This window comes from Rhodococcus sp. MT28 (assembly GCF_058792695.1).
Window position 1 is genome coordinate 627,282 of sequence record NZ_JBXAFD010000001.1, and the last position, 42,043, is coordinate 669,324.

The following is a 42,043-nucleotide window of genomic DNA, read 5'->3' on the forward strand; positions in this document are numbered from 1 at the left end:
TCGTCCGGTGTAAGCCCCTCCCGCGCAAGCCATTCACGCACGACGAACTCGTGGTGCGCACCGAGGGTGTTCATCCCGACCTTCTTGCCGATCAGGTCCTTCGCCGATTTGATCGGACTGTCGTCGAGAACGTAGTACCCGTTGAAGCTCTCCTTGTCGGAGCCGTAGTACCCGATGACCGAGGTGATCGGTGAACCCGCGGAAGCCAACTTCACCACCGCCCCGTTGAACGCTCCGCCGAACTCGGTTTGACCGGTCGCTGCGTTCTGAATGCTCTGAGGGCCGCTGGTCGTATCGCCGATCCAGTTGAGCTCCACGTCGTTGAAGTAGCCGAGGTCAGCGGCCAGTTCGGGGTAGATGACCTGTCCGGTGCTGCCCTCGTACCGCAGGACGGTCTTGCCGTCGGCGGTCTTGACCACTTCGTCGGAGGAGCCCGAGCAGGCAACGGCAAAACTGGACACAGTGACAAGAGCGACGACCGCGGCTACCGAGCGCGCGAAACGAGGGCGAATCATGAAGTTGCTTCCTGTAGAAGATGATTGGTTCAGTTCTCGGCTACACCTGTCCGGAGCGCCGTGTGCGGCGCTCGGCACAGGCAGGTGTGGGGAATGTCAGTTCAACGACAACAGTTGAGCGACATGAGCGGGAAAGACCGAAACACGTGAGACTCCAATGAATGTGCAGACAGGATCGAGCCGTGAGCAGTGCCGAAACCATACGTCGGCACCCACTACCTGGGTCAACGGTTACATTCATGCCGGATTTAATGTGTGAGGTCCGTATCATGAGGGCATGCTTTCGCCGACGACTGCGCAGGACTTCGAGCAACACCGTGGCCACCTGACGTCGGTGGCCTACCGTCTCACCGGAAGTTTCAGCGACGCTCAGGATGCGGTGCAGGAGGCATGGATACGCTTGCAAGTCGCACAATCGAGACAAGGAAGCGACCTCGAGATCCGCGAGCTGCGCGGATGGCTCACCACTGTTGTCGGTCGGATCTGCCTCGATCATCTCAAATCGGCCGCGGTCAGAAGAGAAAGCTATGTCGGACAGTGGCTTCCGGAGCCGATCGTCACGCCCGTCGACGCCACCTCGGGCACACCCTCAGCGACACCCGATCCGCTGGAGTACGTCGTGACGCAGGAACAGAATCGTTTTGCTGCCCTCGTCGTCCTGGACACCCTTACTCCCGCTCAACGCGTTGCCTTCGTCCTGCATGACGGCTTCGACGTGCCCTTCGCCGAGGTTGCGCGCATCCTCGACATCGAAGTAGCCACTGCCCGTCAGTTGGCCTCGCGGGCCCGTAAAGCCGCAGCGTCGGCGCCGGTCCCGGTCAGTAGCGAGGAGCATGCTGCTGCCGTCGAGCGATTGGTGACGGCTATCGCGAGTGGAGATCTGAACGCCGTGATAGGTGCACTCGATCCCGATGCCGTCCTGATCGGTGACGCAGGCGGAACTACCCGCACGGCTGTCAACATTGTGCGCGGCAGCGATCGTGTCGCGCGGTTCTATCTGGGATTGGCCCGCAAGTACGGACCGGCAGCGGTGTTCTCGATGTCACCGGTTCTCGTCAACGGACAGCTCGGCGGTGTATTCGCCGGCTCACCGGGGGACGACCAGTACCCGCAGTTCGCCGCTCGCGTTGCCGGCTTCACTGTCCGCGACGGAGTTGTGTGCGCAGCCTACGACATTGCGAATCCAGCCAAGTTCAGCGCTGTGCCGATGCTCGATCACACCGAACCCGAACGCAAGTAGCGAGACTCCCATTCCTCGAGGTGTGATCTGGACACCTGCGTGCCGAACCACAGTCGGTGCAGTACATCCGATCCCAGATGATGCAATTCGGTGTGCGTCCTCCACTGCTGCGACGCCCACTCGGGTTCGTTGTGGGCGGCGTCGATCCCGGCCATCGCGCTACCTCGCAGTTCGAAGTCCAGGTCCCGACGAAGCTCCGAAAGCTCCGACCAATTCGCCTGTGGTGCATAGTGCCTCGCGCGAATTTCGGTCAGCAGCTTGAACAGGACGCTACCCGCCCGCTCGTCGACCCAGATCAGAGTGCGTCGATGCGCACCGCGCCCCACCGTCCACAGGACCACCAACGCCACGACGACGCCGATTGCCGTCTCGAGCATGCGGCTGAGGATCAGATGTCGGACGGTCCCGTGCGCACCACCGGCCGCGCCGAGGAGAATCGCGAGGGCGGTGATGAAGATGACGGCTATCCCGTAATTCCGCACCAGGAACAGCTCGATCCCCGCCATCAGGACTGCAAGTACCGCCACCAACCACAGACCGGTCGGACTCCAGGAGTAGATGGCACCCAACAGAATCAACCCGAGGACGGTCCCACCGATGCGGTGGATTCCGCGATAGGTGCCCAGTATTCGGTCCGGTCCTTGATGAAGGACCATCGCCGCGGCGATCACCGCCCAGTCCGGGCGATCGATGCCGAGCAGGACGGTGAGGGTTCCCGCCGCCATACAGGCAATGGACAGCCGAAGTGCCGTCACCGACGCTCGGCTGGACCGATTGCAGGCGCGGAGGAACCGATATCGGATCGTCGGGTCGGGCAGAGGCGGGTGAGCACCGACGTCGTCGACGTCGAACGCGGGGTCGGCCATGAGTTCCGGATCGTGGTCGTCGGAGATCGCCCTGGCCATCGAGATCTGCGCTCGTTCGAGTTCACGGGTCAACGGGTGGTCTTTCCCGACGATTGCGCCGCGGTAGAGGCACTGCCACGCGTCGTGCAGCCGAAGTGCTGCAGCGTGGCGTTTGTCTCGCGTGAGTTCGGGTGGGGCGTACGTCGCCTGAGCGTCCGTGTACTCCGCAACGGCCGAGACGGCTGCCTGTACAGCGCTGCGTTCGACAGCTCTCGGTGCCCACAGGATTCCCGTCATCGAGACGACCACCGCGCTGATCCCACCGATTGCCGTCCACATCGCGACCTCGACCGGCGGCTGACCGGGAGTGGCGATCACGGAACTGATCTCGGTGGTGAGCAACAGAAAGAACGCGCCCGGTGGACCCAATCGAAGCGCGTCGACGGTGAAGGCGCAGGTCGACACCACGACGGCCATGATCAGCACGACAAAGACCAGCAGCACCGTCGGCGCTCCCTCGGCGATGGCTCGGTGGACGGGCTCACCCACCGATGCCCCGACGAAGGACAGGATCGTCAGCGCCGTCGCAGCGATACCGACTGCCTTCCACCTGCTCCGGTACGGACGACCCTCACCGTAGATCGATGCAAATGCACCGAGGCCGACCAGGAGCGAAGCAGACCCGAATCCGAGCAGTGTGGCGATGGCCGCCGGAATCGCCAGGGCGAGGGCGACGCGCACCGCTCCGGGGTACCGGTTTCCCACCGGCGGCAATCCGAACAGGACGCTGCGCGCCGGCCGCGGAGCCGGGAGGTTGGACTCGTGACCCGCTGATGTTTCTTCGGGGTCCACTGCCCATCCTTCGCGCCGGCCTGTTCGTGTCTGTGTCGTCCCATTCTTGCGGGCGGCCGACGTGGAATTCGAGGCGGGTCCGGAGGTCGATTCGACCACCCCTTTATTGACACTATGTCAACAGTGTGGATGATAGGTGGAGTCGGATCCGCTCGCGGGTCGCACTTCATCGATCGGGAGAATCACGATGACGCAAGGATCTACCGCAACCCGGACCGCAGAACGACGGTCCCCGTGGATGGACGACGAATTGGAGGCCGTGGCCGACCTGGCAAGGAACTTCTTCGCCAAACACGTCACACCGCATCAGAAACGCTTCGCGTCCCAAGGTTTTCCCGACAAATCCGCATATCGAGAACTCGGGGCGCTCGGGCTCGCCGGCATGTCGATCCCCACCGAGTACGGCGGCGGAGGAGGAACTTTCGCGCACGACGCCGTGCTGTTCCACGAGCAGGTCATGGCGGGTGATCATTCACTCCAACTCGGCGTGCACTCGGGAATCGTGCCGCACTACCTCAATGCCTACGCCGATCACGAGCACAAACTGCGCTGGCTACCGAAGCTGGTGAGTGGCGAGTGGGTGGGCGCAATCGCCATGACCGAGCCCGGCACCGGATCCGACTTGCAGAACATCACCACCCGAGCCGTCCGCGACGGTGACGACTATCTGATCAGCGGCGCAAAGACCTTCATCTCCAACGGTCGCAACTGTGATCTGGTGATTATTGCCGCCAAGACCGATCCCAGCCTCGGAGCGCGTGGAGTGTCGCTCATCGTGGCCGAGGTCGATGACAACACACCGGGTTTCGAGCGCGGGCGAATACTCGAGAAGGTCGGACAGAAGGGCCAGGACACCACCGAGCTGTTGTTCGACCGGTTGCGGGTGCCTGCAACAAACCTGCTCGGGGACCGCGAAGGCACAGGGTTTGCCCAGCTGATGCAGCAGCTACTGCCCGAACGATTGATCTGCGGAGTTGCAGCCACTGCGGCAATGGAGCGTGCAGTCGCCCTCACCATCGAGTACACCAAATCCCGAAACATGTTCGGGCAAAAGCTCTTCGATCTGCAGAACACGCGCTTCGAACTTGCCGAGTGCGCGTCCATCGCTCGTATCTCACGAACGTTCATCGACGACTGCATCGTCAAATACCTTGCCGGGCAGCTCGATGCGACTACCGCCGCGATGGCCAAGTACTGGCTCACCGATCAGCAGTGCGCCGTGATCGACCGCTGCGTGCAACTACACGGCGGGTACGGCTACATACTCGAATATCCCATCGCTCAGATGTATGCCGACGCTCGTATTCAGCGAATCTACGCCGGATCGAACGAAGTCATGAAGGACCTCGTGGCGAGATCACTCTGAGCAATCAGGAATCCGCCTCGCACGCCGGCAGAACGTCACGCACGATGGCGAGCAAACTGCGTACCAGCAGAAGGTGCACCTGTTCGCGGTCGAGCGCTCCCGTCACCAACCACTGCTTACTGGCAGCCTTAGCCAAGCCTCCGTACGCCACGATCATCGAATGAACAGCAGCCGCGCTGCCTTCACTCGGTCGAATCTCGAGCGCATCCATCATGCGTCGCGCAGCAACGTCGTCAGCATCCTGCAGGATCCGATCCATCTCGGGATCACGGCGGAGGTCGTCGGACATGACTGTCGAGATCCACATGTCGCGATGACGCCAGGCGACGTCGAGCCACCGATCGATCACGGCGCCGATCCGCTTCTCCTGGCTCGCCGATCGCGGAATGCGGTCCACCGCCACTTCGGGAATGAAGACGAACCGCCGCACGACGTCGAGATACAACTCCCGCTTGGAGCCGAAGTAATGATTGAGCAGCGGACGACCGACCCCGGCCGCCTTGGCCAACTCGGTCATCGAGACGTCGGCAAAAGACTTCTCCTCGAAAACCTTTGCCGCGCTGACAATGATCTGCTCACGCCGGTCTTCGGGACCGAGACGCCTTCCGCCTGTGGCCGACGCGGACGTCATTCTTTTCTCGCGGGCGTGCTGTTGACCGTCGCCTGCGCCTCGACCATGAGCGAAATGTGCTCCACCAAACGCTTTCGAGAGATCTTGGAGGACGGGGTGTGCGCCTGATAGATGAACGCGAGGGCACCGAACAGCCCCACCGAATTGAGTTCGGAGTTCGCGGAGTCGGTTGCCTCGCCGCCGTACATCAGCTCGAGCGACGCGGAAATCGGATTCGTGAACTCCGCCATCAATTCTCGCCCTCGATCCCACAGCGCAGGTTCCGCCTGGGATTCGACGAACATGATGCGTCCACGTCGAGGATCTTTGAATACGTAGTTGGTGAAGGCCTTCACCACGTGGCGGATCAGGGCCGACGGTTCGGAAGGCGCCGCCTCGAGAGCGTCCAGAATAGTGTCACGCGCACCGAGAACGACCTCGTCGAGCACGGCGACCAGCAGTTCGTCACGGTTGGCGAAGCTCTCGTAGAAGTACCGTTCGGTCAGCGCGGCCTCGCGGCAGGTCGCACGCATGGTCGCGGCGGCCGCTCCCTCGGTGCCCATGATCTGCAACCCGGCTTCGATCAGCTGTGTCCGGCGCGCGGCGCGGCGATCTTCCGGTTCCTGCCCACGCCACCTGCGCGGGCCGGTGCGCCGAGCCTCGGTATCCGTCATGTCCCCATGTTCTCACTGACCGGCAGCGCTCTCGACCTCAGGTTATCGCGGCGACCTCCGCAAGCGAACTGACATCGCCCGATGTCAATCAGTTGAATTCTGACATCAACCGCTGTTGACATCACTTGATGTCAGACTTACTCTTCGTTCAGTTGTTCACGCACCAATCAGGAGGCGTCACACATGGTCGACATCGACCCAACCTCGGGGCCATCGGCCGGTGGCGAGGAAACTCGAACTCGCCGAACACGAGTCGTCGTCATCGGAGCCGGTTTCGGCGGCATCGGAACGGCTGTCCGCTTGAAGCAGTCCGGGATCGACGACTTCGTCGTTCTGGAACGTGCCGCGGAGCCCGGGGGGACCTGGCAGGTCAATACCTACCCCGGTGCACAGTGCGACATCCCGTCGATTCTGTACTCGTTCTCGTTTGCGCCCAATCCGAACTGGACGCGGCTGTATCCGCTACAGCCCGAGATCTACGACTATCTCCGGGATTGCGTCCATCGCTTCGGACTGGCCGGTCATTTCCACTGCAACCAGGACGTGACAGAAGCTTCGTGGGACGAGCAAGCCCAGATCTGGCGGGTACACACTGCGGAAACCGTGTGGGAGACACAGTTCCTGGTCGCGGCCACCGGCCCGTTCAGTGCCCCCGCCACACCCGACCTTCCCGGGCTCGAATCGTTTCGTGGTCAGATGTTCCACACCGCGGACTGGAACCACGACCACGACCTTCGCGGTGAGCGGATAGCCGTGGTCGGCACCGGTGCCTCTGCGGTGCAGATCATCCCCAGACTGCAACCGCTCGCGGACACGTTGACCGTGTTCCAGCGGACACCGACGTGGATCCTGCCGCACCCGGATCAGCCGATGACCGGCTGGCCGAGCGCTCTCTTCGAGCGGGTGCCGCTCACCCAACGACTGGCACGCAAGGGACTCGACCTGCTCCAAGAAGCCCTGGTACCCGGATTCGTGTACAAGCCGTCACTGCTCAAAGGGCTGGCCGCACTCGGCCGAGCACACCTTCGCCGGCAGGTGCGGGACCCGGAGCTTCGCGCAAAGCTGCTCCCCCACTACGCATTCGGATGCAAGCGTCCGACGTTCTCGAACACCTACTATCCCGCGCTGGCGTCACCCAATGTGGAGGTGGTGACGGACGGAATCGTCGAGGTGCAGGAGCGCGGAGTCCTCACCGCGGACGGCGCCTTCCGGGAAGTCGACACCATAGTCATGGGAACCGGCTTTCGTATGGGAGACAACCCGTCGTTCGACATCATCCGGGGCAAGGACGGCCGCAGCCTCGCGCAGACGTGGAACGGCAGTGCCGAGGCCTTCCTCGGCACCACCATCAGCGGGTTTCCGAACTTCTTCATGATCCTCGGCCCCAATTCCGTGGTCTACACCTCGCAGGTCGTCACGATCGAAGCGCAGGTCGAGTACATCGTGAGCTGCATTCTTCAAATGGACGAGCGCGGCATCGGCAGTATCGACGTCCGGGCAGACGTGCAGAGAGAGTTCGTGCGCGCGACCGACCGCCGACTCGCCACCAGCGTATGGAACGCCGGCGGGTGCAGTAGTTACTACCTCGTCGACGGCGGCCGCAATTACACCTTCTATCCCGGATTCAACCGATCCTTCCGCACCAGGACCAAACGAGCCGACCTCGCTCACTACGCGCAAGTACAACCCGTCTCGTCCGAATCACTCACCACTGCCCGAGAAACCGTGAGGAGCCGATAATGCTCGGCATCAACGCCTTCCGAGGCACACCCGTCGTCGCACCGTCCGGCGCGCGCCGCTACACCGACGAAGCACATGCGATCGCCGCCCGTGACGTCGAATTCGACTGGGACGGCGTACCACTGCATTACGTGCCGAACGAACCGATGGTCACCCACGTCATCAACTTCATGCATCTCGTGTTGCCCGAGGGAGAGCGGGCCATGTCCGCAACGCTCGCCGAAGCGCTCCCGCTCATCGAGGACCCCCGCCTGCACGAAGAGGTGGTGGGATTCGTCGGCCAGGAAGCAACACACGCGTCGTCGCACAAAGGTGCACGCGAGCATCTTGCGGACCTCGGCATGGACATGAAACCGATGTCACGCCGGATGGACTGGCTCGTGGACAAGATATTGGGCGACAAAGGATTGACCGGAAAAGCCAAGCACGCCTGGCTCTGTGAACGTCTCGGCTTGTTTGCCGCGATGGAGCACTACACGGCGGTGGTCGGGGAATGGCTGCTCACCGATCCCGCCCTCGAAGATGCCGGCATGCACCCGACGATGCTCGACATGGTCAAGTGGCACGGCGCCGAGGAAGTCGAGCACCGCAACGTGGCCTTCGACGCCTACATGTACGTGGACGGTAGCTACGCCCGCCGCGTTCGCACGGCGCTACTCGCCAGCTTCACGTTGTTCGTGTTGTTCATCGCCTCGATGAACTACCTCTTCCGGCAGGACCCGTCGAAGGCGAAGGGCCGCCTGTGGCCTCTGCAACTGATCAGCGCCACTCGCCGCGGACTGGTCCCGAACATGAAATTCCTGATCACCGAGATTCCTCCGTATCTGCGGCCAAGCTTCCATCCGTCCCAGATCGGGGACATGGACGTAGCCATGCGCTACCTCGCTCGCTCACCTGCCGCCAATCGTTCTTCCGAAAAGAGTGAAGGATGAACAAGACGACTGCCGACCGTCCTCACGACGCACAAGACTTCACACCGACCCGGTCGTTGAGGATTGCCGCACAGGCGACGAGCGCATACCGTCGAATCTTTGCGTCAAGTCCTGCAGCGCAGATACTTTCGCGTCCCAACCCGGTCCGCTACAGCGGATTCGACATGACGCTGGACGTGAAGTCCGTCCGGTTCGAGTGCGCAGACGTCCTGAGTGTCACCTTGACCCCGAGGGAAGGAATCACCCTGCCGTCGTGGATTCCCGGCGCCCACCTAGACGTCATTCTCCCCTCGGGAAGGCAACGACAGTATTCGTTGTGCGGAGACCCCGACGACTTGACCTCGTATCGGATCGCCGTCCGGCGGATCGACGAAGGCGGGGGCGGCTCCCGCGAGATACACGAGTCGCTGAAACCCGGAATGGTTGTCGACGTACGAGGGCCGCGGAATGCATTTCCTTTTGTCACTGCTCCGTCGTACCTCTTTGTTGCGGGCGGAATCGGGATCACTCCGATACTTCCCATGGTGCAACGCTGTCACCGCCGCGGAGTCCCGTGGCGATTGGACTATCTCGGACGAACTCGGGCAGCTATGCCATTCCTGAACGAGATCGAGGAGTATTCCAGCGGCCGGGTAACCATCCGACCCGACGACGAGCTGGGTCCGACGGATATCGGAACACTCGTCGCTGCTGCGGATCCAGGTGCCGCGGTGTACACGTGCGGACCGGTTCCGCTGATGAACACGGTGCGTGCGGCAACTTTCGCCGCCAACCCGACCGGATCGGTGCACAGCGAGAGGTTCTCCCCACTCCCGGTAGTCGACGGCAAGGAGTTCACGGTGCATCTGGCGCGCACCGGTCTCACCGTCGATGTGGGCGAGTCCGAAAGTGCATTGGCTGCAATACGACGCGTACTTCCCGGAGTAGCGTATTCATGCCAACAGGGCTTCTGCGGTACATGCAAGGTCCGGGTGCTCTCCGGGACCGTCGAGCATCGAGACACCCTCCTCACCGAATCCGAACGTACTGGTTCGATGTTGACCTGTCGATCACGTTCCACCGGTGGGTCTTTGGTGGTGGACCTGTGAAGGGAAAATTCTCTCTTTCTGCGGCCGACGCAGCCTTCATCCGCTCCGCTCCGCTGGTGATCACTCACCGGATCGAATCCGAAGCGACGTGTGAAAGCTTGTGGCAGACGTTGACCTCGGACGGAGCGCTCACGTCGTGGGCGCACGGGATCACCGGAGCCGACTGGACCTCGGACAGACCATTCGGCGTCGGGACTACGCGAACCGTGCGAGCCGGCGCTTTTGCTGCACTGAACGAGCGATTCTTCCGCTGGGACGAGGGGCGCCGGATGTCGTTCTACGTGGAGTCGGCGTCACTTCCGGGGTTCAAACGCTTCGCTGAAGATCTGGTGTTGGAACCGACTTCGACTGGCAGCCGCCTCACCTGGACGTTCGCTGTGCAAGCGCAGCCGTGGTTCGCCCCCATTCTGACTCTGTCCCGACCGATCCTCCAACGCGTCACCCGCGGCTGGGCCGACGGCGCCGTCCACCACACACTTCAAGGAACTCCACGATGACGGCGACCGAGATCGACACGACCACACAGGCGTCCGACGACACAGTGACACAGGCAGTGCGCGACGCCCGTACTGCTTCCGAATGGTGGGCAGAACTGACATTCGAGCAACGCGCTCGTCGACTGGATCGGTGGCGAGGAATCATCGCTCGTCGCGCATCCGAACTCGCCGACGTCGTGCACCGGGACATGGGCAAGCCGCACCCTGACGCGATGCTCGAAATCGCCATGGCACTAGAACATCTCGCGTGGGCGTCGAAGAATGCCCGAAAGGTATTGGGCAGGCGCAGCGTCCGCTCCAGTTTGTTGACGGTCAATCAGGCCGCCTCGGTGGAGTATCGACCTCTCGGGGTGATCGGTGTGATCGGTCCGTGGAACTATCCGGTCTTCACCCCACTCGGTTCGCTCTCGTTCTCGCTGGCTGCAGGCAACGCCGTGGTCTACAAGCCGAGTGAGTTCGCACCGGCAGTCGGGCAATGGTTGGGCCGCGCCTTCGCCGAGGTCGTCCCTGAACATCCTGTGCTGCAGGTCGTCACGGGCGATGGTTCGGTCGGCGCGGCACTGTGCCTGGCCGGTGTCGACAAGATCGGGTTCACCGGATCGACCGCGACGGGCAAGAAAGTCATGGCAGCGTGCGCCGAGACCCTCACACCGGTGTTGATGGAATGTGGTGGTAAGGACGCGCTCATCCTTGATGCCGACGGAAATGTCGGTGCCGCCGCGGATGCTGCGGTGTGGGGAGCATTGTCCAACTCCGGTCAAACCTGTCTGGGCGTCGAGCGTGTATACGTGCACGAACATGTCTACGGCGAGTTTATCGACAAGACAATCACTTTGGCTGCCCGAGTTCATGCGGGTCCGGGTGCCGAAGACAAGATCGGTCCGATCACCATGCCCTCGCAAGTGGCTGTAATCCGGCGCCACATCGACGACGCGATGTCGCGGGGTGGACGTGTCGTTCTCGGAGGGCTCGGCTCGATCTCCGGCCAGTACGTGCAACCGACCATCATGGTCGACGTCCCCGAAGACAGCCTCGCCGTCACGGAGGAAACTTTCGGCCCGACGATGACGATCACCAAGGTCGCCTCGATGGACGAGGCGGTGGAGTTGGTCAATGCGTCGCCATACGCATTGGGAGCAAGCGTGTTCGGCAAGGACGGAGCGGCTGTTGCCGATCGGCTCCGATCCGGAGGAGCGTCGGTGAACTCTTACGTGATGTATGCCGCGGTTCCCAACCTGCCACTGGGTGGGGTCGGAGCATCTGGTTTCGGACGCGTTCACGGCCCAGATGGTCTGAAGGAGTTCACCTACGCTCGTTCGACGACTCGGCAACGATTCCGTTCGCCCCTACCACTGACGACGTTTCGAAGGACCGCCCGAATCGACTGGCTGGTCAAGGTTCTCATCCGCGCGCTACACGGAAGGCACTGAAGCAATGACGGGACGCTTGTCCGCAATTGCGGGAACAGTCCGCGATCTGGGCATTCCACTGCCCGGACGCCGACTCGACTACGACGTCGCCGGGAAGGTCGTACTGATCACCGGTGGAGGCGACGGTATCGGTGCAGCGCTGGCGCGCACTCTCCACCGGCGTGGGGCCACCGTGGCACTGGTCGACGTCAACGAGAGTTCATTGGCAACGGCCGAGCGCTCATTCGAGTCACAGCGAGTCGTGACGGTGACGGCCGATGTCCGAGATCGGAACGGCATGACCGCAGCCGTGCAAACGATCATCGAGCAGCTGGGCAGAATCGACGTCGTGGTGGCCAACGCCGGAATCACCCCTCCCCCGGCAACATTGCGCCAGATCGATCCCGACGCCTTCGATCGTGTGCTCGACGTCAATCTCACCGGCGTCTTCAACACCGTGCATCCGACCATCGACGAGGTGATCCGCAACAGTGGGCACATCGTCGTCGTGTCATCGGCGGCGTCGTTCGCCCCCGGTTTGGGCGGCGCTTCGTACATGATCAGCAAGGCTGGGGTCGAAGCGCTCGGCCGGGCGCTGCGTCTCGAGGTTGCCGGCTACGGCGCTACTGCCGGCATCGCGTACTTCGGGATGGTGGATACACAACTTGCACGCGCCACACTCGACGACGACGAGATCGGGCGCAAACTCGACGCTCGACTACCCGGTCCCCTCCGTCATCGAATCTCCCCGGACCGTGCCGCCACCGTGATCGCCGACGCGATCGCGCGCCGCGCCGCCCGGACCCTTGCCCCCGCTGCCTGGGAACCCTGGGCGTGGGGACGCGGATTCATCAATGTCCTTGCCGACGGTTACCTGGCAAAAGACAAACAGGCACACGACCTGATCCGCGAACTCGAAGACAGAACCACCGCTGCGGCCCCGACGAATGCGTCAGCCCTGACAAAGGCATCCAGGAGAACATCATGACTACGTTGTGTGCAGCCTTCCAGCGAGTGTCGGCGGTAGCGCCCGACGCGGTGGCCCTGCGAGACATCGGCGATGCGCGAACACTGACGTGGCGCGCGTACGGCGAACAGGTTCGCGATGTTGCCGCGGGATTGGCCGGAATCGGCGTGGGACATGGCGATACGGTTGCATTGATGATGAGTAACCGCATCGAGTTCTACCCGATCGACGTCGGCGCCCAACACCTCGGCGCGACATCCTTCTCCATCTACAACACGTCGGCACCCGAAGCCATCCAGTACATCCTCGCCAATTCCGGTGCGCGAGTCCTCGTCTGCGAGGCCCAGTACGTGGATACCGTTCGCCGATCCGGTGCCACACTCGACACGATCGTGGTCGTCGACGCGCAACCGTCTGCCCAGCAGTCCGGCACCCTGACGCTGGAGCAGATGAAGTCCTCAGCTGCCGCCGATTTCGATTTCGAGAGCACCTGGCGTGCGGTGAAACCGAACGACGTCGCCACGTTGATCTACACCTCCGGCACGACCGGCAACCCCAAGGGCGTCGAGACGACTCATGCCTGTCTGTTGTTCGAAACCACCGCCGTCAGTGCTGTACTCCCCGTCGAGTTCGGTGACCGCATCACCTCGTACATGCCGTCGGCGCACATCGCCGATCGGCTCACCTGCCTGTACATGCAAATGGTGTTCGGCACCCAGATCACTGTCGTGCCGCATCCGAGCCAGGTAGCGGCTGCGCTTCCGGACTGTCGCCCCACGATCTGGGGCAGCGTCCCCCGTGTGTGGGAAAAGCTGAAGGTTGCAGTCGAATCGGCCGTCGCCAACGAACCGGACGACGCGCGGCGAGCGGCATTGCAGTGGGCACTCGACGTCGGTCGCACTCGGCTCGCACACTTGCGAGCCGGTGAAACAGTCCCCGCCGAACTGGAAGCGGACTACGCCCGAGCCGATGCAATGGTCCTCTCCGCTCTGCGTGCGAAACTCGGTTTTGCCGAACTGAAGTGGGCCATCTCTGGCGCCGCACCGATTCCGCCGGACACCTTGGCATTCTTTGCAGCCCTGGGAGTTCCGATCTCGGAGATCTGGGGAATGTCCGAGCTGACATGCATTGCGAGCACCGCACCGGCCGAGCCGACCAAGCTGGGAACGGTCGGAAAGTTGCTTCCAGGCATGGAAATGCGCATCGAGGCGGACGGCGAGCTACTGGTTCGAGGACCGTTGGTCATGAAGGGGTACCGCGGCGAACCGGCAAAAACAGCCGAAGCGATCAGTGCAGACGGTTGGCTTTCGACCGGAGACATCGTCACGGCCGACGCAGACGGATACCTCACGGTGATCGATCGCAAGAAGGAGCTGATCATCAATGCGTCGGGAAAGAACATGTCCCCCGCTGCCATCGAGACCGCAGTGAAGACGTCGTCGTCGTTGATCGGTGAGGTCGTGGCGATCGGAGACGGCCGAAAGTTCAACACAGCGTTGATCACTCTCAGCGCCGACGCCGCGGTCGGAGCGGCACGCTCACTGGGACTTGCGGCCGAGGCCGCGGTACTCGCCAAGGACGCTCGGATCGTCGACATCGTTGCAACTGCTGTCGCCGAGGGAAACTCGCGTCTGTCGAGGGCCGAGCAGATCAAGCGGTTTCACGTACTCACCACGTTCTGGGAGCCAGGCGGCGACGAGCTGACACCGACGATGAAGCTCAGGCGCAAGCCGATAGCCGAGAAGTACGCGTCCGAAATTGCAGCCCTCTATGCGAATTCGGTCGTAGAGGACGTCTACGAGCCTGCGCCCTGCGCATAGATCAGCGTCTCGGTGGCCTTGACCACAAACGTAGCGGCCGATCCCGGAACCAGATCGAGCTCGGCCGCTGCGCTCGCCGTGATGTCGGCAGACAAGCCCGGCTGGCCGGCTTCGTCCTCGGCTCGGACTCGGACGACATCGCCTCGATTTTCGATCTCCGCGATCGTGACCGCAAACGCGTTTCGTGGGCTCCCGTGAGGCGGATCCAGGTAGACCGACACTGCTCGCGGCTCGAAGACTGCCACGGCGGCACTGCCGGCCGGTAAGTCGGTCTCCGTCTGGCCCGCGATATCCACCCCGACCGGACTTCTGAGCATTCCGTCTCCGGCCATCGTGCCGCTGCGCAAGTTGATCCCTGCGATGCGTGCTGCAAATGCACTACGCGGGCGAGTCAGAACTGTTCGTACGTCACCACGTTCGACGACCCGGCCGCCGTCCAGCACGACAACGGTGTCGGCAAGGGCCAGCGCATCCAGAGCGTCGTGCGTGACGAGCACGGCCGTGCGATCTCCTGTTCGGAGCACTCTACGCAGCAACGACCGCAATGCCGGGGCGGAGGCGACGTCGAGCGCAGACATCGGTTCGTCGAGCAGGAGTAGTTCGGGTTCAGCAGCCAATGCCCTCGCCACTGCGACTCGTTGCGCTTGACCGCCGGAGAGCTGTGACGGCTTGCGGTCAGCCAATTCGGCGGCGTCGACTGCGTCGAGCCAGTGGCGCGCGGAATCGGCGGAATCGCGACGCGACCGCCCTGCACTGCGCGGCGCGAACGCCACGTTCGCGGCCGCACTGAGGTGGGGAAAGAGAAGTGCCTCTTGCGCGAGTAGAGCAGTGCCGCGCCGATGCGGCGCCAACGCGACTCCCCTACCGGTATCGGTGAGAACGCGAGAATTCAGTTCGATCAACCCACGCCGCGGGTGATGTAGTCCGGCAACCGCCGCCAGTACCGTCGACTTGCCTGCGCCGTTCGGTCCGAGGACAGCGGTCACCTCACCGGCCGCGACGTCGAACGTCGCAACGACATCGCGCTCCGGAATCTCGATGTCGACGTGGAGGCCACTCACAACGAACCCGCCGATCCGCGTCCACGCACCGCAACCACGATGACCACCGCGACTACGACCAACACCAGCGAAAGCGCTACCGCTGCATCCGGATCGGTCTCACGCTGGAGATAGATTTCCAACGGCAGGGTACGCGTGACCCCTTGCAGACTTCCCGCGAACGTCAGCGTTGCACCGAACTCCCCCAGTGCGCGAGCGAAAGCCAGCACTGCCCCTGACACCAGACCGGGAAGCACCAGCGGCAAAGTCACCCGGCGAAGCACGGTGGTCGGGCGGGCTCCGAGCGTCGAGGCTACGGCCTCGTATCGTGTGCCCGCAGTGCGTAGCGCACCTTCGAGGCTGACGACGAGGAACGGTAGCGCGACAAACGTCTGCGCCAGGACCACCGCGGTTGTCGAGAATGCTATCTGGATGCCGAGCACTTCCAACTGCTCACCGATCAACCCTTTGCGCCCGAACGTGTACAGCAACGCGATACCGCCCACCACTGGCGGCAGAACCAGCGGGAGCAGAATCAAGGATCGAAGAACGGACAGTCCCCGAAAATGACTGCGCGCCAACACCGCGGCCATCGGTACCCCGAACAGGATGCACAGCAGCGTGCTCATTGCCGCTGTCTTCAAACTCAGTTTCAACGCGGCAACCGACGATTCGGAAGTCACGAGTTCCCAGAACTGCGACCACTGCACGGTGGCCAGCATCGCCGCCAAGGGCGCGATGACAAACGCTCCGCCGATCAGCGCCGGAAGGTAAATCCATACCGGCAACCCGAGCGGAGCCCGGACCGCCGGTCTTAGGTGTGTCACGGGGCAGCGAATCCCGCGTCACTCAGAACTGCCAGGCCCTTGGGCCCCTTCACGAGATCGACGAATTTGGTTGCCGTTCCCGAATTCTTCGAATCCTTCAGCACCGCAATCTGGTACAGGTTGACCACCGTGGTGGCTTCCGGGAACGCGACGGTCTGAACCTTGTCACCAGCGGACTTCGCGTCGGTGACGTAAACGATGCCGGCATCGGCCTGCCCGGACGTCACCTTGTTGAGAACGTCGGTCACCGACGATTCTTCGCTGACGGGCGAGAGGGTCTCGCCTGTGGCCGTCTCGACCTTCTTCGTAGCCGCGCCACAAGGGACCTGCGGAGCGCAGATCACCAGTTGCGTCCCCTCCTTTGCCAGATCGGCGAACGACGCGATTCCCTTCGGATTGCCCGGCGGCACAACAATCGTCAAGGTGTTGCTCGCGAGGTCCGAGGGCGACCCCGCGACGACGCCGGCGTCGGTGGCCTTGGTCATGTTGGCGGCGTCAGCCGAGGCGAACACGTCAGCCGGTGCGCCCTGAGTGATCTGAGCGACGAGGTCCGAGGACCCGGCAAAGCTGAAAGTGACCGATGAACCGGGGTTCTCGGACTCGAATTCCTTGCCGAGTTCGGTGAAGCTGTTCTTGAGTGACGCCGCCGCGAAGACGGTGATACTTCCCGTGGCACTCTCACTCGAAGTGGTTGTGGTCGGAGCGGCCGACGACGTCTCCGACGAAGAATTGTCGGAGGAACTACAACCGGTCACCAGGGCAAGCGAAAAGGCACCTGCTGCAACAAGTCCGACTACACGCTTCACGAATTTCCTCCAGTATGTTCAAAAACTACGGCGTTTCCACGATGACCGTGGTGGCCTTCACGATTGCGACTCCGATACTCCCGACCTCGAGTCCGAGCTCCCGAACCGCGTCGGTACTCATCAACGAGACGACAGTGAAGGGCCCACACTGCATTTCGACCTGAGCCATCACCTTGTCGGTGACGACCTTGGTGACGAGGCCGGCGAACCGGTTGCGGGCCGAACTCGCACCCGTGAGCGGATCGGCCGGTGCGGGTCCGGCGTTGGACCGGGCGAAGCCCGCCAACTCGGCACCGTCGATGACCTTGCGGCCGGAGTCGTCCGTCGTCGCGGTGAGAAGCCCACCGTCGACCCACCGCCGGACGGTGTCGTCACTGACACCGAGCAGGCCGGCAGCTTCGCGGATTCGAATGTTGGGCACCAGGTGATCGTAGGTCGCAAGTGCGGACCTAACAAGCCGAAATGCTCCGCAGATGCGTGAACTAGTCAATCATGATCACGTATCTGCGGAGCATTGTCGATAGTTGCCGTAGACGAATCAGCGCATCATTCTTCTGCCCAGGGCACACGGCAGGAGTCGGTGCTGAACCCCTGCTCGGTAATCCCCAACGCCGAATACATCCGGGCGCGCATGTTTTCGAGCCCGATCTGATAGGTCAGTTCCACGACGCCCGCTCGCCCGAACCTGCGCTCGAGATCCGCGACCTGTTCGTCCGTCACCCCGTTCTCCCCATGGGGGTCACCGGTCATGGCGTCGGCGTAGGCGATCGCGGCCCGCTCGTCTTCGCTGTACTTCGATGAATCCCGGTAGTTCGCGATCTCTTTCAACTTGTCGATGTCCAAACCGTCCAAGCGCGAGAGCATCGTCCCGAAGTCGACACACCACGAGCAGCCGACAGTCCAGGCGACGCGATAGACGGCCAGTTCACGAATGTTCGACGGCAGCACCTTCGACGCCTTCTGCACAGCCATTTCGTGGCGGGCAGCCGCTACGAACAATTTCCGATGGTTGGCCAGGACGGCAAAGGGCTCGGGGACTTCGTCGTACTGCCTGGCGGCGAATTTGTATGCCACTTTGATCAACGGACTGGCTTCTGACGGTGTCACTGCGGGAATGCGAGTCATGGCAAGCCTCCGTATGTTCTGGGGCACCGGATTCGATGCTCTCTACAGAGTTGGACGATGGCGGCGATTCAAACGTGACAAGCACCGCGTCCGAGCGGATGTGAGGATGCGGTGTCAGCCGACTAAGCTGCAAAGATGCCTTCGACGCCCCGCAACCGCACCGTCTCGCGTCTGCAGCCGTTCGCATCCACGATCTTCGCCGAGATGACAGCGTTGGCCACACTTCACGACGCGGTCAACCTCGGTCAGGGCTTTCCGGATACCGACGGCCCTGCTGCCATGCTCGAGGTAGCGCGCCGAGCCATCGCCGAGGGCGTCAATCAATACCCGCCCGGTCCGGGCATGCCCGTCTTGCGTCAGGCCATCGCGGAGGATCGGCGCATCCGCTACGGACTCGACAGTGATCCCGACTCCGAAGTTCTGGTCACCGTCGGCGCCACCGAGGCGATCAGTGCTGCGATTCTCGGACTGGTCGAGCCCGGCGAAGAAGTAGTGCTGATCGAGCCGTACTACGACTCCTACGCTGCATCCGTCGCGTTGGCAGGCGCTGTACGTCGCACAGTTCCGTTGGTAACCGCGGGAGACGGATTTGCGGTCGATCTCGATGCATTGCGCGGCGCGATCACCGCCAAGACGAAGATGCTGATCGTCAACAGTCCTCACAACCCCACCGGCACCGTATTCACCGATCACGAACTTCGAGCGATCGCCGAACTCGCGTGCGAACGCGACCTGATCGTGTTGAGCGACGAGGTCTACGAGCACTTGGTCTTCGACGGCCTCACCCACACACCGATGGCGTCGCTCCCGGGCATGCGTGAGCGCACCGTCACGGTGTCCAGTGCCGCAAAGACTTTCAATGTCACCGGCTGGAAAACCGGCTGGGCGATCGGCCCGCGCGAACTCATCGACGGAGTCCGTGCCGCCAAGCAGTTCATGTCATTTGTTGCCGGTGCACCGTTCCAACCGGCCGTTGCCTACGCGCTCACCAACGAACAGCCGTGGGTCGTCGAACTTCGACAGAGCTTGCAAGGCAAACGCGACGTGCTCGGTAAAGCTCTGACCGAGGCCGGTTTCACGGTGCATTCCGGTGGCGGCACGTACTTCCTCCTTGCCGACATCAGACCGTTGGGCGAAACCGATGCGGGAGATTTCTGCCGCGCACTGCCCGAGCGGATCGGCGTCGCGGCCGTTCCGGTCGACGTGTTCGCGGACAACCGCGACGATTGGAAGCACCTGGTGCGCTTCGCCTTCTGCAAGCAGGACCACATTCTGTCCGAAGCTGCACGCCGTCTCCACCTGCTCCAAGGAGCAGCGCACCCATGACAGCGCGGACCATCCCGACCGCATTCGTCCACCGCTATCTCGCGTTCTCGCCGGACAACGACGTCGATTTGTCGGGTGCACTGCGCGCTGCCGGGATCGACCTCGAGACACTGTCCGACCCGCGCGCCCGGCTGACCCCGACTCAGGTCACCACGTTCATCCAATCCACGTGGCAGATCACCGACGACGAATTGTTCGGCCTCGGATCCGCCCCGGTCCCCCGTGGCACTTTCCGATTGATCTGCCTGACGTTGATCCATTGCCCTGATCTCGGATCGGCCTTCGCTCGAATGTCCGACGTGATCCGTGCGCTACCGGCTCTGGCCCCACTGTCGATCGAAAAGGGCGAGGAAAGCACTCGGGTGAGTTTCGCTGTCCGAGCTCGCGAAGGCGTCGCCGAACCTGATGTCGCAGAACGTGTCACAACCGATTTCGTCCTGATCTTGCTGCACCGATTTTCCGCATGGTTGATCGGAAAGCGCGTCCGACTTCGGGCGGTCGAATTTCCGTACTCGGCACCGGATGCACGGTTGGCGCAGGACTACGACTACATCTTCGGAGCGCCGGTCACCTTCGGCGCGAAGCGCGCGGCACTGGAATTCGACAACTCGGCCATGCGTGCACCGATCATCCAAACCGAGGAGACGTTGGAGGAGTACCTCCGAGAATCTCCGATTCAGCTCATGTCCGAACGCGATTACGACAGCACTGCGTCGGCGCAGGTGCGACGGGTCCTGGAACTCGGGGTGAAGGGGCGAACCTCCACGGCCGAGGAGATCGCGGAGATGCTCTCGATCAGCGTTCCCCATCTGCGTCGACTGCTGCGGCGTGACGGAACATCACTGAATCAACTGCGAGAGGAAGTGCTCCGCGACGTAGCCATCGCTGGTTTGCGGCGCGGAGAATCCGTCGAAGTACTCTCGGCGCGATTGGGGTTCTCCGAGCCCAGCGCCTTCCGTCGGGCCTTCAAACGATGGACCGGCGACACTCCGAGTTCGTACCGCTAGCTGACGCAGAACTCGTTTCCTTCGGGATCGGTCATCGTGATCCACACGCTCGGCCCCTGCGCTCCCCGGTGCAGGATCGTCGCCCCCACCGTCTCGAGGTGCGCTGCGACATCCTCGCGCTTGTCGCCCACTCGTATGTCGAAATGGAGCCGGTTCTTCACCGTCTTCGATTCCGGAACCAGTTGGAACAGAACGCGGGGACGTTCGGGATGCTCCGGATCGCTGATGGCCGCACCTTCGCGCCAGACGAGGACTCCCTCGAATGTCGTGGTGTCGGATTCCTTGGCGTGACCAGCGGCGACGAGGCCCCTGATGAAGTCTTCGTCGCTGGGCTCCGCTGCCCACCCGAGTGCTGCGGCCCACCACTTCGCCTGTTCGTGCGGATGTGCCGAATCTACTGTGACTTGAAATTCGTATCCCATGTTCCGACGTTAACGCCGACCACCGACACCTAGTGAAGGTTCAGCCGAGCCCGGGCATCAGTCGACACTCTTGATGGTCTTCATGGTGATCAGCGATGTCACCCGCGAGACAGCCGGAAGCCCGCTGAGCTTGGTGACCATGAAGTTCTCGTACGTCGCGAGATCTTTCACCGCGACCCGAATGAAGTAGTCGGGAATTCCGAACAACCGCCGACATTCGATCACTTCGTCGAAGGCGGCGACCTGGGATTCGAAGTCCTCGATGGTGGCCTGGTCGTTGACTCCGATCTCGGCGGTGACGATCACCTGAAATCCTCGACCGAGCGCTTCCTGACTGACGATCGCCCGGTACCCGGTAATGATTCCGTCGGCTTCGAGCTTCTTCACCCGACGCAGGCAAGGGGACGGTGTCAGACCCACCAGATCCGCCAACTCGGTATTGGTCAAACTCGAGTCCTGGCGTAGGTGAAACAAAATTGCGTCATCCATGGCATCCATCGCACTATTATTGCGCACTGTTCAATATGTGGGCATTCTGAGCAATCGATCACCTCGATCTTTGTTATAGATTTGCGTCGTGATCGAACCAGCATCGTCGACGGCCGCACCAGCCGTCGAACTCCCACCGCGAACCCCGGCGTGGCGGCACGCCTTCCAGCTGTCGCTACCGGTTGGATTCGGCCTGCTCCCACTCGGGATCGCACTTGGTGTTCTTGTGGTCCAACAAGGGCTCAGCCCTTGGTGGGCAGTCGCTTTCACCTCGCTGATCTACGCAGGATCGCTGGAGTTTCTCGCGGTCGGAATGGTCGCGGCCATGACACCGCTGCCGTACGTCGCTCTGACCGCACTGCTGGTCAACTTTCGACATGTGTTCTACGCCTTGAGTTTTCCGCTGGAAAAGATTCGCAACCCCTTCGCCCGCTTCTACAGCATGTTCGCGCTGACCGACGAGGCCTATGCGATGTCGGTAACTGCCGATCCCAAGGCACTCACCGGACGCGTCATCGTCTACTCCCAGCTGTACCTGCACGGCTACTGGATCGGTGGCGCGATTCTGGGCGCGACAGCAGGACAGTGGATTCCGGACTCGATCGTCGGCCTCGACTTCGCCCTGACGGCGTTGTTCGTCGTCCTCTCGATCGAAGCGATTCGCGCACAAAACGGATTCGCGGTGCCGGTCGCCGCGGTCACCTGCGCTCTGGTCGCCCGGCTCGCAGCGCCGGACCACATGCTGCCAATTGCGATGGGCGCCTTCGTGCTCTTCCTGATCGGGCGCTTTGTCTACGACTCACGAAAGGCGAAGATCGATGCCTGACACCTCGTACATCTTTGCGGCGGTCGCAGTCATGGCCGTGGTCACCTTCGCGCTGCGCGCAATCCCCTTCGCCGCGCTCATGCCGCTGCGCTCCTCCGCCCTGGTCGGCTACCTCGGCATCTACATGCCGGCAGGCGTCATGTTGATTCTCGTCATGTATTCACTCAAAGGGGTGTCGATCACCGCCCCTTCTCATGGCCTACCCGAACTGATTGCAGTGTGCGCCACGATCGCCGCGCACCTCTGGCGAAAGAATGCCGTCCTGAGCATCGTCGTCGGAACGACGATCTACGTCGCGCTGGTCAATACCGTGTTCGCCTGAGCATTTCCCATCGACGAGCAAAATATCTTTACTCCCGAATGGGCAATTTGTAACCTCCAGGCGCTTATCTGAACAGTTGAACACTTATACGATTTCAGTAGCGTGGCCGCAGGCCGCGACTGAAGGATCGGTGAGGTTCGATGTCCACGACAATGACCACGACAGGCACTCGAATCGCCGGTGCTTGGCACAGTCTGGATCGAGGCCAGCGTCGAAGCATCATCGGGATGACCGTCACCGTCGTAGCGCTCAACGTCGTCGGGTGGGCAGTTCTTCTCGGCCTGGTTGTCCCCGGCCACTACACGATCGAAGGCAGTGTCTTCGGCGTCGGACTCGGCGTAACGGCGTACACGCTCGGCATGCGCCATGCTTTCGACGCCGATCACATCGCCGCTATCGACAACACCACTCGGAAGTTGGTAGCGGACGGCAAGAAACCGATGTCCGTCGGGTTCTGGTTTTCGCTCGGACACTCGACCATCGTCTTCGTACTCGTCGCCCTCTTGGCTTTGGGTGTGCGGCAACTGGCCACCAGCCTTTCCGACGACAACTCCGATCTGGAGAAGTGGACCGGCTTGTTCGGCACCACCATTTCCGGCACGTTCCTGATTTTGATCGGAATCTTGAACCTTGTCTCTCTCATCGGGATTCATCGGGTGTACACGAAGTACAAGGCCGGAACCTTCGACGAGGAACAACTCGAGAAGGAACTCGACAGCCGCGGCGCCTTGAACAAGATTCTGGGCCCGGTGATGAAGATGGTTCGCAAGCCCTGGCACATGTACCCGGTCGGCCTACTGTTCGGATTGGGATTCGACACCGTCACCGAAGTCGGGCTGTTGGTGATCGCCGGCGGCGCGGCGGCGACAGGGCTCCCGTGGTATTCGATCCTCGTTCTGCCGATCCTCTTCTGCGCCGGGATGTCGCTTTTCGACTCGATCGACGGATCGTTCATGAACTTCGCCTACGGTTGGGCATTTGCTCAGCCGGTCCGAAAGATCTACTACAACATGGTGATCACCGGACTCTCGGTGGCAGTGGCACTGCTGATCGGGACCCAGGAAATCATCTCGATTTTCACCGACAAACTCGACATTCACGACGGGTTTATCGGCGCCATCGGGAACTTGGATCTCGGCGCGATGGGCTTCATCATCGTCGGACTCTTTGTCGCCACCTGGCTGATTGCTCTACTCGTGTGGCGGTACGGCCGCATCGAAGAACGGTGGCAGGCTCAGTCCGGTGCAGCAGTAGCGCGACGAGCGACAGCAGACGAAGCGATGTGAGTTCGACTCGGTCTACGCAGAATCATGGGCCACCCGAAAGCGAATAGCTGATGTACGTCTCGCCCCATTTCAGGTACGCGCTCGACGTCGCCTGGCCGCGGATCTGGTCGTTCTGCCACTGGTAGACAGCGCGCCACGGAAATACGGAACTCACTTGTTCCAAGGTGTACTGCTCACGATGGCCCTGCGTGAATCGCTGTTCGAGATCTTCACGAGTGCGCGGCGGGAAATTGCTGATCAGGTAGGTCCGGCCGAGAGACTCGATGCGCCCTGGCGGCGCAAAGACATCAGCGCTGCGATAAGTGAAGGCCAGATACAGGTAGGCCGCCACCACAATCGTTGCCAGCGCTACCGCGCCGATCTTGAATGCACGTCGAAGCAGGGTCGGCATGGCTCACAGTACAATCCAATTCTCCTGTCGAGCACATTCAGTGCGTTTCCCACATTTATCGAAAGACGCATCCCGCGGAGTTGGCGAGATGCAATAGTGGAGTTCGAACGGGGTGAGCCCCGGCTAGGAGAAAACGGTGCGGATACGTCATGCGGTAGTGGGTGTGGCAATCACGGGACTTGTTCTTGCAGTGGCAGGCTGCGGTAGCGGCGACGGCGAAGCTGCCGAAGGACCAGGCATTGCCGTGGCGGCGGAAACCAAGCAAGTTCCCGACCGGGTGACCGTGCATCGACCTGGCCTCATCGACACCAGCATTTCCCCGTTCGACGTGCCTGCATGGCCAGGGCCGCACCCCTCCGAATTCCTCGAGCCCAACCCGCCGTCGGGTGAGAGCGGTGAGATCGCCGGCGACCAAGCTGCGGCAACGTACGCGGCCTCGCTCGACAACCCCGATGCACTATGGAATGTCGGTGGCACGGTGCAGTGGCTGGTTGTCGAGCCGATTCCCTGAAGGTCTTCCATCTAGGTCTCCGCTCTGACCGACTCCAGACGATCTTTGCGAGTTCAGTCCCGCGACAACGCTGCACAGAATTCACCGGGTTGATCGACATGCAACCGCAACCCACCGATCATGGTGGAGCTAGATCCCTTCGACAGCCGTTTCGGGAGCGTGACCGAGACGGGTCGGTCGAAGCCGACATCCACGACAGTGCCGTCGGGCCCCGGTAGAACCAGGCAGTCGCCGACAATCGAGTTTGCGGTCTCACCGAATCTTCGGACCATGCTCACCCGCGAAATCCGTGATCGGTCCACCTCGACACGAACGCCCGTGCCGGAACGAAACACCACCGTTCGAGCGGACACGAGATGCGGGTGCACGACGCGTCCGGCAAGCCAACCGCCAATCGCAATCAGCGACAACACCGTTGCAACGAGCAGCACGACGCGAAGCCACTGCCACGGCACCAGGAAGTGAATCGCCACGGCCTCGATCACACTCGCCGCGACAAATGCCACCGGTATCGACATGGTCCCCTTCGCGTATCCGAAAGTCGCTGTATCACTGGAACCTCCGTCTCTCCTGCCCGTCGAGAGCAACCACAGTGATCGGATCACGCCGTACCGCCTGACATGAGACGTGTTGCGACGCGCGCAACCACTTCACGTTGCGCTGGATCAGGCACCAGATCCGCGATCGCGACCGAAAGGCCGACACCTGCAGAGTCTCCGTCTGAGCACACGTCGCCGAGCACCCCGGCCAGTGATTCCTCCAACTCGCAGGACAGACACGCGATCTCGTCTGCAACGTCGACTACCTCACGCCCAGCCAATGCAGCGAAACGACGGTACAGATCGACAATTCGATTCCGGTCGCCCTCGTCGGACAGCAATCGTGTAGCCGTGGAGAACAGTTCGTGCGGCGCTGCGCCCGAGATCGCCACCAATTCCCACATGTCGCGTTCGCGCTCGAACAAGCGTCGCACCGAACCCGTGGGGGACGACGCGATCAACTCGTCGAACGCCGACAGCAGCTCCATCGGAAGCGGCGAGACCACCCTCCCAGCACCTCGCGCCGACAGCATTTCCTCGAGGCGCACTCGCTGGTCTGCGAGGACGCGCTGCTTCCGGTCTATCTCCGCGATCAGGGAGGAAAGATCTTCGGCGAAGTCGTCCGGTTCTCGTACATCGATCGGCGTCGGTTCGATCATCGCGGCAATGGATCCGAGTGGAATGCCGGCGGCGGAGAGCCATCGAATGCGCATCAGCCTGACCAGATCGGGAAGTTCGTAAGTTCTGTAACCGTTGGACAGTCGTCTCGGCTCGGCCAGCAACCCCAGTCGGTGATAGTGCCGAACGGTCCGCGGAGTGGTGCCTGCCGCACTGGCCACGTCGCTGATTCGCATACGAACAGCATTAACTATGACGCTACGTCATAGTCAAGGCCCGGCATGTCGGGCCTTGAGACATAAGGCCCTGTTCTTCCGTGAGGAGTTTCGCAGACGAATTTCGCGGGTATTGATCACTTGCGGCGGCGATTTCCAGAGCGAGGGGTCAGCCGCGCAAGGTCTGCCCCCGGCTGTCACTCGCCGGGCGGCGGGCCGCCAAAACCAGCGGGCCGCCAGAAACTATCTGTGCCAGGCGATGATTTCGATGCAAACGACACGACTCGACACCATCCTGATTCTGATCGTCGGGACGGCAATCGGACTGAGCGTCTGGCTGGCTACGCAGGAACCATTCGCGTCGATCGGACTCGGAATCGCAACGGTAGTGATCTGCTGGATCTCTTGCTCGATGATCCATGGCTTCCCACACCGATCGACGAAGGACATGCGTCCGCGCGAGAACCAGGATCGCGAGTCACCGAAACGGCGCTGACGCCGCGTAGGGATGAGGCCAACCGTGGAGGCCCGGACACAGCGAAGTGAGTGGTTCACCTACCGCAGGTGAACCACTCACTTCGGTCAGAGGATCACACCTCGTCAGGTCGCCAGGTCGCGACGGCCCAGATCACAGCGACGTCGAGGGCGATGATCACGATCGACCACAGCGGGTAGTACGGCATCCACAGGAAATTCGCCACGATCGAAAGTGCCGCGATGACGAATGCCATCCCGCGGGCCCACGCCATGCCGACGAACAATCCCAGCGACACCGCGATGCCGATGATTCCGAGCACGATGTGGATCCAACCCCATGTCGTGACATCGAATTCGAAGGTGTAATTGACTCCGACGATCAGCAAATCGTTGTCCGCGAGAGCCGCGATGCCCTGCAGCAACGCGACGATTCCCGCGACGAAGAGCAGGCATGCTGCCGCCACCGTGGTCCCGATGGCAAAGCCTTGTCGGACAGGGTGGTTCGCATGAGATCGGTGCGGAGCAGTCATGACATCCCCTTCTTCGGCGAAATAGCGTGAGAACAGTATTCAAAGGTTCACGCCGCCGGACATCACCCAGCAAGGATGAACAGCCGTCCAGCACTGCAATCAAATTTCATGGGAACATATGTTCGATTTCGGTGTACGGTGGAGTCTATGACCGCCACGATGCAACCGTCTCTGTTCGACAACGGTGACCTGGGCGTCTCTTTGGGCGATCTCGAGGGCACGGTGCAGAGACGTATCCTCACAGCCGGCGCATGGGTCGACCATCGCCCGGCCTGGCTGACCGGATCGGAGGCCGTGTTCGACAATCTGGAAGCTACGGTGCCGTGGCGTTCCGAACGGCGTCAGATGTACGACCGCGTTGTCGACGTCCCTCGTCTGGTGTGTTTCTACGCAGAGAATCAACCACTGCCGGACGCACTTCTCACCGAAGCCAAAGACGCGCTGAGCAGTCACTACTTCGACGAACTCGGCGAACCATTCGCCACGTCGGGTCTCTGTTTCTATCGCGACGGTTCCGACAGCGTTGCCTGGCACGGGGACGATACGGGACGAAGTCGCACCGAGGACACGATGGTGGCCATCCTGTCTCTCGGTGCGGCTCGCCCGCTCCTATTGCGCCCTCGTGGGGGCGGCGAATCCATCCGCTTCAATCTCGGACACGGAGATCTACTCGTCATGGGCGGATCCTGCCAACGCACGTGGGAACACTGTGTCCCGAAGAGTGCGCGGGCCCTCGGGCCGAGAATCAGCGTTCAATTCCGCACTCGCGGAGTTAGATAGCGTCGCGGAGTTCGTCTCGCAGCGCCTTCCGATTGAGCTTGCCGACGGCCGTCTTCGGTATGGATTCTGCGAAAACAACCCGACGCGGCTTCTTGTACGACGCCAGTCGCTCGCCGACGTGCGCGACCAATGATGCTTGCAGTACGTCGTTTTCGACGGTCCCGTCCTCGAGCACCACCACAGCCGTGACCGCCTCCACCCACTTGGCGTCGGCGGTACCCACCACGGCGACCTCACGGACAGACGGATGCGTCAGGAGTGCATCCTCGACTTCACGGGGGTAGACGTTGTATCCGCCGCTGATGATCATGTCCGAAGCTCGGTCCTTCAAGAACAAGAATCCTTCGGCGTCGAACTGACCGATGTCACGGGTGTGAACCCAGCCGTCTTCGGTGAAGGTGTCCGCATTCAGTTCCGGTGCATTGAAGTATCCGGCGATCGCCGATGGCGAGCGGATCACGATTTCACCCGGTTCTCCCTGGGGCACTTCGTTTCCCTCGCCGTCGAGCAGCCTGATCTCGACGTCGATGGCCGGCTGACCACAGGACAGCAGGCGATCTTCCGTGTGATCTTCGGGCCGTAAGACTGCAATACACAGCGGTGCCTCGGTCTGCCCGTAGTACTGGAGAAAACGGTGTTGCCCCCACGCCTGCATCGCCCGTTCGATGGTGGCCAGCGGCATCGGCGACGCACCGTAGATCACGGATTTCAGACTCGAGATGTCTGCGCTCGCAAAATCAGGGCGTTCGAGGAGCATCTGAATCATCGTCGGCACCAGATTGATTGCCGTAGCCCGATGCTCGGTTATCGAGTCCAAGAAGGTCGACGGGTCGAAACCGGGGAGGATGACGGTCTTACCGCCACGGAGCCAGAATGGAAGCACGAAGACACCGCTGGCGTGAATCAGTGATGCTGCGTGCAACATCGTGTCGTCCTGAGTCGCCGGAAGCAGATTGAGCAGAACATTGCGGCAGATTCCGGCGTAGCTGCGCTGAGTGTGCTGCGCGGCCTTCAGCGTTCCCGTGGTCCCGGAAGTGAACAGCGTCAGGATCACGTCGTCGGGATCTACCTCGACGTCCGGAGTGGCCGAAGACATGCCCTGTGCTCGATCCAACAGCGAAAGCTGCCCCTCCGCACCTGTTTCCAGCCCGACGAACGTCCGATCCGGGAACCTGGCGGACAGTTCAGCAGCTCGGCCGGCAAGGTCAGTACCGAAAACGACGTGCGAAGTGTCGGTGTCCTCGAGCATTCGTGCGTGCTCGTCGAGCGAGAGTCGCGAGTTGAGCGGAACCCTGTTGATGCCGGCTTTGACACACGCAAAATCGACAGGCACGCTGGCAAGAGAGTTGTTGACCAGCAACGCAACCCGTGCGCCACGCCCGATACCGAGCGCGATGAATGTATGCGCCAATCGGCTGCTGAGTTCGTCCACTTCCGTGAACGTCATCGATCGATCGCCGAAGACGACGGCTGTTCGCGGTCCGTGCTGTCGCGCACCACGGGCGATCAGATCTCGGGTCATGGGCATCATGGTTCAGTTTCCTCGTTCGAATTCGGGTTGTTCTCGAATCGGCCGTGCCGGCCGGCGCCCGCGGCGAACGCAGCAGCGCCGCGCACACCTTCGGCGATGACAATGGGATTTCCTGCGACACCCTCGGCGCGCAGTGCTTCGGCAAGTGGTAGATCAAAAGATCGGTAGGCCGATGCGCGATCCGCGAGCATGCAGAGTTGTGGGAAAGCGGACAACTGGTGCGCAAGCTCCTTGGCTACCTGGAGTGACTGCCCCACTGGAACAACACGATTGGCCAGTCCGAAGGCCAACGCCTCCGAAGCGTCGACCGGGCGACCGGTCAAGATCATGTCGAGCGCTCGCCCCTGCCCGACGATTCGCGGCAGTCGCACGGTCCCACCATCGATGAGAGGAACTCCCCAGCGCCGGCAGAAGACTCCGAACACGGAATCCTCCTCGCAGATCCTCAGGTCCGCGAGCAATGAAAGCTCGAGCCCTCCTGCAACCGCGTATCCGCTGATGGCGGCGATCAATGGCTTGGACAACACCAACCGACTCGGCCCCATCGGGCCGGTGCCGCCGCCTTCCGGATGCAACTCATGCACGCGGGCGGGGTCGGAGACTGCGGTCAAATCCGCACCGGCACAAAATGTGCCGCCCGCGCCCCACAGAATCGCCACCTTCTGACTCTCGTCCGATTCGAACTCCAGGAAGGCATCACGCAACTGCGCCGCCATCGGCCCGTCCACCGCATTCTTGCGATCAGGGCGATTCATCACGATGACGGTGACGCCACCGTCACGCTCCACATAGACATCGCCACCTGGTCGATCGGAGTCGGTCACGATATTTCCTCACTGCTCGCGGATAAGGTTTCCCGGTACCCACCATGCCACTTGTAACAGAATTTGTCAGGAGTTGTTCAAAAGTTGTTACAAACTGATCGAGGAATGTCCGCAACCCGAGTTGTGCTGGACCTCGCAACAGCGAGCCCGGACACCGAGTTCAGCACCGCTGTGCTGACCCGGGCCGGCGAGATCGTCGGCGTCAGCGCATCGAGCATTCGCGTGGCAGCGGGCCGCCTGTGCCGAGAGAACAAACTGCGTCGTACCGCTCGTGGAACGTACGTCCTCAACCCGGACGGTATCCCCACCTACAGCGAAGTGGAGGGGTGGCGAACTCGTACCGATCGCATACGCCCCTGGGACGGCACCTGGATCGCCGTCGAGCACTCGGGGCTCAAACGAAGCGACCGCACTGCCGCCCGCCGGCACGATCAAGCGCTGCGACTGGCGGGTTTCGAGGAGTGGAAGCCCACACTCGCAGTCCGACCGAACAATCTGCTCGGCGGCACGGACAGCGCCCGCCGCACTCTCCACCGACTCGGCGCCGCCCCCGAATCGGCCGTCATGGAAATCGCTCACCTTGCCCCCGAGGATGATTCGACAATCCGCACACTCTGGAACTCCGAAGCGCTGTTGGCCGACATCGCGGAGGCCCGTGAAGCACTCACACAGGCGCAAACACGCCTGGCGACAATCAGTCGCGAGGAGGCGGCCCGCGAATCACTTGCTCTGGGCAGCGCGGTGATCGCGGTCATCGTGCGCAATCCGCTCCTTCCGGAAGAACTCGAACCGACGCAGCCACTGCGTGAACTGATCTCGCACATGCTCGAGTACCAGGACGCATCTCGCGAACTGTGGCAGTCACTGCTCCAGTTCTGATCGATTTCTCCCAGAAGGTAATTCAGTATGTTGCGCGGCCGCCGCTGGCGTCGTACACGGCGCCGGTCGAGTAACTCACCGCCGACGACGACAGCCAGGAGATCAGTTCGGCGATTTCGTCCGCCTTCCCCATCCGTGCCATCGGCGTCAAAGACTGCGAACGGGCGAGGATGGCCGGATCGGTGCCGGCATTCATAGGACTTTCCACGGCCGCCGGAGCTATCGCGTTGACCAGCACACCGGTGGTGGCGACCTCTTTGCCGAGTGATTTCGTCAGCGCGACGACGGCCGCTTTGGACGCGGAATATGCACTCTGATTCGGGTTTCCGTCCTTGGCCGCAATACTTGCGAGGTTGACAACCCTCCCCCACCCCGACGCAACCATCCCCGGCACGAACGCCCGGCACATCAGGAATGTCCCTTCGACGTTGATGCGGAACGTACGCTGCCAAGCCGCGAGGTCGACGTCGACGAGTGGCGCTGATGGTCCTACGATTCCCGCACTGTTGATCAAGATGTCGACTCTGCCGAGCCTGGTTCGAAGCGCATCGACTGCTGTCGGATCACTCACGTCGAGTTGTTCGTCCGCGCCTTCGGCAAGATCTGCCGTTACCACCCGAACTCCCTTCTCCGTCAGCAGCTTTGCACTTGCGGCGCCGATTCCGCTCGCACCGCCCGTAACGAGCGCGGTGACACCCTCTGGGTAACCCTGCATCGCATTCACTCCTGAGTTTCTGTGCGCTTCGCACTCAATTTATGTTGCAAACAGGCATAATTGCCGTCACACTGTGTAGAAATTCTGAATATATGGCGTTTGTTGTCAACGTCAAATACCTGGAGGCCTTGCCGATGGAAACCCGCTGGTTGCACGCGTTTGTCGCGGTTGCGGAAGAACTTCACTTCGGGCGGGCCGCATCACGGCTCCAGATGGCCCAGTCGCCGCTCAGCCAGATGATCCGAAAGCTCGAAAAGGACATCGGCGTCAAGTTGTTCGAACGAAGCACTCGCAGCGTCGCACTCACATCCGGCGGACATGCCTTTCTCCCCCACGCCTATCGCGTCATCGAGAACATGGAGACGGCACGACACGCTACGCGCGCGTCGTCGGGAGGCGTCTACGGACGAGTCACAATCGGGTTCACCGGAGTGCTCAACTATCAAGCACTTCCGCCACTGACACGCGCGTTGCGTCAGCGTTATCCGGAAGTCGAACTGACACTCCTCGGCCGGATCATGACGCGCGACGCGGTCATCCAACTCGAGAGCGGCGCCCTCGATCTCGCCTTCGTCGGACTACCCGTGGAATCCGCATCACTGTCTACCCGGCTGATCCGACGGGAGGCATTCGGCGCTGTGCTTCCGATCGACCATCCCCTCGCAGAGAGAGACGCGATCGACCTCCGCGAATTGGCCGACGACGGATTCGTGACCACCCCGCTCTCGGCCGGCTCGGCCCTCCAGGAAACCGCGATGCGCGCCTGCATGAACGCAGACTTCAGGCCTCGCGTGGTTCAGGAGATCACCGATCCGTACATGATCCTGATGCTCGTTGCCGCCGGCGTCGGTGTAGCGCTGATGACGTCCGGCATGGCTGCTATCACCCCACCTGGCAGTGTGTTCGTCCCACTCACCGGCGAGCCGACGTTCATGAATCACGGAATTGCCTGGTCACCGCGGCACATGACCGATGCGCTCGCCGTCGCATTGGAGACATCCGAGGAAATTCTGCCGACGCCGGAGATTGAGACCAAAAACGTCATTATCTGAGACTCATTTAGTGTTGGACGCGCCATAGTCCTTCGTGGCACTGTCGTCTCAGCCGCCGAAAGGTGAGGGACGTCACCGATGCGTGGTGCATCTCCAAACGTGCCGCCACGGCCGGCCCATCGGGACGAAAGGACTTCACATGGCACCTCCGATCACCTCCACCGGATCCACGAACTCGACCGAGGAACATCCGAATGCGAACGCGCGCCGCGCCGCCGTTTCGGGCTTCCTCGGCAGCACCCTCGAGTACTACGACTTCTTCATCTACGGCTCCGCGGCCGCACTGGTGTTCCCCAAGATCTTCTTCCCCGGCGGCGGATCAACGGCAACCCTGCTCTCGATCAGCACCTTAGGTGTCGCCTACGTCGCCCGCCCGCTCGGCGCGGTGCTTTGGGGTCACCTCGGCGATCGGTACGGACGCAAGAACGCGCTTCTCGCCTGCCTGCTCCTCATGGGTGTTGCGACGGTCATCGTCGGTTGCCTGCCGACCTACGACCAGATCGGTATCGCCGCGCCGATCATTCTCGTCTTGCTTCGCCTACTTCAAGGGCTCTCTGCCGGCGGTGAATCACCCGGCTCTTCCGCACTGACGCTCGAACACGCGCCGGATCACCGTCGTTCGTTCTTCACCTCGTTCACCATGAGCGGGATCATGTTCGGCATCGTCGTCTCCAGCCTGGTATTCATCCCAGTGGCGAGCCTGCCCGACGAAGATCTCTACTCGTGGGGTTGGCGAGTTCCCTTCTGGCTCAGCATCATCGTGACCGTCGTTGCCCTGTGGCTACGTCGCGCCCTGGATGAACCCGAGGTATTCGAAGAACTCAAGGAACAGGACGAGACGGCCGGGATTCCCGTCGTCGAGATGTTCCGCTCGCACTGGCGCACCGTGATCCGTATCAGCATGAGCTCGACCTTCGCGATGATCAACACCATCGTCAACGTCTTCGCTCTGGCGTACGCCGTCGAATCCGGCTTCGAACGCTCCACGATGCTGTGGGCTATCGCGACCGCCAATTTTGTTGCCGTACTGACTCAGCCGCTGTTCGGCATCCTCTCGGATCGCTACGGACGCAAGCCCATCTTCGTCGTCGGCGCGATCGGAGCCGGCCTGATGATCTTCGTCTTCTTCCATTCGATCGGAACCCAAAGCGTCCCCATGGTCTTCGCTTCGGGAATCGTCATGATCGGAATCTTCTACGCGATGCCCAACGGCACGTACCCGGCGTACTTCCCGGAGCAGTTCCCCGCGAAGGTCCGATACACCGGAATGGCCGTCAGCCTCATGCTCGGACTCCTTGTTGCCGGCTTCACACCGGCTATCGCTCAGGCGATTTCAGCCGGAGACAAGAGCAACTGGACACCGGTTGCCTGGATGTGCCTGGGCTTCGCCGTCGTCTCCGCCATCGCGGCAATGACCGGACCGGAAACGTACCGCACGCCCACAGCTGAACTGGGCCAACCGAAGCCGAGCCTGCCAACCAAGCAGGACTCGGAGCTCACCAGCAACAACGCTTGACCGGACCGGCCCCTCGCGCTGAATTGCCGCGAGGGGCCGTCCCCACTTATGCAGGAGAATGTCATGACTACCGAATACACACGTCACCGTATCGGCCTTGTCGGGTCGGGTATCGCCACCTCACTCTCGCCCGCGTTGCACGCACACGAAGCAGCAGCACTCGGACTCGACGATTACAGCTACGAACTGATCGATCTCGAGAACCTGAACATCTCGGTCGAGAATACCGGTGAGGTGGTGCGTGGCGCCGTCGCGGGCGATTTCACCGGACTGAACATCACCCACCCGTGCAAGCAGGTTGTCGTGGACGCGCTCGACGAGCTGTCCGGCAACGCGCGGTTGCTCGGTGCCGTCAACACGGTTGTGGTCGACCACGGCAGTTTGATCGGCCACAACACAGACCACAGCGGATTCCTCACAGCACTGCAGCGCGGTTTGCCCGACGCCGCCTTGGACCGAGTGGTACTCGCAGGCGCTGGCGGGGCGGGTTCCGCCGTGGCGTACGCACTCGCCGCCGCCGGTACCACGGATCTTCGCATCGCAGATATTGATCCCGATCGCGCTGCCGATGTGTGTTCTCGCGTCGCCTCGGCCTTTCCTGCCACGCGCACAACGGCTTTGGCGATCAGTGAGATCGCTGTCAACCTGACTACGTGCGACGGCGTCGTCAACGCATCTCCGATCGGGATGGTCGGCCATCCCGGAACTCCGTTCGACCCCGCGGCGCTCCACGCGGGCTTGTGGGTCGCGGACATCGTCTATCGGCCGATGCGCACCGAATTACTCGACGCTGCAATTACTCTCGGATGTCGAGTCCTCGACGGTGGCCAGATGCTGGTGGCTCAAGCCTCTGACACCTTCACACTCCTGACGGGTGTCGAAGCCGATACGGATCGCATGCGCAGCCATCTGAGCGAGCTGCTCTCCGAGACGGCACGCGCATGAGCACAACCGAACACCTACTTTCTCGCGAAGTACCAGGAGCACTGATGAACGTGACTGCGCCGTTCGCCGAACCTCTCGACATGGGCAGCGTCCGCCTCCGGAACCGGTTCGTGTCCGCCCCGATGGAACGCAACTACTGCGAAGTCGACGGCACCATGACGGACGAGTACATCGCGTACCTCGCCCGCCGCGCCGAAGGTGGTGCTGCACTGATCTTCACCGAAGCGAGCTACGTGCGTGCCGACGGCAAGGGACGCATCCGGCAGATGGGCGTCGACGTCGACGAACGGATTCCCGGCATCAAGAAGATGGCCGACGCGATCCACGCTCACGGCGCCCTCGTCGGAGTCGAACTCAACCACGGTGGACGTACGGCGCAAGGTTCTGTCAGCGGGTTTGTTCCCGTTGCCCCGACACCGATTCCGTGTTTGGTTGTCGGCGGCGAGATGCCAGAACAACTCGACGGCGACGACATCGAGCACATCATCGAATGTTTCGGTGAAGCCGCGGCACGCTGCCAGCAGGCCGGCGTCGACGTCATCTCCCTGCACGGTGGCCACGGGTATCTGATCCACCAGTTCCTCTCCCCTGCTTACAATCACCGCGACGACGAGTGGGCCGACCCCACCTTGTTCGTCAACAAGGTCATCGCCTCCGTCCACGAGCACGCACCGGGAATCACTCTGGGACTCCGATTCTCAGCCTTCGAAGGCATCGACGGCGGACTCGACGCCGAGATGACTCGCGCTCGCATCGGCGCCATCGACACCGACCGACTCGATTTCCTCGACGTCTCGGCCGGCAACTACGAAGCGGGACAGTGGATCATCCAGCCCGGTGAATGGTCGCGCGGTCTCCTCGCGCCGTACTCCGAGCAGTACCAGCGCGACTTCGACATCCCGGTGGGAGTGGCCGGACGCATCACGTCGCCGGAGATCGCTGCGCGGATCATCGAATCCGGGCAGGCGAACTTCGTCAGCATGGCTCGTACGCTGCACGCAGATCCGGACTTCCCGAATCGTGCCATCGACGGTGGCCGGTACCGCCCTTGCATTGCCTGCAACTACTGCATCGACAGCCTGGCCGCCGGCCCCATTCCCTGCTCCGTCAACCCGTGGGTCGGCCGCGAATTGGATCAGCCTACAAAGCCGGCTGATGCCACCGTGCGGGTCGCCGTCATCGGTGCCGGGCCGTCGGGAATGGCCGCTGCCCGCGACCTCGCACTTGCCGGTCACCGCGTCGACCTGTACGACGAGCGACCCAGCCTCGGTGGCGACTTCGCTCTGGCATCGAAGCTTCACGAGTATCCCGAATATGGACGGATCGTGGACTGGTACGCCGCGGAACTGGCTGAACTCGGGGTCCACTGCCACACCTCGACCCGGGTAGATGCTGCTTTGCTCTCCGGTGTCGATTTCGACGCCATAGTTCTTGCCGCCGGCGGCGTCGGCCCCGTGGTCGATCTCCCCGGAGCAGCAACCCGTACCGTTCGCGACGTCCGCGAATTCCTCGTCTCCGGCGATCCAGCTCCTGCCGCTGTCACCATCTTCGGCGCCGACCGTGAGGCTGCGGCCGTCGCCGACGATCTCCTTCAGAAGGGCACCCAGGTCGTGATGATCGGCCCGCAGGAAACCATCGCGCACGACGTCGGACGCCGCGGAAAGATCGTGCTGCTGCCGCGCCTGGCTGCAAGTGAGAACCTCACGACCTACCTCAGCTCGATCGTCACCACAGTCGCCGCTGACCGCGTCACGATTTCGACGGCCGGTGTGCTGAGCGAGGTCGATGCTCCGGGCGAACTGCTGATCTCGCAAGGCGTCGAGCCGCGTTCGGAACTTCTTGCCGAACTCCGTTCACTGGCACCACGACTCGGAGTACATACCGTCGGCGACGCGAGCGGTGACGGCGGGTCCATCCATGCCGCACTCGTGACCGCAGCCGACGTTGCCGTCGCGATCACCGCCGCCGCTGCGGCACGTCAGGAGGTTCACGCATGACCACACAGGCAGCCACACCCGTGGCAACTGCATTGCCGCCCATTGGACTCGGAACCTGGCCCCTGGTCGGTACCGACGCCACGAACTCGGTTCTCTCCGGCATCGAGGCCGGGTACCGCCTCATCGACACCGCCGCGATCTACGGCAACGAGGGCGCCGTCGGTGTGGCGCTGGCGGAATCAGGTGTGCCGCGAGAAGAACTGTTCGTCACCACCAAACTTCGTGGCAACGACCAGGTTTCCGGCGACATTCGGGGCGCCCTCGAGCAGAGTCTGGAACTACTGGGACTCGACCAGCTGGATCTGTTCCTGATCCACTGGCCACTCCCGCGAATCGATCGCTATGTCGCGTCGTTCGAGTCGATGCTGGCCTGCCGCGACGCCGGACTGGTTCGGTACGTGGGTGTGTCGAACTTCCTGGAGCTCCACCTGCGCCGCGTCGTCGCCGAAACCGGCGAGGCACCGGCAGTCAACCAGATTCAGATGGACCCGTCGCTCGCTCGGATCCCGGTTCGCCGCGCAAACGACGAACTTGGCATCTTCACTCAGTCGTGGAGTCCGCTCGGCCGGGGTGACGTGCTCGACAACGCCGTTGTGAGCGAGATCGCCGGTCGAATCGGTTGCACACCAGCTCAAGTGGTCCTCGCTTGGCACGTCGCGCAGGGTGTGGTTCCGGTCGCGCGATCAGCGAACCCGACGCGTCAGGCCGAGAACCTGGCAGCACTCGACGTCACCCTCACCAGCGAGGACATCGAAGCACTGAACAGTCTCGACCGCGGCGAATCTGCGGCGCGGGACGTCGAAGCAGAGGAACATTTCTGATGACGTTGAAAGTCGGAATCGTCGGCTGCGGCAAGATCGCCGGCAACCATGCCCGCGCGCTGCAACAAGTCCCCGGTGTCGAGGTGATCGGCTGCTGCGATCCCGATCTCGGACGCGCCCAGGAGTTCGCGGCAGCGCACGGCATTCCCGCAGCCGTGAGTTCAGTGGAGCAACTTCTCGCCCTCGGACTCGACGCCTGCACCGTTTGCACGCCGCACCCGGTACATGAAGAGGTAGTCGTGGCCGCTGCCGAAGCGGGTGTACATGTTTTGTGCGAGAAGCCCATCGCAGTCGATGTTGCTGCCGCCGACCGCATGATCGAGGCCGCCGACCGCGCCGGTATCACGTTCGGGGTGCTCTTCCAACGCCGATTCTGGCCGGCAGCACGTCGGATCCGCGACGCCATCGACGACGGGCGGATCGGACTACCCATGCTCGGTGAGGCGTCGGTGATCCTGCACCGCCCGTCTAGTTACTACTCGGCCGATGCGTGGCGCGGACGCTGGGACACCGACGGCGGTGGCGTGCTCATGACACAGGCCGTGCACCAGATCGACATGCTGGCCTGGTTCATGGGCGAGGCCGTCTCGGTCAGCGGCTTCATCCGCACCCACACCCACGGTGAGCACATCGAGACCGAAGACAGCGCGTCAGCTGTGATCTCCTTTGCCTCGGGCGGCACCGCCACCGTCACCGCGACTACCGGTGCCAATCACAATCTGGGTAACCGCGTGACGGTGATCGGGCGCACCGGCGCCATTGCCAGCGTCCTCGAATTTCCTGAAGGGCACGAGGGTGTCAACGAAATCTGGACGGTGCCGGGCGAAGTGGAGTTCCAGTCGCCGTACTCCGCCGACATCGACGCCAATCTCAATGTGGGAGCGGTCAATGCGGCACTGACCGATTTCCACACCCTGCAGGTTCAGGACTTCGCCGACGCGGTCCTGACCGGGCGCGAACCCGCCGTCACCGGCCGGGACGCCCGCGCGTCACTTGCCATCATCGCCGCAATCTACGAATCGTCACGAACGGGCAAGGTTGTCGAGCTGACATCGACACCGACCCTCGCAACAACTGCCAAGGAGCAGAAATGAGTAGCAGTACCCCCCTCACCTACGACGTGGTTGTCGTGGGCTCCGGCGCAGGCGGGCTTTCCACAGCAATTGCCGCAGCACATGGCGGCGCGTCCGTCCTCGTCGTCGAGAAGGCCGACACCTGCGGCGGCGCAACGGCCTGGTCGGGCGGGTGGATGTGGACCCCACGCAACATGTTTGCCATCGCCGACGGGGTTGTCGAGGATCGCTCGGCACCGCGGACATATCTGGAAAACCGACTCGGCGACAACTTCGACGCCGCCAAAGTTGATGCTCTTCTCGACGGTGCACCGGAGATGGTCGAGTTCTTCGAACGCAAGACAGCGCTGAAGTTTGTTCCCGGAGCGAAGATCGCCGACATTCACGGTGATACACCGGGAGCCGGCACGGGTCATCGTTCCGTCGGACCGAAACCGGTGAGCTTGCGAAAGCTCGGACCCGACGTCGCGGCGCTGCTACGTCGACAGTTGTACGAGACGTCATTCCTCGGCATGGGCATCATGGCCGGGCCCGACCTGCAGGCATTCCTGCACTCGACTCGATCGCCGAAAGCATTTGTGCACTGTGGTGTTCGGGTGACAAAGCACATGTTCGATCTCGCCACCAAGCGTCGTGGCCAGCAACTCGTCAACGGCACCGCGCTTGTCGGCATGATGCTGCGCTCGGCACTCGATCTGAGCGTCGAGTTTCGGGTGAAGACGTCCGCGACCGCGTTGCAGACCGATGACGACGGCCGCGTTGTCGGCGTCCGCCTCGAAAGTCCGGACGGCGCGTACTCGGTAACTGCCCGACGTGGTGTCGTACTCGCCACCGGCGGCTTCGCCCAGGACATCGACCGACGACGCGAACTGTTCCCGCGCACCCCCACCGGCAACGAGCACTGGTCGCTCACCCCGAAGACAACCACCGGCGACGGCATCACCCTCGGCGAATCCGTGGGCGGCCGACTCGACCGCACCCTCGCCTCCCCCGTCGCGTACTGCCCCGTCTCCATCGTTCGCTACCGCAACGGCAAGGAAGGTGTGTTCCCGCACATCCTCGATCGCGGAAAGCCCGGTGTCATCGGAGTTCTCGCGAACGGCAAGCGGTTTGTCAACGAAGCACTCGGCTATCACGACTACACACTCGCGATGGTCGAGCAGGTTCCCGAGGGCGAAGAGGTGTGCTCGTGGTTGATTGCCGATCAACAGTATGTGCGATACCTCCCGCTGGGCATGGCGAAGCCCTTGCCGATCCCGATCCAGCCGTACCTGCGCTCGGGGTACCTCACGCGTGGGCGCACTCTTCGGGACTTGGCCGAGAAGATCGGCGTCGACCCCGTGCAGTTGGAGAAAACCGTCGCAGCTTTCAATATCGGGGCCGTGGCCGGTGAAGACCCCGAGTTCGGTCGCGGTACAACACCGTTCAACCGAGGTTCCGGAGATGCTTCCAATCCGTGGCCGAACCCGTCGCTCGCGCCCTTGCAGAAGGGTCCGTACTACGCGGTGAAAGTCGTGCCAGGGAGTTTCGGCACCTTCGCCGGACTGGTCACGGACTCGTCGTCGCATGTGCTCGACGACAACGACCGCCCCATCGAGGGGTTGCTCGCCGTCGGCGTCGATCAGGCGAGCGTGATGGGCGGGCACTACCCGTCCGGGGGCATCAACCTCGGACCGGCCATGACATTCGGTTACCTGGCCGGCCGGGAACTGGCCGGAGCCGAGACAGTTGGAGCGCACGCATGACACTCTCACTTGGACTGGCAGCCCTCACAGTGCTCGACACCGCACCGATGCAGCACGTCGCCTTGGCTGAAAAGCACGGCTTCGACACCATCGGTATCCGTCTGATGCCAGCGGCACCAGGTACGACGGCCTACCCTCTGCACGAGGACAAGCAGTCGTTGGACGAGCTGGTGCGTCGACTGGGCGATTCACCGGTCGAGGTATTCGACCTCGAAATCATCCGTCTTGCAGCCGACTTCGACCCCACCGACTACGTTCCGTTGCTCGAAGCGGGCGCACAGCTCGGAGCCAAAGCCGTTCTGGTGGGCGGCGACGACCGCGACCGCGCTCGGCTCACGGACTCCTATGCACGCCTCGCGGAACTGTGCGCGAACTACGGCATCGTCGCTTCCCTCGAGTTCATGCCGTGGACTGCGGTGCCCGATGCACGTGCGGCCATCGAGATCGTCTCGGCGGCAGACGGTCCGGCTCGTAGTGTCCTGGTCGACGCATTGCACACCGACCGCTCGGCGACAACGCTCGAGGATCTTGCGTCCATCCCTCGCGAGTGGTTGCACTACGCCCAGATGTGCGACGGTTCGACCCCCGCTCCCACTGGGGACGCAGAGCTGATCCGTCAGGCCCGCGAGGAGCGTCTGGTGCCCGGCACCGGCGGCATCGCCCTGGCCGACATCTGGTCGACTTTGCCTGCCGGACTGCCGGTCAGCATCGAATTGCCCAACGAGCCGCTGCGTCAGGCCGTCGGCACCGACGCCTGGCTGGAGCGCCTGGTCGAGGCCACGCGAGAAGTGTTGGCCTAGCGGCCCTGTGCGCCTTTTTTGTAGTTGGCGCTACCAAAAAGGCGCACAGGGGC

44 protein-coding genes (1 of these 44 running past the window's edge) are annotated in these 42,043 nt (G+C 62.4%); 26 read left to right on the forward strand and 18 right to left on the reverse strand.

The annotated features are described in order from the left end of the window. On the reverse strand, positions 1–515 hold the 5' end (the start) of the coding sequence (locus AC1Q6C_RS02975; protein ID WP_492666360.1) for an ABC transporter substrate-binding protein. It extends 565 nt beyond the left edge of the window; 515 of the gene's 1,080 nt are visible here — the first part of the coding sequence; the start codon lies at positions 513–515; its stop codon lies off the left edge, out of view. A gap of 277 nt (positions 516–792) precedes the next feature. On the opposite strand from AC1Q6C_RS02975, the gene AC1Q6C_RS02980 reads away from it, so the two are divergent. Beyond that, entirely contained in the window at positions 793–1,755 is a 963-nt protein-coding gene (locus AC1Q6C_RS02980; protein WP_030535346.1) for a sigma-70 family RNA polymerase sigma factor, read from the forward strand. Here the strand turns inward: AC1Q6C_RS02980 and AC1Q6C_RS02985 are convergent. Beyond that, positions 1,731–3,452: an FUSC family protein gene (locus AC1Q6C_RS02985; RefSeq protein ID WP_047271187.1), complete on the reverse strand. Its 1,722-nt coding sequence runs from the start codon at positions 3,450–3,452 to the stop codon at positions 1,731–1,733. The two genes, AC1Q6C_RS02980 and AC1Q6C_RS02985, sit on opposite strands and share 25 nt — an antisense overlap. Positions 3,453–3,639: 187 nt before the next feature. On the opposite strand from AC1Q6C_RS02985, the gene AC1Q6C_RS02990 reads away from it, so the two are divergent. After that, positions 3,640–4,818, forward strand: a complete 1,179-nt coding sequence (locus AC1Q6C_RS02990) for an acyl-CoA dehydrogenase family protein (protein WP_064114449.1) — start codon at positions 3,640–3,642, stop codon at positions 4,816–4,818. Positions 4,819–4,822: 4 nt separating this feature from the next. Here the strand turns inward: AC1Q6C_RS02990 and AC1Q6C_RS02995 are convergent, their stop codons facing one another. Together AC1Q6C_RS02995 and AC1Q6C_RS03000 are read right to left on the reverse strand one after the other, a co-directional pair. Next, the gene (locus AC1Q6C_RS02995; RefSeq protein WP_064114448.1) at positions 4,823–5,449 is read right to left on the reverse strand and encodes a TetR/AcrR family transcriptional regulator; all 627 of its coding nucleotides are present in this window, start codon (positions 5,447–5,449) and stop codon (positions 4,823–4,825) included. Further along, positions 5,446–6,102, reverse strand: coding sequence for a TetR/AcrR family transcriptional regulator (locus AC1Q6C_RS03000; protein WP_007733534.1), 657 nt, complete (start codon positions 6,100–6,102; stop codon positions 5,446–5,448). Before AC1Q6C_RS03000 ends, AC1Q6C_RS02995 begins: the two co-directional genes overlap by 4 nt. Positions 6,103–6,285: 183 nt before the next feature. On the opposite strand from AC1Q6C_RS03000, the gene AC1Q6C_RS03005 reads away from it, so the two are divergent. The 7 genes from AC1Q6C_RS03005 to fadD11 are packed head-to-tail and all read left to right on the forward strand — an operon-like array spanning position 6,286 to position 14,555. Continuing rightward, positions 6,286–7,842, forward strand: a complete 1,557-nt coding sequence (locus AC1Q6C_RS03005) for a flavin-containing monooxygenase (RefSeq protein WP_492666361.1) — start codon at positions 6,286–6,288, stop codon at positions 7,840–7,842. Beyond that, on the forward strand, positions 7,842–8,774 hold the full coding sequence (locus tag AC1Q6C_RS03010; protein WP_003940129.1) for a metal-dependent hydrolase: 933 nt from the start codon (positions 7,842–7,844) through the stop codon (positions 8,772–8,774). Before AC1Q6C_RS03005 ends, AC1Q6C_RS03010 begins: the two co-directional genes overlap by 1 nt. Further along, positions 8,771–9,862: a PDR/VanB family oxidoreductase gene (locus tag AC1Q6C_RS03015; protein WP_007733536.1), complete on the forward strand. Its 1,092-nt coding sequence runs from the start codon at positions 8,771–8,773 to the stop codon at positions 9,860–9,862. Before AC1Q6C_RS03010 ends, AC1Q6C_RS03015 begins: the two co-directional genes overlap by 4 nt. Next, complete coding sequence (locus AC1Q6C_RS03020) at positions 9,859–10,359, forward strand: SRPBCC family protein (protein ID WP_007733538.1); 501 nt, start codon at positions 9,859–9,861, stop codon at positions 10,357–10,359. The genes AC1Q6C_RS03015 and AC1Q6C_RS03020 overlap by 4 nt, the downstream gene beginning before the upstream one ends. Further along, entirely contained in the window at positions 10,356–11,789 is a 1,434-nt protein-coding gene (locus AC1Q6C_RS03025; protein ID WP_047270965.1) for an aldehyde dehydrogenase family protein, read from the forward strand. The genes AC1Q6C_RS03020 and AC1Q6C_RS03025 overlap by 4 nt, the downstream gene beginning before the upstream one ends. A 4-nt stretch (positions 11,790–11,793) precedes the next feature. Further along, complete coding sequence (locus AC1Q6C_RS03030; RefSeq protein ID WP_125051842.1) at positions 11,794–12,756, forward strand: SDR family oxidoreductase; 963 nt, start codon at positions 11,794–11,796, stop codon at positions 12,754–12,756. Continuing rightward, positions 12,753–14,555: a fatty acid--CoA ligase FadD11 gene (gene fadD11 / locus AC1Q6C_RS03035; RefSeq protein WP_492666362.1), complete on the forward strand. Its 1,803-nt coding sequence runs from the start codon at positions 12,753–12,755 to the stop codon at positions 14,553–14,555. The genes AC1Q6C_RS03030 and fadD11 overlap by 4 nt, the downstream gene beginning before the upstream one ends. Here fadD11 and AC1Q6C_RS03040 read toward each other — a convergent pair. The 5 genes from AC1Q6C_RS03040 to AC1Q6C_RS03060 all read right to left on the reverse strand — a co-directional run bounded on the left by AC1Q6C_RS03040 (position 14,531) and on the right by AC1Q6C_RS03060 (position 18,353). After that, positions 14,531–15,616, reverse strand: coding sequence for a sulfate/molybdate ABC transporter ATP-binding protein (locus tag AC1Q6C_RS03040; protein ID WP_007733546.1), 1,086 nt, complete (start codon positions 15,614–15,616; stop codon positions 14,531–14,533). The genes fadD11 and AC1Q6C_RS03040 overlap by 25 nt on opposite strands. Then, positions 15,613–16,422, reverse strand: a complete 810-nt coding sequence (locus AC1Q6C_RS03045; protein WP_020970514.1) for an ABC transporter permease — start codon at positions 16,420–16,422, stop codon at positions 15,613–15,615. The genes AC1Q6C_RS03040 and AC1Q6C_RS03045 overlap by 4 nt, the downstream gene beginning before the upstream one ends. Further along, positions 16,419–17,228: a molybdate ABC transporter substrate-binding protein gene (gene modA, locus AC1Q6C_RS03050; protein WP_209909671.1), complete on the reverse strand. Its 810-nt coding sequence runs from the start codon at positions 17,226–17,228 to the stop codon at positions 16,419–16,421. Before modA ends, AC1Q6C_RS03045 begins: the two co-directional genes overlap by 4 nt. A gap of 25 nt (positions 17,229–17,253) precedes the next feature. Beyond that, on the reverse strand, positions 17,254–17,649 hold the full coding sequence (locus tag AC1Q6C_RS03055) for a TOBE domain-containing protein (protein WP_003940157.1): 396 nt from the start codon (positions 17,647–17,649) through the stop codon (positions 17,254–17,256). A gap of 125 nt (positions 17,650–17,774) precedes the next feature. Continuing rightward, a complete protein-coding gene (locus AC1Q6C_RS03060; protein ID WP_007733549.1) occupies positions 17,775–18,353 on the reverse strand; it encodes a carboxymuconolactone decarboxylase family protein in 579 nt (192 codons plus the stop codon). A gap of 135 nt (positions 18,354–18,488) precedes the next feature. Here AC1Q6C_RS03060 and AC1Q6C_RS03065 point away from each other — a divergent pair, with 135 nt between their 5' ends. Together AC1Q6C_RS03065 and AC1Q6C_RS03070 are read left to right on the forward strand one after the other, a co-directional pair. Continuing rightward, on the forward strand, positions 18,489–19,679 hold the full coding sequence (locus tag AC1Q6C_RS03065) for a pyridoxal phosphate-dependent aminotransferase (RefSeq protein ID WP_003939670.1): 1,191 nt from the start codon (positions 18,489–18,491) through the stop codon (positions 19,677–19,679). Next, positions 19,676–20,686, forward strand: coding sequence for an AraC family transcriptional regulator (locus AC1Q6C_RS03070; RefSeq protein ID WP_003940556.1), 1,011 nt, complete (start codon positions 19,676–19,678; stop codon positions 20,684–20,686). The genes AC1Q6C_RS03065 and AC1Q6C_RS03070 overlap by 4 nt, the downstream gene beginning before the upstream one ends. On the opposite strand, the gene AC1Q6C_RS03075 is transcribed toward AC1Q6C_RS03070, so the two are convergent. Further along, entirely contained in the window at positions 20,683–21,108 is a 426-nt protein-coding gene (locus AC1Q6C_RS03075) for a VOC family protein (RefSeq protein WP_003940409.1), read from the reverse strand. The two genes, AC1Q6C_RS03070 and AC1Q6C_RS03075, sit on opposite strands and share 4 nt — an antisense overlap. Before the next feature lie 57 nt (positions 21,109–21,165). Next, on the reverse strand, positions 21,166–21,606 hold the full coding sequence (locus AC1Q6C_RS03080; protein ID WP_020970517.1) for an Lrp/AsnC family transcriptional regulator: 441 nt from the start codon (positions 21,604–21,606) through the stop codon (positions 21,166–21,168). Between the two features lie 79 nt (positions 21,607–21,685). Between AC1Q6C_RS03080 and AC1Q6C_RS03085 the strand changes: the two genes are divergently transcribed. The 3 genes from AC1Q6C_RS03085 (at position 21,686) to nicT (ending at position 24,031) form a co-directional block, all read left to right on the forward strand. After that, entirely contained in the window at positions 21,686–22,423 is a 738-nt protein-coding gene (locus AC1Q6C_RS03085) for an AzlC family ABC transporter permease (RefSeq protein ID WP_003940360.1), read from the forward strand. Beyond that, on the forward strand, positions 22,416–22,745 hold the full coding sequence (locus AC1Q6C_RS03090; protein ID WP_003940007.1) for a branched-chain amino acid transporter permease: 330 nt from the start codon (positions 22,416–22,418) through the stop codon (positions 22,743–22,745). Before AC1Q6C_RS03085 ends, AC1Q6C_RS03090 begins: the two co-directional genes overlap by 8 nt. A gap of 140 nt (positions 22,746–22,885) precedes the next feature. Further along, the gene (gene nicT, locus AC1Q6C_RS03095; protein ID WP_211920778.1) at positions 22,886–24,031 is read left to right on the forward strand and encodes a Nickel transporter NicT; all 1,146 of its coding nucleotides are present in this window, start codon (positions 22,886–22,888) and stop codon (positions 24,029–24,031) included. Between the two features lie 22 nt (positions 24,032–24,053). On the opposite strand, the gene AC1Q6C_RS03100 is transcribed toward nicT, so the two are convergent. Further along, entirely contained in the window at positions 24,054–24,422 is a 369-nt protein-coding gene (locus AC1Q6C_RS03100) for a hypothetical protein (RefSeq protein WP_492666363.1), read from the reverse strand. A gap of 136 nt (positions 24,423–24,558) precedes the next feature. On the opposite strand from AC1Q6C_RS03100, the gene AC1Q6C_RS03105 reads away from it, so the two are divergent. Next, positions 24,559–24,933 carry a hypothetical protein gene (locus tag AC1Q6C_RS03105; protein WP_050654739.1) on the forward strand — a complete coding sequence of 125 codons (375 nt, stop codon included), beginning with the start codon at positions 24,559–24,561 and terminating at the stop codon, positions 24,931–24,933. Positions 24,934–24,986: 53 nt separating this feature from the next. Here the strand turns inward: AC1Q6C_RS03105 and AC1Q6C_RS03110 are convergent, their stop codons facing one another. Continuing rightward, positions 24,987–25,538: a hypothetical protein gene (locus AC1Q6C_RS03110; protein ID WP_492666364.1), complete on the reverse strand. Its 552-nt coding sequence runs from the start codon at positions 25,536–25,538 to the stop codon at positions 24,987–24,989. Beyond that, positions 25,535–26,326 carry a MerR family transcriptional regulator gene (locus tag AC1Q6C_RS03115; protein WP_270008161.1) on the reverse strand — a complete coding sequence of 264 codons (792 nt, stop codon included), beginning with the start codon at positions 26,324–26,326 and terminating at the stop codon, positions 25,535–25,537. Before AC1Q6C_RS03115 ends, AC1Q6C_RS03110 begins: the two co-directional genes overlap by 4 nt. Positions 26,327–26,573: 247 nt before the next feature. Here AC1Q6C_RS03115 and AC1Q6C_RS03120 point away from each other — a divergent pair, with 247 nt between their 5' ends. Continuing rightward, positions 26,574–26,801 carry a hypothetical protein gene (locus tag AC1Q6C_RS03120; RefSeq protein ID WP_020970523.1) on the forward strand — a complete coding sequence of 76 codons (228 nt, stop codon included), beginning with the start codon at positions 26,574–26,576 and terminating at the stop codon, positions 26,799–26,801. Between the two features lie 94 nt (positions 26,802–26,895). Here the strand turns inward: AC1Q6C_RS03120 and AC1Q6C_RS03125 are convergent, their stop codons facing one another. Next, positions 26,896–27,312 carry a DUF7144 family membrane protein gene (locus tag AC1Q6C_RS03125; protein WP_492666365.1) on the reverse strand — a complete coding sequence of 139 codons (417 nt, stop codon included), beginning with the start codon at positions 27,310–27,312 and terminating at the stop codon, positions 26,896–26,898. A gap of 147 nt (positions 27,313–27,459) precedes the next feature. Here AC1Q6C_RS03125 and AC1Q6C_RS03130 point away from each other — a divergent pair, with 147 nt between their 5' ends. Next, positions 27,460–28,092 (forward strand): alpha-ketoglutarate-dependent dioxygenase AlkB, encoded by a 633-nt coding sequence (locus AC1Q6C_RS03130; RefSeq protein ID WP_007733562.1) that lies wholly within the window; start codon positions 27,460–27,462, stop codon positions 28,090–28,092. Here the strand turns inward: AC1Q6C_RS03130 and AC1Q6C_RS03135 are convergent. Both AC1Q6C_RS03135 and AC1Q6C_RS03140 read right to left on the reverse strand, forming a co-directional pair. Next, on the reverse strand, positions 28,085–29,623 hold the full coding sequence (locus tag AC1Q6C_RS03135; protein ID WP_211920782.1) for a class I adenylate-forming enzyme family protein: 1,539 nt from the start codon (positions 29,621–29,623) through the stop codon (positions 28,085–28,087). The genes AC1Q6C_RS03130 and AC1Q6C_RS03135 overlap by 8 nt on opposite strands. Then, positions 29,620–30,447, reverse strand: coding sequence for a crotonase/enoyl-CoA hydratase family protein (locus AC1Q6C_RS03140; protein ID WP_211920784.1), 828 nt, complete (start codon positions 30,445–30,447; stop codon positions 29,620–29,622). The genes AC1Q6C_RS03135 and AC1Q6C_RS03140 overlap by 4 nt, the downstream gene beginning before the upstream one ends. Positions 30,448–30,552: 105 nt before the next feature. On the opposite strand from AC1Q6C_RS03140, the gene AC1Q6C_RS03145 reads away from it, so the two are divergent. After that, positions 30,553–31,326, forward strand: coding sequence for a hypothetical protein (locus AC1Q6C_RS03145; RefSeq protein WP_042451267.1), 774 nt, complete (start codon positions 30,553–30,555; stop codon positions 31,324–31,326). 22 nt (positions 31,327–31,348) lie between these two features. Here the strand turns inward: AC1Q6C_RS03145 and AC1Q6C_RS03150 are convergent, their stop codons facing one another. Continuing rightward, entirely contained in the window at positions 31,349–32,041 is a 693-nt protein-coding gene (locus tag AC1Q6C_RS03150) for an SDR family NAD(P)-dependent oxidoreductase (protein ID WP_042921794.1), read from the reverse strand. Positions 32,042–32,175: 134 nt separating this feature from the next. On the opposite strand from AC1Q6C_RS03150, the gene AC1Q6C_RS03155 reads away from it, so the two are divergent. The 8 genes from AC1Q6C_RS03155 to AC1Q6C_RS03190 all read left to right on the forward strand — a co-directional run bounded on the left by AC1Q6C_RS03155 (position 32,176) and on the right by AC1Q6C_RS03190 (position 41,990). After that, positions 32,176–33,093, forward strand: coding sequence for a LysR family transcriptional regulator (locus tag AC1Q6C_RS03155; RefSeq protein ID WP_020970528.1), 918 nt, complete (start codon positions 32,176–32,178; stop codon positions 33,091–33,093). A gap of 139 nt (positions 33,094–33,232) precedes the next feature. Next, positions 33,233–34,609 (forward strand): MFS transporter, encoded by a 1,377-nt coding sequence (locus AC1Q6C_RS03160; protein WP_030535326.1) that lies wholly within the window; start codon positions 33,233–33,235, stop codon positions 34,607–34,609. Between the two features lie 63 nt (positions 34,610–34,672). Beyond that, a complete protein-coding gene (locus tag AC1Q6C_RS03165) occupies positions 34,673–35,554 on the forward strand; it encodes a shikimate dehydrogenase (RefSeq protein WP_492666366.1) in 882 nt (293 codons plus the stop codon). Positions 35,555–35,598: 44 nt separating this feature from the next. Continuing rightward, positions 35,599–37,551 carry an oxidoreductase gene (locus AC1Q6C_RS03170; RefSeq protein ID WP_042451270.1) on the forward strand — a complete coding sequence of 651 codons (1,953 nt, stop codon included), beginning with the start codon at positions 35,599–35,601 and terminating at the stop codon, positions 37,549–37,551. After that, positions 37,548–38,372, forward strand: a complete 825-nt coding sequence (locus tag AC1Q6C_RS03175; protein WP_030535323.1) for an aldo/keto reductase — start codon at positions 37,548–37,550, stop codon at positions 38,370–38,372. Before AC1Q6C_RS03170 ends, AC1Q6C_RS03175 begins: the two co-directional genes overlap by 4 nt. Continuing rightward, positions 38,372–39,466, forward strand: a complete 1,095-nt coding sequence (locus AC1Q6C_RS03180) for a Gfo/Idh/MocA family protein (RefSeq protein WP_058037799.1) — start codon at positions 38,372–38,374, stop codon at positions 39,464–39,466. The genes AC1Q6C_RS03175 and AC1Q6C_RS03180 overlap by 1 nt, the downstream gene beginning before the upstream one ends. After that, a complete protein-coding gene (locus AC1Q6C_RS03185) occupies positions 39,463–41,190 on the forward strand; it encodes an FAD-dependent oxidoreductase (RefSeq protein ID WP_436382697.1) in 1,728 nt (575 codons plus the stop codon). Before AC1Q6C_RS03180 ends, AC1Q6C_RS03185 begins: the two co-directional genes overlap by 4 nt. Next, on the forward strand, positions 41,187–41,990 hold the full coding sequence (locus AC1Q6C_RS03190) for a sugar phosphate isomerase/epimerase family protein (protein ID WP_042921750.1): 804 nt from the start codon (positions 41,187–41,189) through the stop codon (positions 41,988–41,990). The genes AC1Q6C_RS03185 and AC1Q6C_RS03190 overlap by 4 nt, the downstream gene beginning before the upstream one ends. Positions 41,991–42,043: the final 53 nt, after the last annotated feature.

Coding starts and splice junctions, on each gene's coding strand:
- AC1Q6C_RS02980 (WP_030535346.1), top strand. CDS start 793: ATGCTTTCGCCGACGACTGCGCAGGACTTCGAGCAACACCGTGGCCAC.
- AC1Q6C_RS02990 (WP_064114449.1), top strand. CDS start 3,640: ATGACGCAAGGATCTACCGCAACCCGGACCGCAGAACGACGGTCCCCG.
- AC1Q6C_RS02995 (WP_064114448.1), bottom strand. CDS start 5,449: ATGACGTCCGCGTCGGCCACAGGCGGAAGGCGTCTCGGTCCCGAAGAC.
- AC1Q6C_RS03000 (WP_007733534.1), bottom strand. CDS start 6,102: ATGACGGATACCGAGGCTCGGCGCACCGGCCCGCGCAGGTGGCGTGGG.
- AC1Q6C_RS03005 (WP_492666361.1), top strand. CDS start 6,286: ATGGTCGACATCGACCCAACCTCGGGGCCATCGGCCGGTGGCGAGGAA.
- AC1Q6C_RS03010 (WP_003940129.1), top strand. CDS start 7,842: ATGCTCGGCATCAACGCCTTCCGAGGCACACCCGTCGTCGCACCGTCC.
- AC1Q6C_RS03015 (WP_007733536.1), top strand. CDS start 8,771: ATGAACAAGACGACTGCCGACCGTCCTCACGACGCACAAGACTTCACA.
- AC1Q6C_RS03025 (WP_047270965.1), top strand. CDS start 10,356: ATGACGGCGACCGAGATCGACACGACCACACAGGCGTCCGACGACACA.
- AC1Q6C_RS03030 (WP_125051842.1), top strand. CDS start 11,794: ATGACGGGACGCTTGTCCGCAATTGCGGGAACAGTCCGCGATCTGGGC.
- fadD11 (WP_492666362.1), top strand. CDS start 12,753: ATGACTACGTTGTGTGCAGCCTTCCAGCGAGTGTCGGCGGTAGCGCCC.
- AC1Q6C_RS03060 (WP_007733549.1), bottom strand. CDS start 18,353: ATGACTCGCATTCCCGCAGTGACACCGTCAGAAGCCAGTCCGTTGATC.
- AC1Q6C_RS03065 (WP_003939670.1), top strand. CDS start 18,489: ATGCCTTCGACGCCCCGCAACCGCACCGTCTCGCGTCTGCAGCCGTTC.
- AC1Q6C_RS03070 (WP_003940556.1), top strand. CDS start 19,676: ATGACAGCGCGGACCATCCCGACCGCATTCGTCCACCGCTATCTCGCG.
- AC1Q6C_RS03075 (WP_003940409.1), bottom strand. CDS start 21,108: ATGGGATACGAATTTCAAGTCACAGTAGATTCGGCACATCCGCACGAA.
- AC1Q6C_RS03080 (WP_020970517.1), bottom strand. CDS start 21,606: ATGGATGCCATGGATGACGCAATTTTGTTTCACCTACGCCAGGACTCG.
- AC1Q6C_RS03090 (WP_003940007.1), top strand. CDS start 22,416: ATGCCTGACACCTCGTACATCTTTGCGGCGGTCGCAGTCATGGCCGTG.
- nicT (WP_211920778.1), top strand. CDS start 22,886: ATGTCCACGACAATGACCACGACAGGCACTCGAATCGCCGGTGCTTGG.
- AC1Q6C_RS03100 (WP_492666363.1), bottom strand. CDS start 24,422: ATGCCGACCCTGCTTCGACGTGCATTCAAGATCGGCGCGGTAGCGCTG.
- AC1Q6C_RS03115 (WP_270008161.1), bottom strand. CDS start 26,326: ATGCGAATCAGCGACGTGGCCAGTGCGGCAGGCACCACTCCGCGGACC.
- AC1Q6C_RS03120 (WP_020970523.1), top strand. CDS start 26,574: ATGCAAACGACACGACTCGACACCATCCTGATTCTGATCGTCGGGACG.
- AC1Q6C_RS03125 (WP_492666365.1), bottom strand. CDS start 27,312: ATGACTGCTCCGCACCGATCTCATGCGAACCACCCTGTCCGACAAGGC.
- AC1Q6C_RS03130 (WP_007733562.1), top strand. CDS start 27,460: ATGACCGCCACGATGCAACCGTCTCTGTTCGACAACGGTGACCTGGGC.
- AC1Q6C_RS03135 (WP_211920782.1), bottom strand. CDS start 29,623: ATGATGCCCATGACCCGAGATCTGATCGCCCGTGGTGCGCGACAGCAC.
- AC1Q6C_RS03145 (WP_042451267.1), top strand. CDS start 30,553: ATGTCCGCAACCCGAGTTGTGCTGGACCTCGCAACAGCGAGCCCGGAC.
- AC1Q6C_RS03150 (WP_042921794.1), bottom strand. CDS start 32,041: ATGCAGGGTTACCCAGAGGGTGTCACCGCGCTCGTTACGGGCGGTGCG.
- AC1Q6C_RS03155 (WP_020970528.1), top strand. CDS start 32,176: ATGGAAACCCGCTGGTTGCACGCGTTTGTCGCGGTTGCGGAAGAACTT.
- AC1Q6C_RS03160 (WP_030535326.1), top strand. CDS start 33,233: ATGGCACCTCCGATCACCTCCACCGGATCCACGAACTCGACCGAGGAA.
- AC1Q6C_RS03165 (WP_492666366.1), top strand. CDS start 34,673: ATGACTACCGAATACACACGTCACCGTATCGGCCTTGTCGGGTCGGGT.
- AC1Q6C_RS03170 (WP_042451270.1), top strand. CDS start 35,599: ATGAACGTGACTGCGCCGTTCGCCGAACCTCTCGACATGGGCAGCGTC.
- AC1Q6C_RS03175 (WP_030535323.1), top strand. CDS start 37,548: ATGACCACACAGGCAGCCACACCCGTGGCAACTGCATTGCCGCCCATT.
- AC1Q6C_RS03180 (WP_058037799.1), top strand. CDS start 38,372: ATGACGTTGAAAGTCGGAATCGTCGGCTGCGGCAAGATCGCCGGCAAC.
- AC1Q6C_RS03185 (WP_436382697.1), top strand. CDS start 39,463: ATGAGTAGCAGTACCCCCCTCACCTACGACGTGGTTGTCGTGGGCTCC.
- AC1Q6C_RS03190 (WP_042921750.1), top strand. CDS start 41,187: ATGACACTCTCACTTGGACTGGCAGCCCTCACAGTGCTCGACACCGCA.